Below are 57,671 nucleotides of genomic sequence, written 5' to 3'. Positions count from 1 at the left end.
CGTAGATGGACTTCGTGTAGATGCCGTTGCCTCAATGTTATATTTGGATTATTCGAGAAATGAAGGCGAATGGGAACCTAATATTTATGGAGGAAGAGAAAATTTAGATACGATTAGTTTTCTAAAAGAATTTAATGAAGCTGTTTATGCAAATTTTCAAGGAGTTCAGACAATAGCCGAAGAAAGTACTTCTTTTCCAATGGTATCAAGACCTACTTTTACAGGAGGATTAGGATTTGGAATGAAATGGATGATGGGTTGGATGCATGATACATTACAGTATTTTCAAAAAGAAACTGTCTATCGTAAATACCATCAGGATGACTTAACTTTTTCTATGACTTACGCTTTTAGCGAAAATTTTATGCTGCCGCTTTCTCATGATGAGGTAGTATATGGAAAAAAATCAATTGCAAATAGAATGCCTGGAGATGAATGGCAAAAATTTGCCAACTTACGATTGTTGTACGGATATATGTTTACACATCCGGGGACAAAACTATTATTCATGGGATCCGAATTTGGACAAAGTGAAGAATGGAATTTTCAGGAAAGTTTGGATTGGCATTTGCTACAATATGATTATCATAAAGGAATCAAAAGAACAATTACCGATTTAAATAATTTATACAAAACAAAACCCGCTTTGTATGAAAAACAATTTAGTAACGATGGTTTTGAATGGATTAATTATTCGGATCATCAAAATGCTGTTTTGAGCTACATCCGAAAAGGAAATAACCTTAAAGATGATCTGGTTGTGGTGTGTAATTTTACCCAAGTGTCGCGAGATAACTATCGTATTGGATTACCACGAAAAGGAAAATTACTTGAAATTTTTAATAGCGATCTTAAAATTTACGAAGGAAGTGGTGTAACAAATTCAGGAGATTTAAACATTGAATCTTCACCTTATGATGGCAGGGATTATTCAATCGAATTAATTTTACCTCCATTAAGTGTTACAGTTTATAGTTTTTTGTAGAAACTGAAATTTGAGAATAATTTTCAGACTGTGATTTTATCATTTTTAAGGTCGAAAATTAAGATTTTATCGATTTTAAAATGTATAATTTAAGAGTTATATATAAATAACGTTTTCGTTATTATTGCTGATATTCAGGATGATTTGTTTAGTTTTTTTGTAAGTTTGAGAGACGTTATTGTTTTTATAATTAATCAATTACCACTATGATTACAAATACAGAATTACAATATAAAGGCGATTTATATCCATCTCGGATAGTTTCTTATAATCATGAAGGCGACGCAGTATTTTTTAATACTGATAATAAAGTAATTTTAAAAGTTACTATTCTTCGAGATAGCTTAATCCGTTTTCGATTCACTACAAAAGGATATTTTAGCAACGATTTTTCATATGCAATTGATAAGAGTCAATTACACGGTTACAACATCTTAGAAATTACCGAAGAAGATACATTTTATCAAATACAAACTAGTAAAGTCAAATGTAAAATTCAAAAAAATGACATGCGTTTGTCAATTTTTGATTTAAATGACAATCTAATTCTTGAAGATGAATTGGGTTTCCATTGGGAAGAAAGCTATGAATATGGTGGAAATATCGTAAAAATGAGTAAATCTTCAAAAGATGGAGAATGTTTTTATGGGTTGGGTGATAAGGCTACACAAATGAACCTGAAGGGGAAAAGATTAGAAAATTTTGCAACCGATCAATATGCTTATCAAAAAGACCAAGATCCGTTATACAAAGTAGTTCCTTTCTATATTGGTTTGCAAAATAAGCAATCTTACGGAATCTTTTTTGATAATACATTTAGAACTTATTTTGATTTTTGTCAGGAAAGAAGAAATGTTACCAGTTTTTGGGCCGAAGGAGGGGAAATGAATTATTATTTTATTTATGGACCGCAAATGCAGGATGTGGTTACAACCTATACCGATTTAACCGGAAAGCCTGAATTGCCGCCACTTTGGGTATTAGGATATCATCAATGTAAATGGAGCTATTATCCGGAAAGTAAAGTAAAAGAAATCACTTCGAAGTTTAGAGAGTTAAAAATTCCGTGCGATGCTATTTATCTGGATATCGATTATATGGAAGGATTTCGATGTTTTACATGGAATAAAGAATATTTCCCAGACCCGAAACGAATGGTTGCCGAACTAGCCGAAGACGGGTTTAAAACGATTGTAATTATTGATCCCGGAATTAAAATAGACAAAGATTATTGGGTTTATAAAGAAGGATTAGAGAAAGATTATTTCTGCAAGAGAGCCGATGGACCTTATATGAAAGGGAAAGTGTGGCCGGGAGAATGTAATTTTCCCGATTATACAAATCCTGCTGTTCGGGAATGGTGGGCAGGTTTATTTAAGGAATTAATATCAGATATTGGAGTAAAAGGAGTCTGGAACGATATGAATGAGCCAGCAGTTATGGAGGTTCCCAATAAAACCTTCCCTATGGATGTTCGTCATTTATATGATGGAAATCCGTGTAGTCACAGGAAAGCACATAATATTTATGGTACACAAATGGCAAGAGCAACTTATCATGGTGTAAAACGTTTTTCATACCCTAAACGCCCTTTTATTATTACCAGATCGGCATATTCCGGTGCGCAGCGTTATACTTCCTCCTGGACAGGCGATAATGTTGCTACTTGGGAACATTTATGGGTTGCTAATATTCAGGTACAACGTTTATCTCTTTCGGGAATGGGTTTTACAGGATCGGATATTGGTGGTTTTGCCGAGCAACCTACAGGAGAGTTATATGCTCGCTGGATACAATTAGGGGTTTTTCATCCGTTTTGCCGTACGCATTCTTCGGGAGATCATGGAAATCAAGAACCTTGGGCTTTTGATGAAGAAGTTGTAAATGTTACTCGAAAATTCGTTAGTCTCCGTTATCAGTTATTGCCGTATTTGTACACCATGTTCTGGCAATATATAGAAGAGGGAATTCCTATGCTTAAACCATTGGTGTATTACGATCAGGAGGATACGCAAACTCACTACAGAAACGATGAATTTATTTTTGGAAATCAAATCTTGGTTTGTCCTATCCTAGAACCTAATTCCTTAGGACGTAGAATGTATTTACCTCGTGGAGAATGGTATAATTACTGGACAAATGAATTATATACCGGAGGAAAAGAAATTTGGGTAGATACAAAATTTGATGAAATTCCAGTATTTGTAAAAGCGGGAGCAATTATTCCCAAATATCCTGTACAACAATATGTTGGAGAACTTGAATTTGATGAGTTAACTTTAGATTTATATTATAAAGAAGGAAAAGAAAAATCAGTTGTTTATGAAGATGCTCAGGATGGATATGATTATAAAAAAGGGCGATATAGTTTCTTATCATTTCAGTTAAGAGGGAAAGAAAAAGAACTTATAATACAGCTTCATAAAGAAGGAAAGTATGATACACCGTATTCCAAGTATAAAATTAATTTTATTGGTTTGCCTTTTGAGATAAAAGAAATTGAAATTGATAATGAAATCGTATTTTTTGATAAAGCAGAATTTTTAAACAATGGTTTTTTACTAATTGATAAAGAGTTTAATGAGCTACATATTATAGGAGAATAACCTAATTATGATATATTTTAAACGAATTGTGTAAAAAATGAATTCATAATAATTGTATTTTTGCGCAGTATTTAAATTTAAAAATCATGAAAAATAAATTATTATTGGGAATTTTCATTATAGCTTCTGTGTATTCGTGTGCAGTTAATCCTGTTACAGGAAAAAAGAGTCTTAATTTTGTTTCTAATAATGAGTTGTTTCCATCGTCGTTTCAACAGTACAATACTTTTATTAAAGAGAATAAAGTAATTACAGGAACTGCAGATGCCAAGAGAGTTGAAGCTGTTGGGATGAAAATTAAAGCCGCTGCCGAAAAATATCTAAACTATTTAGGACAATCACAATATCTTAAAGATTATCGATGGGAATATAAATTAGTTGATAATAAGGAAGTTAATGCTTGGTGTATGCCAGGTGGTAAAATCGTAGTTTATTCAGGAATTCTACCAATAACCCAAGACGATGCGGGTTTAGCTACTGTTTTAGGACATGAAGTTTCTCATGCTTTGGCAAATCATGGTGCTCAACGTATGAGTGCAGCCCAATTGCAACAATTAGGGGCAGTAGGTGTTGCAGCTGTAACTGGCGGACAAAGTGCTGACAAGCAGGAAATGTGGCAAAAATATTATGGGATTGGTTCAGAGGTAGGAGTGATGCTTCCCTTTAGCCGAAGCAATGAAAGTGAAGCCGATAAAATAGGATTAACACTTATGGCAATTGCAGGATATAATCCAGATGATTCGATTGCTTTTTGGAAAAGAATGTCGGCACAATCTTCGGGGAAAACTCCGGAATTTCTTAGCACGCATCCATCAGATGCGACAAGAATTGCCAATTTGAGTGCATTAATTCCTGAAGCAAAAGCTACGGCTGCAAAAGTGGGAATTATTAAATAAAATTTATTTTTGGTTAAACCAAAATGATATATCTACAAAGACTATTCTTTTTTAAGAGTAGTCTTTTTTGTTTATGATGCAATGTGTCAATTGGTTATGTTAAGTCACAATTTATTAATGTATGATTTATTAATATTCTATATAATTATAAAAAAAAAGAAATAATTTAGCACCCAAAATCATAAATATGGCAGATTTACCTAAAGGGAATAAAAAATTATTGAATGCATGGGCTTTTTATGACTGGGCAAACTCGGTTTATCCGTTAGTTATCTCATCGGCAGTTTTTCCTATTTTTTATGAAGCGTTATTTTCAGATGATAATCCGTATATAGATGCCTTCGGGATGCATCTTAAAAACTCTGCTTTAATTAGTTTTATTACAGCTGCTGCATTTTTGGTTGTTGCTTTTATTTCTCCTTTATTATCTGGAATTGCCGATTATGTCGGGAATAAAAAAGCATTTATGAAGTTCTTTTGCTACACGGGTGCTTTGTCCTGTATGGGATTATATTGGTTTAACCTTGAAAATATTTACATAGGTTTACTCTTTTACTTTTTAGGATTAATAGGTTTTTGGGGAAGTTTGGTATTTTATAATTCGTATTTGCCGGATATTGCATTCCCGGAACAACAGGATAGTTTAAGTGCCAAAGGGTATTCGTTGGGTTATGTAGGGAGTGTTCTTTTGATGTTAATCAATTTAGAAATGATTATGAAGCCTGAAATTTTTGGTATCACTGGAACTAAGGGTGAAGCTGCCATGAAAGCCATGCGGTATTCTTTCCTAATGGTTGGTGTGTGGTGGATTCTTTTTAGTCAATATACTTATTATTATTTACCAAAAGGGAGCAAAAATGAGGGACAAAAAGTAACTAAAGATGTATTCTTTAATGGTTTTCGAGAATTAAAAAAAGTTTGGAAGTTACTTGAAGAAAATATTTCTTTAAAACGATATTTGGGTAGTTTCTTCGTTTATAGTATGGCAGTTCAAACTGTTATGATTGCGGCAACTTATTTCGGAGCTCAGGAAATTGCCTGGTCATCAGAAAGTGAAAGTACTACAGGTTTAATTATCTGTATTTTGGTAATACAACTTGTTGCTATTGGAGGTGCGGTTTTAACATCCAAAGCTTCAGCTAAGTTTGGTAACATTCCAACATTAATTGTGATTAACAGTATTTGGGTGGTATTTTGTGTAATTACATTTTTCATTACTTTACCAATACATTTTTATACTATGGCAGCGTTGGCAGGACTTGTGATGGGAGGGATTCAAGCTTTATCACGCTCCACTTATTCTAAATTATTGCCTGAGACAGAAGATACGGCTTCTTTTTTTAGTTTTTATGATGTAGCCGAAAAAATTGGAATCGTAATAGGAATGTGCGTATACGGTATAATTGATCAAATTACAGGTAGTCCAAGATATTCAATTGTATTTTTAGCAGTCTTTTTTATTACTGGAATTTTGTTACTAAGAAGAGTACCTAAAAAAGGTGTTTTAAATTAATAAAACTCCTTAGAAAAAATCAACCTTGAAAAAATGTTATTAGTATTTGTAATTTCTTTAGCATTTTTAGCAATTTTGTTATGACTATCTAGTTGTAATGCTTTCTTATTGGATGCAATTGCCATTTCGGTATTTTTGTTTTTTAAATAGCATTGACCAATTAAAGTATATATTGTACTGTTATTAAGTAGTTTATTGCTTAATAACAGTACAAGAAGAAGTTAGGAAGATTCTATTTATAGTTATTTAAAATTATAGAATTTCCACTGTTTTTATTTTATGCTTTCGAGATATTTCCTGAACCACTTACTTTGGTATCTTTTGTTTTTGGATCTCCTTTATATTGGACGTCTCCAGAACCAGAAACTCTTGCTTTTAAGTTTTCACTACAAAAAACTTTACTGTTACCTGAACCAGAAATTGTAAGATCTACATTTTTGGCTTTTAATGCTGTTGCATCAATATCGCCAGAACCAGACAATTTGGTTTTGAAATCTCCAGTATTTCCTTTTAAAACAATATTTCCGGAGCCGCTTACGGCAAGGTCAAATGTTGTTGAATCAAGATCTAAACTTAAATTACCAGAGCCTGATAGCGCTACTGAAAAAGCATCAGCTTTGATTGTATTCTTGGATTTTATATCTCCAGAACCAGAAAGTGAAACACTAGATATTTTTTCGAAGGGAATAGTAACTTTAATGGTTCGACCGCTACTAGGACTGATGTTTTTATTTTTTTCTGTGTAAATTTTAAGCACATTGCCTTCAACTTCAACTTTAATAAAAGATTGCAAATTTTCTTCGGCTTTAACCGTAATTGCGCCTTCTTTTCCTGCAACTAAATCAACATCAAAGAATCCCATTACTTTAATTTCGTCATAATCGGCTGTTGATCGATTTTGGGTTACTTCTTTTCCATTCCCTTTTATACGTTCTTTCGACCATTGGGCATTGGCAATTGTACTTAAAAAGAATACGCTGTAAGCTAATAATTGGATTGATTTTTTCATTTTTGATTGATTTTATGATTATTGTTTTCTTATTAATGATATGCTCCCATAATTTGATGTAAGAGCTATTTTGTTCTGACCTTTTTTCTTGTAAAACCCACTAATGCTTTTGGAGTTGCTTTTTTCTTCATTATTAGAAATCTGTATAGAAGAATCAGTTTTTATACCCGAATATCTTGTTGAAATATCAAAATCAAAAGCATAGTTGGTATCGTATCCCAGTGATACGTCCGAATATCGAGAACTAACTGTTATATTATTGGCTTTTTCATTTATGATTCCAACAGCCAGATTACCATAATTAAGATCTACGCTTAGGGTATTTGAAATTTCACCAATAGTAACATTTAAATAGTTTCCTGATCCTAATATAGAACCCATTTTCTGAAACTTAAATGTACCATAAGTACTCTCGTAATTAATAACTTGGCTGCCTCCAATCGTAACATCGGTATAACTTGTGTTAAGGTTTATTTTGCCGGTATCATTAATTTTTAATCCAGAATATTTAGCTTCGATATTTCCACTTTTAATATAATCAATACTAGAGTTTTGGCAATATTGTATTTCGACAGTATTTGTATTGCCATTTAATCTCCCGAGGTTTATCTTGCCATACTTGCAAAAAATATCTGTAGTTGATCCTAAATCACCTGTTGTAATATTTCCGTATTTGTTATTGAGTTTTACAGTGCCATTTTTAGGGATTTTAAGGATATAATTAATTTCAAAATTATTATTACTTCCTGCACTCTTATAGGATGAATTTCCAATGTTTGTAACGGCAGTAAGCATCGATTTTAAAGCGTTGATATCAATGTTAATGTTGTTTAGTTTTTCGTTTACCCAGTTTTCATTGTTGCCAGAAACCTTTATAATAACTTCAATATCAATTTTATCTTCATTCCATGTTGTTACCGAGATGTTTCCATATTTATTGTCTATATCTATTCCGGCATCGGAGTTAACGATATAGGTTTTTTTAATAGTTTTTTGTTTTGAAATAGAATTATCATCGTTTGCAAATCCTAAAAATGGGATTACAAGTAATAATATAAGGAAGTTATAATGTTTTTTCATGAGTGCTGTTTTTAAATTTTTCATTTTCATCAATACGGGTCAATACGTTTTGCAAGAAGGAAATACGAGTTTGTAAATTGCTAATCATGGCATAAATAATCTGTTTATTTTCGCCATTTTTTTGTAATTCGGCAATGATTTTTGCGTAATCATTATCCATTGCTTTCATTTGTTTAAGAGCATCACTAATTATTTGTTCGTTTTCGGGTGATTTCTTGTCATGAAGTTTCTCTAATTCATTTGCAATTAAAACACTAAATATCGAATCGGTTCTTTTAGTTTCTTGTGATGCAAATTTTAATTCTTTTGGTTTTTCGTTCGAATTAAAGAATACAGAAATCCCAAGCATAAGCACTATTGAAGCAGCAATGGCATAAGTAATGGTGTAATTCTTTTTTGGTTTTGTTTTCTTTAATTTGTTTAAAAAATCTGCTTCATGCTGCGGCTTCATTTCTTGAATATCCCACTGATTTTCAAATTTTCCAAATAATTGGTCTAAATCGTCATTTTCCTTTTTCATATTTCCTCTAATTTTTTTCTTAAACTGTTTTTAGCTCTGTTCAATGTGGTCCGGCAATTGGCGTAGCTAATAGTAAGTATTTCACTTATTTCTTCTTGATCGTACCCTTCAATATAAAATAAGGTTAAAACCATTCGATAATTATCTTTTAAGTCCAGAATAGCATCCATGACCTGTTTTACTTTTAGAGAATCCAGATCTAGATTCTCCGAAAAAAAGCTGTCATTTTCTTCTATTTTGTATAATGTTTTACTAAGATCTTCTACTTGAAACTTATTGTTTTTTTTGTAAAAATCGATACTGTAATTTATGATGATTTTCTTGAGCCAAGCTCCAAAAGCGACTTCTTGTTTATAGTCGTCAATTTTGGTAAATGCTTTAAGGAAGCCTTCTTGCATAACATCTTGAGCATAGTGTTCGTCTTTTACAATACGATACGCAACATTATACATGGCTTTGTAGTATCTGTTGTATACTTCAAATTGTGCTTTTTGATTCTTTTGTTTGCACAATGTTATTAATTCTTCGATATTTTGGTTGGTTGTATTCAAGTAGCGTCTAATGGTTTTTAATAATGACTTTGATTTTTTGGGTATGTTACAGTTTTGATAAAATTAAATGTATTTTTTTTATAAAAGTTTTTTTGAGGCTTTAATTAAAAGTAAAACATTTTATATTGGTGTTCTATAAAATCAAAATTGTTGTTTATGTTTGTTTTGGCATAATGATTGTCTATTTTTATGGCTATGCAAATAAATAAAGGAGTTCTAGCATTTTTGTTTAAAACAAAGCAAGCTTATTCTATATTTGCGATTTGAATTTATTTTTTAATGACAAAACGACTTATATTATACTATGTCAAATCATAAAATACTTACTATTGACAATTTGTCACTTCAGGAATTTGATTCTGAAGCCGAATTAATACCGTTATTGACTCCCGAGGATGAGGAAGAAATGAATAACGAAGAGTTACCTTTTTCGTTACCAATTTTACCTTTACGCAACACTGTTTTATTTCCAGGAGTTGTTATTCCGATTTCTGCCGGTAGAGACAAATCTATAAAACTGATTAATGATGCAAATGCTGGTGATAAAATCATCGGAGTTGTTTCTCAGGTAAATGAAGAAGACGAAGATCCATCCAAAGATGATATTCATAAGGTAGGAACTGTTGCCAGAATTCTTCGTGTTCTTAAAATGCCCGACGGGAATATCACAGTTATTTTACAAGGGAAAAAACGTTTTGAAATTGCCGAAGTAATTTCAGAGGATCCTTATATTACTGCCAATGTAAAAGAGGTTGAGGAAGCACGTCCTGCGAAAAATGATACCGAATTTAATGCTATTGTGGATTCTATAAAAGAATTGGCAATCCAGATCATTAAAGAAAGTCCCAATATACCTTCAGAAGCTACATTTGCAATTAAAAATATTGAAAGCCAATCGTTTTTAATCAATTTTGTTTCATCGAATATGAATTTATCGGTGAAAGAGAAGCAAGGTTTACTTTCGATAAACGGTTTAAAAGACCGCGCGCTTGAAACATTGCGTTACATGAACGTAGAGTTACAAAAATTGGAGTTAAAAAATGACATTCAATCGAAAGTTCGTTTTGACTTAGATCAGCAGCAACGTGAATATTTCTTACATCAGCAAATGAAAACCATTCAGGAAGAATTGGGAGGCGTTTCGCAAGAGGAAGAAATGGACGAGATGAGTCAGAAAGCCAAAGAAAAGATTTGGGATGAGAAAACGCAAAAACATTTCGAGAAAGAATTGTCTAAAATGCGCAGAATGAATCCGCAATCACCAGATTTTGGAATCCAAAGAAACTACTTAGAGTTATTTCTAGAATTACCTTGGGGAACATTCTCCAAAGATAATTTTGATTTAAAACATGCTCAAAAAGTATTGGATAGAGATCATTTTGGTTTAGAAGAAGTAAAGAAAAGAATGATTGAGCATTTGGCAGTTTTAAAATTGCGAAATGATATGAAATCACCAATTATATGTTTAACAGGACCTCCGGGAGTTGGAAAAACTTCAATAGGAAGATCTGTTGCCGAAGCTTTAGGTAGAGAATATGTACGTATTTCGCTTGGTGGTTTACGTGATGAAGCTGAGATTCGTGGACACAGAAAAACGTATATTGGAGCAATGCCAGGTAGAATTATTCAGAGCTTGAAAAAAGCAGGAACTTCTAATCCTGTTTTTGTTTTAGATGAAATCGATAAACTATCAAATAGTAATAGTGGTGATCCATCATCGGCTTTACTAGAGGTTTTGGATCCGGAACAAAACAATGCTTTTTATGATAACTTCCTGGAAATGGGATATGATTTATCTAAAGTAATGTTTATTGCTACATCCAATAATATGTCGGCTATTCAACCTGCGTTGAAAGACAGAATGGAAGTTATTAAAATGTCTGGATATACAATTGAAGAAAAAGTAGAAATTGCACGTAAACATTTGTTTCCAAAACAACTTTTGGCTCATGGATTAACTACAAAAGATTTGACGATTGGTAAAAAACAATTGGAAAAAATTGTTGAAGGTTATACCAGAGAATCAGGTGTTCGTAATCTGGAGAATAAAATGGCTCAAGTAATTCGTAATGCTGCCAAATCGGTTGCGATGGAAGAAGAGTATAATAAAAAAGTAACCGACGAAGATATCGTTAAGATATTGGGTGTACCAAGATTAGAGCGTGATAAATACGAAAGCAATGATGTTGCTGGAGTTGTAACGGGATTAGCTTGGACAAGTGTTGGTGGTGATATTCTTTTTATAGAATCTTTGATTTCTGAAGGAAAAGGAGCGCTAACTATTACAGGGAATTTAGGAACTGTAATGAAAGAATCGGCTACAATTGCATTGGAATATATCAAGGCTAATGCTAAGAAATTAGGCTTAAACCCAGAATTGTTCCAGAAATATAATATTCATATTCACGTGCCAGAAGGAGCAACTCCTAAGGATGGCCCTAGCGCAGGTATTGCAATGTTAACTTCGTTAGTGTCATTATTGACGCAAACCAAAGTGAAGAAAAATATCGCAATGACTGGAGAGATTACTTTGCGTGGAAAAGTATTACCAGTAGGTGGAATAAAAGAAAAGATATTGGCTGCCAAAAGAGCAAATATTAAAGAGATAATTTTATGTCATGAAAACAAAAGTGATATAGACGAAATAAAAGCTGAATATTTAGAAGGTTTGACTTTTCATTATGTAAAAGAAATGAGTGAAGTTTTGGCTTTGGCCTTAACAGATCAAAAAGTTAAAAACGCTAAAGATTTAAAATAAAAGAGCTTTATTGTGTTTGAAACATAATAAAGAACAGGAATAAAAATCCAAATTCTAAACTGTATAATTGAAAGTTTAGGGTTTGGATTTTTTTATTTCAATTTGAAAACGACAATTTGCAATTTGTCATATTATAATTTTATCTTCGCAGCTGCGTTTTAGTGTAGATAAAAGCAATATATAAAGCATGCTGAAAAAACTGGGATTCTTTTATTTATTTACTTTTTGTACTGTTTCCTACGGGCAAATAGGAGGTAAGTATACCTATCAGTTTTTAAATTTAATGCCTTCACCCAGACAAGCGGCTTTAGGAGGGAAAACAATCACTATTTACGATGATGATGTAAACCAGGTATTATTTAATCCTGCAACCTTAAATCAGGATATGGATAATCATCTTGCGTTAAATTATGGTAGCTATTATGGCGAGGTAACTTACGGTAGTGGTTCTTATGCGTATACTTATGACCAGCACTTGCAAACTTTTCAGGCAGGTATAAGTTATGTTAATTATGGGACTTTTGAGGGATATGACGAAAATGGTCAGGCGACTTCAAATTTTACAGGAAGTGAAGCGGCTCTTTCTTTTGGTTATGCATATAATATTCCATATACAGATATTCATATTGGTGCAAATGCCAAATTAATTTCTTCGACTCTGGAGAGTTATCATTCTTTTGGAGGCGCACTGGATTTAGGATTCCTTTATATTGATGAGAAGAATGATGTAAACTGGGCGTTGGTTGTTCGAAATATCGGAACTCAATTCACTACATATTCAGGGATTTACGAAAAATTGCCTTTGGAGATAATAGCAGGAGTTTCGCAGGAATTAGAAAATGTACCTATACGATGGCATCTTTCATTGGAGAACTTACAACAATGGAATCTTGCTTTTTCAAATCCAGAACGAGCCACAACAAATATTGACGGAACTACAAACGAAGAAAAGGTGTCGTTTTTTAACAATGCATTGCGACACATGATTTTTGGAGTTGAGCTTTTCCCTAAAAGAGCCTTTAATTTACGATTGGGATACAATTTTAGAAGGGGAGAAGAATTGCGAATTCTGGAACAGCGTAATTTCTCCGGAATGTCAGTGGGTTTTGGACTAAAACTAAATAAATTGAAATTTAATTATTCCTATTCCAGATATAGTTTGGGAGCAAATACAAGTCTTTTTGGACTTACAATTAATTTTCAGGAATAAATATAAAATAACAGAATTACTATCTTAAACATTAAAATCGATATTTTGAAAAAAATAACTGTAGCGATTGACGGATTTTCGTCAACGGGAAAAAGTACCTTGGCAAAACAATTGGCAAAACAATTGGAATATGTATATGTTGATACTGGTGCCATGTATCGTGCCGTAACTTTATATGCCATGAAAAACGGATATATAAATGCAGAATCTTTTGATAAAGAAAAACTAGTTGCTGATTTACCTTCAATACAATTGACTTTTCAATTTAATGCTGAATTAGGTTTTGGAGAAATGTTTTTGAATGGCGAAAATGTAGAAAAAGAAATTAGAACAATCGAGGTTTCTAGTTTTGTGAGTAAAGTTGCTGAAGTTTCTCAGGTGCGTTCTAAATTGGTAGAACAGCAACAAGAAATGGGAAAAAATAAAGGAATTGTTATGGATGGCAGGGATATAGGAACTGTAGTTTTTCCAGACGCCGAGCTTAAAGTTTTCATGACAGCAAGTGCGAGTACTCGCGCACAAAGACGTTTTGATGAGTTACAACAAAAAGGAGATGATGTAACTTACGAGGAAGTTTTAAAGAATGTAGAGGAACGTGATTACATCGATACGCACCGTGAAGATTCGCCATTGGTAATTGCCGATGATGCCATAGAGATTGATAATTCCTACCTAAATAAGGAAGAACAATTTGCAGCAGTTATGGAATTAGTGAATGATGTTGTAAAAACAGCTTAATTCTTTGCAGATTTCATTTTAAATAGTAGTTTTACCGCCTAATTTTATTTTAAAGACAATTCATCATTATGGGAATTAAAAACAGATTGATTATAATGAGCTTTCTTCAGTTTTTTGTTTGGGGAGCATGGCTTATTACAATCGGGAATTATTGGTTTGGGACTAAAAATTGGGAAGGAACTCAATTTGGTTTGGTTTTCGGTACCATGGGAATTGCTTCTTTATTTATGCCAACCCTTACAGGAATTATTGCTGACAGATGGGTTAACGCCGAAAAATTATATGGTGTTTTACATATAGTATATGCATTAGTTTTATTTGGGATAGCTCAAGTTACTACCCCAGATCATTTTATATATGTTATGCTTGCTGCAATGTGTTGCTATATGCCTACGATTGCGTTGAGTAATTCAATTTCATATACTTCGCTGAAATTAAATAATAAAAATATAGTAAAAGATTTTCCACCCATTCGAGTATGGGGAACAATAGGTTTTATTGTTGCGATGTGGATTACGAATTTGAGCGGTAATAAATCGACAGAATATCAGTTTTATATTGCAGGAATCGCAGCTCTAGTATTAGGAGTTTATGCATTTACCTTACCTAAATGTAAGCCGCAGCGTTTAACCAAAGAAAATGCCACGTTAACAGAAACATTAGGATTGGAAGCTTTTAAGTTATTTGGAAACTATAAAATGGCATTGTTTTTTGTTTTCTCTATGTTTTTAGGGGGTGCTTTGCAGCTTACAAATGCTTATGGTGATGTTTTTCTTGATGAATTTAAACATTTTCCTAAATACGCTGATTCATTTGTGATTCAGTATTCTACGATTATCATGTCAATTTCTCAGGTTTCAGAAACCTTGTTTATCTTGGCAATTCCATTTTTCTTAAAGCGTTTTGGTATCAAACAAGTAATGCTTATTAGTATGCTTGCTTGGGTATTGCGTTTTGGATTATTCGCTTTTGGAGATCCTGTAAATGGATTATGGATGATTATTATGTCGTGTATAGTTTACGGAATGGCATTTGACTTTTTTAATATTTCAGGTTCATTATTTGTAGAGAGTAATACGGATTCTAAGATACGTTCTTCGGCACAAGGATTATTCATGATGATGACTAATGGTGTAGGAGCTATTTTGGGAAGTTTAACTTCGGGATGGGCAATAGATAGATTTTTTACAAAATCATTTAAAAACTCGTCTGAATTGGCTGGATTTCTTCAAACAGAATCTACAAACCCAAAGATGTTGGATTTTGTAAAAAGTCATGGAAATACAGTTTCTCCAGATGGTGTTTTTGGTAGCGAAATTTTGATGAAAGACTGGCATAACATCTGGTTGTCGTTCGCAGCTTATGCCTTGGTTATTGCAATTGCTTTTGCTATTTTGTTTAAGCATAAACATGATCCAAAAGAGTTTGAAAACATGAGTCACTAAGGACTTTTTAATATTTATAACAAATCCGACAAACCCGACAAACCCGAGACTTCGGGATTGTCGGGTTTGTTGTTTCTAGGGATTATATTCAATTATATTTGTTACCTACCGATGAATTTTATAGGTTTAATATAGAATAAATTTACTTCTTTTTTATCAATTTAAAGTAAAGCATATAAACCTAACATTTTTTTAAAACCTGTTAGGTTTGTTATTTGGCAAGAGTTCTTAAAAACTACAAAACCTCAAATCTAGCCCTGATAGAGTCGATATCCTTTTTCTGGCTTTTGGGACAGGAAAAGATATAGGCGAAAGCGGGACTTTAGGTCTTGAAAAACAGGAAATCTTCTGCTCCTGAACAATCGGCTGATAATCACTAGGAATTGTTTTGCTATTACAAATAAATGTATTAATTTTGCAAACCTTTTGGCAGAGAAGAGTTTCTATTAGGTATCAACTATTTATGTAAAACAACTTCTGTTTTTTCTATCGCTTTATGAAACTCAAGAAAAACAGAATACAAATTTTTTATCAGCATGTCTGAACAATTAAAATCACAAGAAGAGTTTTTAGCAAATTTTAACTGGCATAACTTCGAAGAAGGTATCGATGCAGTAGATGAGAAAAACTTACAAGAATTCGAAGACTTAGTATCAAAAACTTTCATCGCTACAGATCAAGAAGAAGTAGTTGAAGGTGTAGTTGTTAGAATTACAGATAGAGACGTTATCGTTGATATCAACGCAAAATCGGAAGGTGTTATTTCTTTAAACGAATTCCGTTACAACCCAGCTTTAAAAGTAGGTGATAAAGTAGAAGTATTAATCGACATCCGTGAGGATAAAACAGGTCAATTAGTATTATCTCACAGAAAAGCACGTACTATTAAATCATGGGATAGAGTTATTTCTGCAAATGAAACAGGAGAAATCGTTAATGGTTTTGTAAAATGCAGAACTAAAGGTGGTATGATCGTTGACGTTTTCGGAATTGAAGCTTTCTTACCTGGTTCTCAAATTGACGTTAAGCCAATTAGAGACTACGATGTATATGTAAACAAAATGATGGAATTCAAAGTGGTAAAAATTAACCACGAATTCAAAAACGTTGTTGTATCTCATAAAGCGCTTATCGAAGCTGATATCGAAGTACAGAAAAAAGAAATCATCGGTCAATTACAAAAAGGACAAGTATTAGAAGGTGTTGTTAAAAACATTACTTCTTATGGTGTGTTTATTGACTTAGGTGGTGTTGATGGATTAATTCACATTACTGACCTTTCTTGGAGTCGTATTAACCACCCAAGTGAAGTTCTTGAATTAGACCAAAAATTAAACGTTGTAATCCTTGATTTCGATGATGAGAAAACAAGAATTCAATTAGGATTGAAACAATTAAACGCTCACCCATGGGATGCTTTAGATGCTAACTTAAACATTGGTGATAAAGTAAAAGGTAAAGTAGTTGTAATCGCTGATTACGGTGCATTTATTGAAGTTGCTGAAGGTGTTGAAGGTTTAATCCACGTTTCTGAAATGTCATGGTCTACTCATTTACGTTCTGCTCAAGATTTCGTAAAAGTTGGAGATGTTGTTGAAGCTGTTATCTTAACTCTTGACAGAGATGACCGTAAAATGTCATTAGGTATCAAACAATTGACTCAAGATCCATGGACTGATATTACTTCTAAATACCCAGTAGGTTCTAAACATACAGGTATCGTTAGAAACTTTACAAACTTTGGTATTTTCGTAGAATTAGAAGAAGGAATTGATGGATTAATTTACATCTCTGACTTATCTTGGACTAAGAAAATCAAACACCCATCTGAATTTGTAAATGTTGGTGAGAAACTTGATGTAGTTGTATTAGAATTAGATGTTGAAGGACGTAAATTATCTTTAGGTCACAAACAAACTACTGCTAATCCTTGGGATCAATACGAAGATTCTTTCGCTGTAGGAACTATCCACAATGGTGAAATTTCTGAAATCGTTGACAAAGGAGCTACTGTAGAATTCGGAGATGATATCGTTGCTTTCATTCCTACTCGTCACCTTGAAAAAGAAGACGGAAAGAAATTGAAAAAAGGAGAATCTGCTGATTTCAAAGTAATCGAATTTAACAAAGAATTCAAAAGAGTTGTTGCATCTCACACTGCTATCTTCCGTGAAGAAGAAGAGAAAAATGTGAAAACTGCAACTGAAAATACTTCATCTAACTCATCTACAAATGCACCAGCTGCAACTTTAGGAGATAACAATGATGTATTAGCTGCATTGAAAGCTAAAATGGAAAAAACTGAGAAAAAATAATTCTTAATTTTTTTTAAATATAGAAAGTCCCACAGCAATGTGGGACTTTTTTTTCGTTAGAATATTTTATTTTTTGTCACATATTATAAAGATTAAAATATTTTTTTTAAAATCTGCAGCTCATGATGCGGATTTCTTTAAGTAATAAAATCTGCTTTAGTTTGCGTGCTTTTTTTTGTAAACACTAGTTTATAATCCCTTCTCTTAAAGTAAACTCACTGATAAGGTAATATTCGTTTTCAATAACTTAGATATCGGACAAATTTCTTTGGCTTTTAAAGCTGTTTTAGAAAACTCATCTTCGGTGATGTTTGGGACTTTTCCTTTTAAATCTAAATTAATCTGTGTTATCGTGCCATCTTCAAACGTAACTGTAGCCTCTGTATGCAAATCTTCGGGAACATAACCTGCTTCTGATAGTAAGAAGCTTAATTGCATTGTAAAACAGCCAGAATGAGCTGCAGCAATCAATTCTTCAGGATTCGTACCCACACCATTTTCAAAACGAGTCTTGAATGATAGTTGCGCATTATCTAGTGTAGTACTTTGTGTACTAATAGTTCCTTTTCCTTCCATCCCGGTTCCTTTCCAGTTGGCATGTGCTTTTCTAGTAAATTTCATCTTTTAGAATTTAATGGGTTTAATAATAATTGTAACAACTAAATTAATTAGGTTTTATGTATATTTTTGAATTTTAGATAATTGTATTTTCAAATATAATCAAATTTTGCGAAGCGTTAAATGTTCGTTTTACTTGCCAATAAATGGAACTAACATGGGTACCTTCTTTTGATAATTTTTATACTCTTCTCCAAATAATTCTCGAAGGTCTTTTTCTTCTAGAAATTTTACTGCAATAAAAATATAAATGGTTGTAGTAAGTGCAAATACTAAATGTCCGAGTGTCATTACAGGCGTAGCCCAAAACGCAATTAAGAATCCCAACATAATAGGATGTCTTACGATTTTGTATAGATGAATTATCTTGAACATAGTACATTCTGGTTCTGGATCTTTATTTTTTATATTTTGAATAATTTGTTTCAATCCAAATAAATCAAAGTGATTAATTATAAATGTAGAGAGTAATGCGATAATCCATCCTAAGAAATAAATACCATTTATAATCATGGTTGCAGTTTCATTCTCGATTTTCCATACTATAGTTTGCATTGGTTGCCATTGCCAGTATATTAATAGTAATGCTGAGCTTGAGAGTAAAACATAGGTGCTACGCTCGATTGCGGGGTTAACAATATTTGTCCACCATTTTTTGAATGCAGGCCTCGCCATTATGCTATGTTGCAATGCAAATAGACTTAACAAAAGTACATTAATAATAAGTGCTTGTGTAAAGGTGGTTTCAGGTCCTGTATCGATTGATTTAGGAACGATAAAATTGCCAACAAATCCTATTGCATAAAGAAAAGCGATGAGAAATAGGAGGTAAGCAAATACTCCATAAAGAAAAGTGATTAATTTTGTCATACTTGTAGGTTTTATGATGGTTTATTAATTTAAAACAGTTTATATTTTTAAAATTACCAATTTACCTATGTTACTAGTATGGTTTTGTTTATTGGCTTGTTTTTGAGTGTTTTGGGAGATTTTTTCTTTGAGTATTAGCTAATTTATGAAAATTATCTTATAGAATTTTTATTTAGGTATTTTAATTTGAATAATTCTGATTTTTAGTTAGTTGAAGGTGATTGTCTTTTTAGAAGTTATCGAAGTATTAATCTAAAATTTTCGGAGGTAATTGAATAAAAAAATGGTTTGAAAGTTTTTACACTCTCAAACCATTCTATATGGTATATAAGAAATATTAAATTGCTGTTACAATAGCAACAAAATCATCTGCTTTTAATGCAGCTCCACCAATAAGACCTCCGTCTACGTCTGGTTTAGAGAATATTTCTTTTGCATTTTCAGGTTTTACACTTCCTCCGTATAAAATAGAAACATCTTCGGCGATATCGCTTCCAAAAGCTTTACGAACAGTTTCTCTAATAAATTCGTGCATTTCTTGCGCTTGTTCCGGTGAAGCAGTTTCTCCAGTTCCAATAGCCCAAACAGGTTCGTAAGCAAGGATAATATTAGCCCAAGATTCTTTTGTAATATGGAATAAGCCATCCGTTAGTTGGTTTTCAACAACATTAAAATGGTTTCCTGATTGACGGTCTTTTAATTCTTCCCCAAAACAAAAAATAGCTGTTAAGTCATGTTTCAATGAAGCATCGACTTTATTTGCAATTAAAGCATCAGTTTCTTTAAAAATTGCTCTACGCTCAGAGTGCCCAAGAATTACATAATCTACCCCAACGCTTTTTAGCATGTCTGCAGAAATTTCGCCTGTAAAAGCACCACTTTCTGCTTGGTGTACATTTTGTGCAGCAACTTCAATAGTAGTAAACTCTAAATGTGCAACTGCAGAAGCTAAGTTTACAAAAGTAGGAGCTACAATAACTAGAGTTTCACTTACAGTTGGTAATTTAGCAATTAAATCATTTAATAAATCTTCAGTTTGTTCTGCGTTTTTATGCATTTTCCAGTTTCCTGCAACAATTTTTTTTCTCATTTTGGTTCGTTTTATTTTTGTTTTTTTTTTGAAATTTTGTACTATTATTTTAAGCCTTGTAAAGTTTGATTTATTTTATCAAAATCGGTTTCGATCGCGCGGTATAAAACAATTTTACCTTTTTTATCCACAATGATATATCTTGGGATCCAATCTAAATCAATTGCTTTGCCAAAAACACCTTTCATACCATCATTCATCATGAAATGATCACCTTTTATTTCGTGTTTTTCAATTCCTGCTTTCCATTTGTCAGCAGTTTTATCTGCAGAAAGAAATAGATAAGATACATCGGGATTATTTGCTTGTAACTCTTTTACTTTAGGCATTGCTTTTACGCAATCTCCACACCATGAAGCCCAAACTTCTATAACCAAAGTTTTTCCTTTATATTTTTTTAATATGTCTTTGAAAGCAACTTGACTATCATCGGTCGCTAATAATTTTTCGGATAAAGCTTCTTTAGAAAAAGCAGTTTTTTGAGCATTTGTACAAGAAAACGTAGCAAAAGCAATAAGCAATAGAACTATTTGTTTCATGGTTATTTATTTTTTACCAAAGTTAAACAAACAAATTGAAACAGAAATAGAGATTAACAAAATTTGGGGACGTCCTTATTTTGTCACAAATTGAGAAGTTTTGGTTACAAAAAGTAAAATGAAATCGTAATAGTTACACATCAAAACAAGTTTTTTGGATGTTTTTTATTCAATTGATTTTAAGAAGAAGAAAAAAATGTTGTTTTTTTATTTGTCAGATGGTTTTTAAATGTCAAAAAACGTCTGGCAGATAAATAAAAAGTGTTCAATAAATTCTAATCAGAATAATTATTGAACACTATATTTTATTTTAATTGATAATTGCCATTTGCCCATTTTTTGCAAGGTACAATCCAATCGTCTGAAGCTTTATATAAAAAACCATGTTTCAGACCTGTATTTAATTCAATTTCTTTGAAATGATTGATCTTTAATTTGGAAGTTTCTTTTCGTTTTATGGCTGAAACTCCGTAAATATCTGATTTTTCATAGATTGTCAAGATATTTCCGCAATAATTTATATCTGGAATTTCTTTTATGTCTGTTTCTTGAAAACATCCAATGAATACAAAATTAACATCAGGATTTGCTAAATAAGTTGAAACATATTGTGCAATATAACCTCCTTTGGAAGTTCCTATTACCGTTATTTTATTCGGTTTAACACCCTTTCTTATCAAAATATTAATTTGTGCTACAACTTTTTTAGCATATTTATAAGCATTAGTATCTTTACTTCTTTTTTCGCTATAAACTATGAAATTAGCATTTTTAAAGGATTTAATGATTTCATTATATTCGACTTTTCCATACTCGGGATGTTTAGTATACAAATCATTTTCTTCAAAAAATTTATTATGGAAAAAAAAGATATATGCTTGTTCAATGCTCTTTGTTTTCGATTGGCCAAAAGAAAAGATACTAAAAAACATAAAAAATAGAATAAAAACTGAATTATGTGTTTTGCTCATTATGTCTTTAAAGTAAGAAGTGTTATTGGGTTTGATGTTTGGAACCATATAAGTGATGTAAATAGAGATATAGGTGTGACTAATCTATGTAAAACTTGAATAGATTTACATCACTTACATGGTTAACTTTTCTGTTGCAATCTAAAGTTTTGTAATCAAACTATGATTATTCAATTTTTATAACTTTAAATCTTTGATATCGTTATAATGTACTTTTTGAGTAATAGTTCCATTATTTAAAATTACAATACTAGGATTAGCTCTTTCGATTGTTTTAAGAGTTGTAGCATCACAAAAATAAAAATCAACATTTAGTTTGTATTGTTCTTTTGCTTTAGCAATTTCATCTTGACCCGAAGCAGTCATAGCAATTACTTTATATCCTTTTGCTTTAGCTTCTTGATTTAATTTTTCTAATTTTTCCATTCCAGATGGTTCAGAAAGTGTTAAGTCATAAGTAACAAAAATCATAAGTTTAGGCTCTTTTAGTAATTCATCTTTATGATCTATATCGTCTTTAGTCATTGTGAAATCATGAATTGGTGGTACATAACCTTCAGTGATTACTTTGTCTTTTCTGTCTACAAAAGTGGCTCCTTCCGGAATAGACATTAAATCTTTCTCTTTGAATTCTTTGTTTACACCATTTACATTGTAAATAAAAATCATTTCAACCACAGATTGAGGAGCACCAGCAGGAATTTCCATCCCTTTCTCTATATTAGTTCCTACTTTGTAAGGACGGAAGTCTTTTATAGGTAAATGATTCAATACCCAAACTCCCATAAAAATGCACAAAATGATACTTACATAAGCAACAATATTTTGAACGCTTTTACTAAATAAAGGTTTGACTAATTCTTTATTAATGAACAATATTAAAATAAAGAATAGTAAAACAATATCTTTTGTAAAGGATTGCCAAGGCGTTAAATGCAAAGCATCACCAAAACAACCACAATCTTTTACTACATCAAAATAAGCAGAGTAAAAAGTAAGGAATGTGAAAAGTATAATCAGGATTAATAAACTCCAGATTGTAGCTTTGGATTTGTATCCAATAAGTAACATTACACCCAAAACTACTTCTAAGATTACTAAAAATAGAGCTAACCCTAAAGTTAATGGCTCTAAAAATGGCATATTAAAAACAGGTTCACTAAAATATTCTGCCAATTTATAAGAGAATCCAACGGGATCATTTAGTTTTATTAATCCAGAAATAATGAATAATACGCCAACAAATAATCTTGAGAATTGTGTAATTATATTTTTCATGAAGTTTTTTTTAATTAAAAAAATTTAATTTATTTTTTTGTTTCCAAAGGATTTAATATCAATGCAAAAATGGCATAATTAATCATGTCCTGATAATTAGCATCAATACCTTCAGATACTAAAGTTTTACCTTTATTATCTTCAATTTGCTTAACGCGAAGTAGTTTCTGCAATATAATATCGGTTAAAGAACTCACACGCATATCGCGCCAAGCTTCGCCATAATCATGATTTTTGGCAAGCATTAATTCTTTGGTAACTTTAACTTTGGCATCGTATAATTCGGTAGCTTTTTCTACATCAAGATCAGGCTGATCGACAACACCTAATTCTAACTGAATCAATGCCATTATCGAATAATTGATGATTCCGATGAATTCGCCCTTTTCATCCTCGTCAACTTTACGAACTTCATTTTCTTGTAAACTTCTAATTCGTTGTGCTTTTATAAAAATTTGGTCGGTTAATGAAGGCAACCTTAATATGCGCCATGCACTACCATAGTCTTTCATTTTATTGATAAAAAGCGTACGACAAATCGCAATTACATTATCGTATTCTTGAGAAGTATTCTTCATTATTGATGTATATTTGTCTAAATTTCTTCAAAAATAAGGATAAATTTTTGAAAGAGTTTAAAGTTTCAGGTTTAAAGTTTTAAGTTATTGAAATAGTTAATATTGATTTCTAAGCCTCAAACTTTAAACCTGAAATAAAGAAAACATTAAACAAAATACAAAATGACAATTAACTGCAAAGGGCAACTTATTGATTTGTCAGTTCCTAAAGTAATGGGGATTTTAAATGTAACGCCAAATTCTTTTTTTGATGGCGGAAAATACGATAGCGACGAAGCTATAATAACACAAGTAGGAAAGATGCTTGCCGATGGAGCAACGTTTATAGATCTTGGCGCATATTCTAGTAAACCAAGTGCCGAATTTGTTTCGGGAGAAGAAGAACTAAACCGAATTGTTCCCGTTGTAAAGTTGATTTTGCAACATTTTCCGGATGCATTACTTTCAATAGATACTTTTAGAAGTGAAGTGGCAGAAGCTTGCATAGAAAACGGAGCAGCAATTATCAATGATATTTCGGGTGGAAATCTAGACGATAAAATGTTTGGGGTTATAGCCAAATACAATGTTCCGTATATCTTAATGCATATGCGCGGTACACCACAAACCATGCAAACTTTAACCGATTATGACGATATTGTAAAAGAGATGCTTTTTTATTTTTCCGAAAAAGTAGCTGAAGCGCGAAGTTTAGGTATAAACGATATCATACTAGATCCTGGTTTTGGTTTTGCCAAAACATTAGATCAAAATTATGAGGTTTTGCAAAAAATGGAATTGTTCAATATCTTGGAATTACCAGTTTTGGCAGGATTTTCTAGAAAATCAATGATATATAAAAATCTAAATATAAACCAGCAAGAAGCGTTGAATGGAACAACAGTTTTGAACACGATTTCCTTGACAAAAGGAGCAAAAATTTTGCGTGTTCATGATGTAAAAGAAGCAATGGAATGTGTGACTTTGTTTAATAAAATAGCAATTTAATACAGATAGAAATCATTATAATTTTTTTAATCTGTGACAAAAAATAAAATTTAGAATTTAAAATATGAAATACCTTAGCTTAATTCTTGTCTGTATTCTTTTTTCTTGTGGAAAAAAAGAAGATGTTTTATTGCCAAAATCGAATGTATCTGTAGTGAAAGATGTACAAGATCATTCGCCTATTTATATTTTCTTTAAAACAGAAGGAAAAGATACTATAGCAGATGTGAATCGTAAAAATAGTATTATTTCGACCAATTGGCTTTTTAATATTGATAAACGCTTGCCTTTAAGATTAGTTGTCCCAGAAGTAGCAAAATTGCAAGAAAAGAAACGAGCTGATAAAGCGCATGAAAACGAAAAAGCCGAAAATTATTATTCGTATGCAGATAGTATCGGAAAGAATTTAGCCTTTTTACCTTTTACAGAATTGTACTATAAACTTGGAAAACCAAAATCGGATGGATTAATTATCTTTTTCGAAAAAGACAATAAAACGGTTAGAGTTAATAACGAAACAATTAAAAGAGAAGAATTACTCAATTATATTGCAAGTCTTGATTTTACGGTTAAACCAAAAATGCAATTTTGTTTTGATAAGAATATGAGTTTTGAGAGTTACATTCAGGATAAAATCTTAATCAATAAACTACAATCATTTGCAATGGTTATAGATGAATTTATCTGTTAAAACTGAATACTAAACAGTGACTGCAACTAAAAACTGAACACTTTCCTTATTGGTGATGATAAGGTTCGTTTCTTAAAATCGTAAATCCGCGGTACAATTGTTCGATAAAAAACAAACGTACCATTTGGTGTGAGAATGTCATTAGCGAAAGCGAAATTTTCCCTTGCGCTTTACTATAAACGGTATCAGAGAATCCATAAGGTCCACCAATTACAAAAACTAAAGTCTTAATGCCAGAGTTCATTTTCTTTTGTAATTCTTCTGAAAAACCAACGCTTGAGAAGTTTTTACCATTTTCATCTAATAGAATTAACTGATCAGTTGGTGTTAGTTTTGCTAGAATCAATTCACCTTCTTTTTCTTTTTGCTGGCTCTCAGATAAGTTTTTTACATTCTTGATATCAGGAATAATTTCTAAATCAAATTTGATGTAAAAAGACAAACGCTTGGTATAATCGTCAATTAAAGTTTGAAGCGATTTATTGTCGGTTTTGCCAATAGCTATTAGTTTGATATTCATTCTCTTGAATTATATTTTGTTTTGAGTTTTTGCCACAGATTAAAAAGATTAGACCGATTTTATCCCGACGCTTCGGGATTGCGTACTTTGTGTATCCCGAAGCGTCGGGACTGCGCACTTTGCGGTTAAAAGCTAACTAGATTTTATTCTCAAAAACAGTTTCAAAATGTTCTACAATAGGAAACGGCTCGTAGTAATGATGTAATAATTTCTTCCATTCCAGATATGCTGCCGATTCTCTAAAACCAATTGTATGGTCCTTGAGATTGCGCCAATCGACCAATAAAAGATACTTATTGGGTTGTTCCATACATTTTTTAAGATTGTGACCTAAATAACCTTCAATAGAACTTATATACTGACTTGCTATTGCAAAATCATTCTCGAAATCCTTTTCCTGGTCTTTTTTTACAAATAAAACTGCCGCTTCTTGTATCATATTTTATTTCTCTGAAAATTTAGCTTCAAAAGTTTTAAATCTTGCATCAAGGTCTTTTAGCAATTGCTTTTTAACGGCATTATCCTGAATGAAACTGTAATTGATACTATTGTAAACGTATTGTTTAATAGTTGCATAAGAAACATCCTGATATCTGCTAGCTAATAAAACATATTGCTCTGTCATGTTTGTTCTTAAAATCCCTGCATCATCGGTACTAATTACTATTGGTACATTAAATTCTTTGTACAATGTAAATGGATGACGAGCGTTTTTAACTTTCAGGATAAACTCATTACTTACCAAGTTAATCTCAATCGGAATATTGTTTTTTGCCATATAGCGCAATAAGTCATACGAGTTTTCTTCGTAAGCGATGTCTACGCCATGACCAATTCTGTTTGCTCCAGCAATATGAATAGCCGAAGTAATATGCCATGTTAACTCTTCTGGTTGTACTAATCCTAATGTAAGTTCACCAGCGTGAAGCGTATATTTTACATCTGGAAAACGGGAATGGCAGTATTTAAACATTACCATGTGTAACCAATAATCTTTCATAGAAGTTTCACCATGTTCTGGAGAAACGATATTTACACCCGCTACAAGTTTGCTTTTGTCTGCAGAGATAAACGCAATCATAAGATTTTTGAACAAATCTACAGGCTCCATAAAACGCAATACAAAGTTTTGATAACGCATTGTAAAATTTGCATCATCGATTTTTAGGTCTTTATGTAATTTGGCTATGAAATTAGTATTGAAATCTTCAGCGTATTTTACAGCATTTTTATCTTGTAATGATTTATAAAGTGCATCTAGAGATTTAAAAATTGCTTTTTCGTCTTTTTGGGCAGCAGCTTGTCTTAGTTTTGTATTAAAGTCGGCTAAATCATCTACATTCATATCACAAAGAATTGTGTTTAATTGTGTTTCGATATAGCTTACATTCTCTTTAATTGCTCTGTTTTTAAGCTCTATTAAACCTTCGGCAAAATGCCCGTCGATAGTTGGAGAAAATTTCTCGAAAGAGTCAAAAAATAAATCATCAGAAGGAACAGAAACACCATTATAGTCTTTTGCAGACCAAGTTTGCATGATTTGTTGCTTGTAATATTCTAGTTTTCCACTGTTTCTAAGCGAAGAAAAAGTCTCCCAATTTCCTTTTGCAGGTTTTGTTTTTAGAACTTGCATGGTTTCTATATTCAAATAAAAATCTTCTGCAATAGCTCTTTCCAGTAGAGGTTCAGCATAGATTGAACCTGAAAAATGATGATGTAAATCACCGCCTTTTGGCATTTGAGAAAAGAAAGCAGTTAAGGCTGCTTCGTTATTTCTTATTTTATCTAAGTAAGTTGCAGGTGATTGTGAAAAGCAGAGTTGTGCTATGAAAAAACTGAAAACTGTAATTATCCTTGTCATATAGTAAGTTTAAATTACATGCAAATATAATTGATTAGGAGGACATTTAAAAATATAGATGAAAATTGGTTAAACTACTGTTCGTTTTTTTTAATAGATGTAAAAAAAGACGCACTGCTGTACGCCTTTACAGAACTTTTTAAAAAAATAGAACGCGGATGAAACAGATTTACTTCGTAAAGACGCAGATAAAAACAGATTTTTAAAATAACAATGAGAGAAAAATCCGTTTTTATCCGCGTTTTCGCCAAAGCCGAATCAGTGTCATCCGCGTTCCCTATTATGCGCAATTGAAACTCATTATTGCTCTTCGACTCCGCTATGCCTGATAAGATTTGGGCTTAGAATCTCAGCATTTTTGTAGTTCGAAACCTTTATCTCTTTGCACCTCAGGGCCTTAAAAAAATTAGTGAAACAATACGTCTTTTATATCGTCTGTTTTATCAAATACGCTTTTCGCAAAAGGACAAAGCGGAATGATTTTTAGATTGTTCTCGCGAGCATAATTTACTGCTGCCATAACTAGTTTTTTTCCAACACCTTTACCGTTGAAATCGGGATTTACTTCGGTGTGGTCAATTATAAATTTAGTATCTCCAGCCCAAGTATAGGTCATTCTTCCAGCTTCTTTTCCGTCTTCTACTGCTTTATAATATCCTTTTCTTCCTTCGTTTATTTGTTCTATTTCCATGATGTTTAGTCTAAAGTTGTTTGTATTTGGATTGTGTTTGTTAGGGTTTTGTGAATCGGGCAACTATTGGCGATTTTTAAAAGTCGGTGTTTTTGAGCCTCATCTACATTTCCTGTTATTTCTATCTTTCGAGTCAATAATGAAACAGTTTGTTCTGCATTTTTTTCAAAATCTACCGAAATATTAATTTCTGTAACATCCCATAGTTTGCGATCAATATACATACGTAATGTAATCAAGGTACAAGACGCCAATGCAGATGCTAATAACTCAGAAGGGGAGAAGCCTAAATTTTTTCCTCCAACTTCTTGTGGTTCATCGGCGATAACAATATTACCGCTTGCCGATTTTATTTCTGCTCGATATTTTCTGGTGTCAATACTTGCTGTTATCGTATTCATAAATTTATCGCATTTTTGGTTGTGGCAAAGGAACAAATTCGGTTTCACCAGGAACTTTTGGAAAAGTTTGAGCTGTCCAGTCTTGTTTTGCTTTTTCGATTAGTTCTTTATCTGTGGAAACAAAATTCCAAAAAATAAAATGTTCTTCAGGAAACGGAGTTCCTCCAAATATATAAACGGTAGTATTGGCTGCGATTTCAAATTCGCATAACGTACTGTCGTTTGCAATCAGGATTTGTTTTGGGTCATAAGTATGTTCGCCACTTTTTATACTTCCTTCTAAAATGTACAATCCGCTTTCGCCAAATAAATCTTTTCCGATGTTTATTTTTTGAGCCGTTGTACTTTTGATTTCAATAAAATAAAGCGGACTATATACTGGAACTGGCGATTTTTTTCCGAAAGCTTCTCCTGCTATTAGCTTATAAGAAACGCCATTTTTTTCCCAAGCCGGAATATCATTGGCTTCTACATGTACAAAATTAGGATCCATTTGCTCCAATTCTTTTGGTAGTGCTACCCAAATTTGTAAACCATGAAGCATTTTATCTGTTTTACGTAAGTATTCGGGCGTTCTCTCAGAATGTACAATTCCTTTTCCTGCGGTCATCCAGTTTACTGCTCCGGGTTTAATCTCCATTTCGGTACCCAAACTGTCTTTGTGCATGATGCTTCCTTCAAATAAAAAAGTAAGAGTCGATAACCCAATGTGTGGATGTGGCGGAACATCCATGTTTTCATGGTCGCTTAAATGTGCTGGTCCCATATGGTCGATAAATACAAATGGTCCAACGGCTCTTTTCTCACGAAAAGGCAATAATCTACCGACCATAAAATTACCAATATTGGCAGCGCGTTCTTCAATAATTAGATTTACGTTTGACATATTATATTTTTAAAATTAATTTTCTAATGTTCCAAATTTACCATTATTGTAATCATCCACAGCCTGAATTAATTCTTCGTGTGTGTTCATTACAAAAGGTCCGTGAGTAGCAATTGGTTCGTTAATTGGCTCACCGCTTAAAATCAATACAATACTATTTTCTTGAGCTTCGATATGAAAATTTTCGCCTTCATTTTTAAATAACACCAAATGATCTGTTGCTACATTTGTATCATCATTTACCGTAATACTTCCTTCTATAACCAATAAAGCGGTGTTGTAAGTTGCAGGAAAATTAAAAGCTGCTTTTCCGCCTTTAAGTAATCTTGCATTAAGCAAATGCAAAGGAGTAAAGGTCGATGCTGTTCCTTTTAAACCTTGATATTCTCCAGCAATAACTTCGATATGACCACCATTTTCAGGAAGTTCGTATTTGCTAATTTCATCATTGGTGATGCCTTGGTATTTTGGTTTCGACATTTTATCTTTTGCAGGTAAGTTTACCCAAAGTTGTACCATCTGGAAATCGCCTCCAGTTTTACTGAAATTTTCTTTGTGATATTCTTTGTGCAAAACTCCCGAAGCTGCTGTCATCCATTGTACATCGCCTTCGCCAATTACTCCGCCACCTCCGCTACTGTCATGATGTGCTACTTTACCTTTATAAGCAATGGTTACGGTTTCGAAACCACGATGCGGATGCACGCCAACTCCTTTTGGAGTATTTGTAGGCGGAAAATAGAATTTTGAATTATAATCTAGCATGATAAAAGGGCTCATGCGTTTCATACTTAATTGTGGTACACTAGGGATAAAATTATGTACTCTAAATCCATCACCAACAAAATGTGGTTGTCTTGGAGCTACGACTGTTTCTATATTTTTAGTTTTCATAATGCTTTTGTTTTATTGTTGATACAAAGTTACTCTCATTATGAAAAATGTAACTTAATGTAGATTAAGAACTGAGTTACTATAAAAGTAAGGATTATTATTTAATTTTTTTAGTTGATAGTTGTCAGTTATTGGTTGTTGGATTTTTGTTCTTAATCGAGACCTAACAGGTTTTTAAAACCTGTTAGGTCTACTTTGTATAAACTGGTTTTATGAATAAAAAAGGGCGTTCATACAAAATCGTACAAACGCCCTTTTATTAATTATTATAGAATGCCTAAAATTTCATTCTCTGAATTCTTACTGCATTTAATATCGCTAATAAGGCAACACCAACATCGGCAAATACAGCTTCCCACATGGTTGCTAAACCTCCTGCACCAAGTACCAATACAACAGCTTTTACAACAAATGCTAAAGTGATATTTTGCCAAACAATTTGTTTGGTTTTTTTACCAATGTTTATGGCGGTGTAAATTTTTGTTGGTTGATCGTTTTGGATCACAATATCGGCAGTTTCTATCGTAGCATCGCTTCCTAAACCTCCCATTGCGATACCTGCATGAGCGAGAGCAACAACTGGCGCATCATTTACGCCATCACCAACAAAAGCAATTTTCAGGCCTTTATCTTTCAGTGCGGTTACTTTCTCGACTTTGTTCTCTGGTAATAAATCTCCGTAGGCTTCATCGATATTCAGTTCTTTTGCAACAGCATTAACAACAGCAGTTTTATCGCCCGAAAGCATAACTGTTTTTACGTTTATACTATGTAAACTCTGAATGGCTTGTTTGGCATCTTCCTTAATTTCATCGGCTATCAAAAAGTAACCTGCATATTTCTGGTTAATGGCAATAACGATTATAGTAAACGGTGTATTATCAATCTCAGCATCATAATTAATATTGAATTTCTTTAGTAATTTGGTATTACCCGCCAAGATTTCGTTTCCACCAACTTTTCCTTTTAAACCATGACCTGCAATTTCTTCTACATCGGTAACCGAAACGCCTTTTTCAGAACCTTTTGCATATTCTATTATGGCAGTTCCTACAGGATGTGTTGATTTGGTTTCGAGTGCTGCCGTATATTTAACTAAATCAGCTTCGGGAATACCTATTGCAACTACTTTTTGAACATTAAAAACTCCTTTGGTTAATGTTCCTGTTTTATCCATTACAACAACTTCTATAGCTGCCATGATATCTAGGAAACTAGAACCTTTAAACAGGATTCCGTTTTTACTCGCTGCTCCAATTCCGCCAAAATAACCTAACGGAATAGAAATAACCAATGCACAAGGACAGGAAATAACCAAGAATACTAAGGCTCTGTACAGCCAATCTCTAAAGATATATTCATCTACAAAGAAGTAAGGCAAGATGCAAATGGCAATAGCCGAATATACTACGATGGGCGTATAGATTTTGGCAAATTTTCGAATAAACAATTCGGTTGGTGCTTTTTTGGCGGTTGCATCCTGAACCATTTCGAGAATCTTAGATAATTTACTATCGGTATATAATGCGGTAACGCGAACTTCGGCAACCGAATTTAGATTTATCATTCCGGCCAGAACACTTTCTCCTTTGCTCTTAGTATCAGGTTTACTTTCGCCTGTTAAAGCTGCTGTATTAAACGAAGCATTATCGGAGAGTAATTCTCCATCAAGTCCTAGTTTTTCTCCTGGTTTAAGCTGAATTATAGACCCAATTTGTACTTTTTCGGCCTTGATTATTTTTGGCTGATTATTTTCCAGAATTGTAACCTCATCAGGACGCTGGTCGAGTAATGTTTTAATATTTGCTTTGGCTCTGGTAACTGCCAATGTTTGGAATGTTTCACCAATTGCATAAAACAGCATTACAGCAACTCCTTCGGGATATTCGCCAATGGCAAAAGCCCCGATTGTTGCAATACTCATAAGTAAAAACTCCGAGAAGAAAGCACCTTTTCGAGCACTTTCTAATGCCTCTTTTATCACAGGAAAACCAACGGGTAAATAAGCAATTATATACCAAACTATTCGTATCCAACCTGTAAACCAGTTTTGTGGTAAATAGTTATCAAAAACAATTGCAATAATTAATAAAGCAAAGCTAATTATAGCTGGAGAAAACATCTGGAAAACAGTTTGATCTCCTCCCGAATGATTATGTCCGTCATTATCATCGTGAGTTTCTGGCTCATCATGGGAACAACATCCTGATTGCATTGCTTTTGAAGCATTTTTGGTGGGTGTTTTACAATCTACTCCTTTGTTATTCTCGTCGGGTTTATGTTGATGTTTCATATTTATTTTTTTCTAAATCCACAAAATTGAAAATTCTGTGTTGTGTTAAATGGTGTAATATGATCTTCTGTAAAACATTTTATTGTTTCAAAACTTTCCTGAAAAGTATCTTTCATATTCTTTTCAGAATATTGTTTTATTTCTAATCCACTGCATTTTAATGGCCCATTTTCTGAAAAAGTGCCAAGTAAAAAATGAGCATTAGGATTTATTGCATTTTCTATAATTGAGACATATTTATTAATGTTTTCGTCATCAGTTAAAAAATGAAAAACGGCTCTGTCGTACCAAAAATCGAATTTTATATCGGGAGTAAATTCTGTAATATCAGAAACAATCCAGTGTATCAAACTTGCTTTTTCACCTAAGCGAACTTTTGCTCTTTCTAATGCTGCTGCTGAAATATCCAATACCCAAATATTTAGAAAACCTTTGTCTAATAAAGCATCAGCCAGATTACTATCACCACCGCCAACATCAATGATATTGGCGGTTTTTGATAGTTTTAAGCTTTCTATATAATCTATTGCAGTTTTTGGGTATTCTTGTGTCCAGCTCACCTCATTTGGAGTTTTGGTTGCAAATACATTTTCCCAATGCTTCTTATTATTCATGTTAAAAAATATCTTTAATGTGTATGCTCTCCGCCACCTTTTTGGGCCGATAATAAATAGAAAGCACCCTGTGTAACAATTTGACTATTCTCAGGGATTGAAGTTACAAATTTTATTTCGGTATATCCCATATCGGTAGTGCCAGGGATAATTTCTATTGCTTTAAAATGTATTTCTTCATGCTCTTCTTTATGTTCTTTTGCAGACTCTTGTTTTGCCCCTTTTTCAGGATGAGTACTCTCTTCTTTTATAAAGATAAAAAATTTGTCTCCATTTTTTACCACAGCAGCTTTAGGTAAAGCAGGAACTGTTGCGTTGTTTAAATTGATATTTGCCGAAACATACATTCCGGAGATTAATCCTTTGGCATCATCAGGATTTATTTTGGCATGAACTGCAACGGTTTTGCTTTCATTAGAGAATGATTTATTGATACCGAATATTTTTCCCTTTATCGATTTATTTGATTGATTGGTAAGAATAAAATCAACTTCCTGACCGATTGAGATTGAACCTAAATCTTTTTCATATACATTTAAATCCAAATGCATCTGGCTATTATCTACAACTTCAAACAACGGAATTCCAGTTTCGGCAAATGCGCCTTTGGCAATGCTAATTTTTCCAACATAACCACTTATTGGTGATATGATAGGAATTAATGCACTGGTACTGGTTGTACTTACGCTAAGTGCCTGAAGTCTGTTTTTTGCAGCTTGTGCTTTTGCTCTTTCCACAGCAAGTTTTGCTTTTACTTCCTGAAATGTTTTTCGGGGATTTACATTTTCATCAGCCAATGTTTTCTGACGGTTGTATTCTAATTGCAAATATTCGATGTTGGCTGTAGCCGATTTATAATCTTCAAGCATTCCTACAACTTCAAGATTTTGAATAGTTGCCAAAACCTTTCCTTTATTTACAAAAGTACCTTCCAGAACAAAGATATCTTTGACCGTACCCCCAAGTAATGTGGCTATTTTTGCCGAATTTTGAGGCGGAACTGTCGTATATCCATTGGCTTTAATAATGGTTTTTAGGTTGCGATTTTCAATTTTTCCAAATTGAATTCCAACAGTTTTAAATTGCGCTTCGGTTAATGCAACTTCAGTTTCTGCTTTTTCTTCTTCACTTGTTTCTTCAGCTTTCTTTTCGTTGCATGATGTTAAGATCAACATTAAAAAAGCAATTGAAAGTAGAGTAGAAGTACGGCTTATTATGTTTTTTATATTTTTCATTGTAATGAGTATTAGTTATTGGAAATTGAAGGAAATTGTAATCGAATGGCGCTTTGATTGTATGTATTCAAAGTCTCTGCATATTGTTTTTTTATGTCAATTGCTTGATTTAAAAAACTGATATACGTCCAATAACTCATATCTCCATTGGCATAACTTTTTTGTGCTGTAGTGATAATTTGTTCTGCATAGTTTAAACCTTCTGTTTGGTAATAATGCAGTCCTTTTTCCTGTTTTTCGAATTCATTTTTTAGTTCCTGCATTTGTAATTCCAATGAAAATTGACTTTTCTCTAGTTCCAGTTGTGATTGCGCAATGCTTATCGAAGCTGCTTTGGCTTTGGCTGTATTTACACCTCCAAACAACGGAATTTGTAAACCTGCAGTAAATCCCTGAAATAAGGATTTGGTTTCGATTGTTTGGGCAAAATACCCCAATCCTAATTTTGGCGTTCGTTGCGCTTTAAACGTATTTACTTCTTTTTCGAAAACTGAAATTTGTTGTTGATGATAATCATTCATCAAATCTTTTGCTTTTAACTGGTTTGAATCGCCAAATGCAGCAAATTGCAATGGAGTAGTATTGTCAGGTACAATATTTTCTTTTGTTTGAACAAAAAACTGTAATTGTTTCTGGTAAATAGCCAAATCGTATTCTAATTGTGCTTTTTGAGTCTCAATTTCTTTAACCTTAACCTTTGCACTAATTACTTCAATATTGCCACTTTCCCCGGTTTTAAAACGCAGTTCTGCATTTTTTAGGAACAAGGCATATACATTAAATAATTCGGTGTTTAGTTTTTGAACAGAGACACCGTATAAATATTGATAATAGGCTAATGTCACGGCTTTCTCGATTTCATAAGCAGATAAAGCTTTTCGTTTCTCGGCAAGTTTTACCATTTCTTCCTGCAATTGTCGGTTGGCTTTGGTAATTTTTCCGATAGGGAAATATTGTTGTACCGAAACGTTACTGTCATAATCGACATTATTAAATTGCCCACCTTGATATTGTACTTGCAAGGGATCGGCTTGAAAAGCTGTCTTTTTAAGTGCGGTTTGCTTCTCTATTTCTTTATCAGCAATTTTTAAATTAATACTATTGGCTTTTGCCATTTCAATTGCTTTATCCAATCCAATAGGTTGGCTGTTTTGTGCAAAAGAAAAAGTACTAATTAGTAATAAAAGCACTGTTACTATAGGTTTTATCATTGTTGTTTTTCTTTTAATTTTCGTCTCGAATAATAAGTATAGTATCGGCAAAACAATTAGTGTAAGTAATGTAGCCGAGAATAAACCGCCTATTACAACCGTTGCCAATGGTTTTTGTACTTCGGCACCACCACTTGTAGATAATGCCATCGGTAAGAAACCTAAGGATGCTACGGCAGCTGTCATTAAAACGGGACGTAATCTTGTTTTTGTTCCTATTAAAACACGTTGCAATGGATCTGTAATTCCTTCGGATTTAAGCTGATTGAAATAGGATATTAATACAATTCCGTTTAAAACTGCAATTCCAAATAAAGCAATAAAACCAATTCCTGCCGAGATACTAAAAGGCATTCCGCGTAGCCATAATGCAAATACACCACCAATTGCCGAAAGCGGAATTGCGGTAAAAATCAATGCAGCTTGTTTGGTGCTTTTAAAAGTAAAATAGAGTAGGACTAAAATTAAACTCAATGCAATTGGTAAAGCGATAGAAAGACGCTTGTTGGCTTCGATTAAGTTTTCAAATTGTCCACCATAAGTAACATAATATCCTGCTGGAAGTTTGAAATTTTTGTCCAGTTTTTTCTGGATTTCCTCTACAACACTTTTCACGTCACGTCCACGAACATTTAGACCAATTGTGATTCTGCGTTTACCATCTTCACGAATTATTTGTACAGGACCTTGCTCATAATCGACAGTCGCAACTTGCGAAAGCGGTACTTGTTGTCCGCTTGGTAATGGAATAAACAAATTGCTAACATCATTAATATCACTACGATTGTTCTTGTCCATACGAACAACAATATCAAATCGTCTGTTTTCTTCGTAAATTTTCCCTGCAGCTTCTCCTGCAAATGATGAACGGATTATTTTATTTAAATCTTCGATATTTAAACCGTACAAAGCGATTTTGTCATAATCGTATTTAATCGTAATCTGAGGCAATCCACTTACTTTATCGGCCTTAAGATCACCAACGCCTTCTATTTTATTGATTTTCTGAATCAGTTCGTTGGCTTTTCTCTCCAGAACATCGAGATTATCACCAAATATTTTAATGGCAATATCACTTCGGCTACCGGTCATTAACTCATTAAAACGCATCTGGATAGGTTGTGATACTTCGATATTGGCTCCGGGAATTTTTTCCATTTCCTCTTTCATCATACGTGCCAAATCTTGCCAATTATGTGCGCTTGTCCATTCTTTTTTGTCTTTTAGAACAATAATCAAATCACCACTTTCTATAGGCATCGGGTCGGTTGGGATTTCTCCACTTCCTATCTTGGTAACAATGGTTTTAATCTCTGGAAATTTTGCTTTAAGCATTTTCTCATATTGGGTTGTTGTTTTTATCATTTGTGATAATGAACTTCCTGTCATGATAGTTGCATTGATAGATAAATCTCCTTCTTCGATAGTTGGAATAAATTCTCCTCCCATATTTTGAAATATGATAAGTGCAACTACAAATAATGCTGCTGCAATACCCAAAACAGCCTTTTTGAAACGTAATGCTTTTTCTAAAAATGGTGTGTATATTTTCTCGAACCAAGCCATCATTCGATCGCTAAAATTTGATTTGTGCTCTGTTTTTTTAGATAAAAACATTGCGCTCATCATAGGAACATAGGTAAGAGACAAAATAAAAGCTCCAATTACGGCAAAGCCAACTGTCATTGCCATTGGTTTGAACATTTTTCCTTCGGTTCCAACCAAAGCTAATATTGGCAGATATACAATTAAGATGATTATCTCTCCAAATGCAGCACTATTTCTGATTTTTGAAGCCGAAGCATATACCTCTTCATCCATTTCGGATTGGGTTAATTCCTTTTTCTTCTTGAGCTTTTGCAAATGGTGCATCGTGGCTTCGACAATAATCACGGCACCATCGACTATAATTCCAAAGTCAATCGCTCCCAGACTCATTAAATTTCCGCTTACGCCAAAGGCATTCATTAAGATTACCGCAAATAACATGGCTAGCGGAATTACCGAAGCTACTATTAATCCTGCACGAAGATTTCCTAAGAATAATATCAGTACAAAAATCACGATTAATGCTCCTTCAAGTAAGTTCTTGGTAACAGTTCCTATGGCATTATCGACAAGTTTACTTCTGTCAATAAATGCTTCGGCAACGACGCCTTCGGGTAACATCTTGTTTACCTCAATCATTTTTTCTTTCACGCGTTCAACAACTGCTTTGGAGTTTTCTCCTTTTAGCATTAGCGTTAAACCACCTACAATTTCGCCTTTACCATCTTTGGTTGTGGCACCAAAACGAATGGCATTACCTAGTTGTACCGTTGCTACGTCACGAACCAAAATTGGAGTGGCATTTCTATTTTTAATAACAATGTTTCCGATGTCTTTTATTCCAGATGCCATACCAACACCACGGATGAAATAAGCAAATTCATCTTTTTCGATATAGGCACCACCAGTATTCTGATTGTTTTTTTCTAGTGCATCAAAAATCTCTGTAATCGTAACTCCGGCACTGTTTAATCGGTTTGGGTCAACAGCAATTTCATATTGCTTTACACTTCCTCCCCAAGTACTTACTTCGGCAACACCTTTTACACCTTGTAATTGTGGTACAATAATCCAATCCTGAATTGTTCTTAAACTTGTAGCGTTATATTTATTTTCGTAACCCTTTTTGGCATATACGTCATATTGATAAATTTCGCCAAGACCTGTAGTAATTGGAGCCAATCCTGGCGTTCCAGCATATTTAGGGATGTTTTCTTCGGCTTGTTTTAATCTTTGAAATACTTGTTCGCGCGCCCAATAAGTATCTGCATCTTCTTCAAAAACAACTGTAACTACCGATAACCCAAAACGGGAAATACTTCGTAGTTCGATTACTTTAGGGATCGTTTTTACCGCCTGCTCCAGCGGATAAGTTATTAATTGTTCTACTTCCTGACTTGCAAGAGTAGGAGCAGTAGTAATAATTTGCACTTGATTATTTGTAATATCAGGAAGTGCATCCAGCGGTAAATTTTTAAGTGAAAAACTTCCCCAGGCAATAAGTACCAAGGTAAGTAAGAGTATAATGAATTTATTCTTTATACTAAATTGTATAATCTTATCTAACATTTTCAGGATATAATGAATGAGAAATCAGGACGATAAATCGCCTGTTTTTTTGTGGTATACCACAACGCATTTACCCGAAATTACTCGGGCGACATTATACTATTTGGGGTGGTTGCCAAATACTTCCGTAGAAATTGGAAGCAAGAATTGAATGATAAGATGATAAAGGTTTTTTAATAAGAATGGTATCTTCATTAAAAAACCATGTAATAGTTGGAGCTGCAGTTAAGACTTGAGCTGCGCAACAATTACAACTACAGAATGGAGCACATAGATCCAATCCTTTTTCGTGAGATTGACTATCGGTTTTACTTACTATTTCGTTTGTATGCGTTTTAGTCTCGCTTGCTAAGGTATCTGCACAAGGCAGGCACGATAGCACGATTAGGTAAACTGATAATATGATGTTAATCCATTTCACGGCGGTAAAATTAAGGATAAAAGTCTGATCTTTTAAAAAATATTTATGTTTTTTAGCAGAATAATAACATAATTTTGTATCAAATCATCGAGTTATAGGTAAGGTTTTGTTTAGGGAACGCCTATTTATTTTCCTAAATATTTAAAAAAAATGAACCATATAAGTTATGTAAGTTCATTTAAGCGAAACGATTAAAACTTATGTTTTCTTATATAACTTATATGGTTTAAAATATAATTGATTGATTTTATATGTTATGATTAAACCAATTCAAAGTCTAATAATTCGCTTTCGGTACCATTAATTATTATCGATAATTCATGTTTCCCTAAATGGAGTACACGAGTTGTAATTATCTTAAAGGATTGATTTCTTTTGATTTTTATTAATTGATTAGGTTGGTAAGTTCGCTCACTAATTTTGAATACTTTTTTAGCCAAATGACCTTTTGATTTCTGATAATAAACTGCATATTCCAATCGAACTGTTTTACTCTCGGAATTAGCATTATTTAGTGAAAACTGAAATTCTAAGTATTCACCAATTTTTACTTTAGGAGTAAGAATTTCGAATTCTGATAATTGGATGTTAGTACTCTCTAAGCCGTAATGTTTTAGAATTTCAATATTACCTTGTTTTAGTAAAGTGCGGCAACCGTGTTTGATAATAGCATCGGTTTCTATACTTATATTTTGCCATTTTGCAGCAATATCAAGAACTATTTCGGGATTGTCTTTTACAATATCGTTGAGGTTATTAGCAACACTTCGACGTACATATTCGGAAGAATCGGTTTTTAAATTTTCTAAAATGGGTAAAACTGGTGTAGGGTCTTTTTTTAAGGCAGGAATTGCCATTGCCCAAGGTAATCGGGAGCGAGAACCTTCACTCGCCAATCGTCTTACGTGATGATTTTCATGCAAGGACCATTTTACCATTTCATCAATCATATCCTTCGGGTATTTAATGATAAATGGACGTACAGCAAACTCACAACTAATGAATTGTGTAATCATTACAAAAGCTTTTGCACTTGTTTTAAAATCATCTAAGCCATATTTTTCTACATAATCTGCAAAAAATATAAAAGCGAGATTTCCATCAGTAAATTTATTCTTCTTTAAATTTTCGATAATACTCTCAATTGTTAAAACAGCTTTACCAAAGTCTTTTGGCATAAATTCATGCAAGACAACGGTAGTATGTTGCATGCGGTCTTTCCATTCTTTATTGGCAAAATCTGCATCAAAAATCAGATTCATAAATTGTTGTTTATCAAAGTCAGGAACGACTTTGGCAACAGAATCAGTAAAATTTTCGTAAAAAGCAATCGAGTAAATATCTTTAATTAAGCCCATTTGATAGTAAATTGAAGCTCAAAGATATCTAATGTTTGTAATAGATGGGATATAAAAAAATATTTTTTAAACCATTAAGGCATTAAGTTTCATAAAGAATAAAGCTTAGCCTTTTTGCCACAGATTTACTTCGTCGGTTCGACTTTCAGTCTCGGGTCTAAGAAAGTGCGTTTGGGTCTTTGATGAAGGGTTGCTAACTTAAATTGTCTCTAAGGGGATGCGGATGATACGGATTTACAAAAGTAAACGCGGGGATTAAAAACTGATTTAAAATAATCAAAAATAAAATCCGTTTAATCCGTGTTTTCGCCTTAGCGAATCCGTATCATCCGCGTTTCTTTGGCAAAGAGTTAGATAGAATTAAAATGATTAAAAATGATTTTTATTAGTGTTAATTCGTGAAATTTGTGTTTTAATTCTAGAGGGTAATAATCGAATTTGTATCTGTTTTAAATTTTCAAATCGTCTAAATTTTCAAATCCACAAAATAAGTCCTACTTTAGCATTCTATTAAAATTCATACAAAATGATTAACAAAATACAGTTTCAGAACGAATTACAATTGCTTATTTTTAATGCAATTCGCGAAGATGTAGGCACAGGAGATTATAGTTCTTTGGCTTGTATTCCTGCCGATGCGCATGGTAAAGCCAAATTATTGGTAAAAGAAGACGGGATAATTGCAGGAGTTGAATTTGCCAAAATGATTTTTAATTATGTGGATCCTAGTTTGAAAATTGAAACTTTCATCGAGGATGGAGCTCCGGTAAAGTATGGAGATATTGTATTTCATGTTTCGGGAAGTTCACAATCGATTTTAAAATCAGAACGTGTTGTGCTTAATTCCATGCAGCGCATGTCGGCAATTGCGACTAAAACACGTCAATATGTAGAGCTTTTAAAAGGTACAAATACTAAAATACTAGATACTCGTAAAACCACACCAAATTTTCGTGTTGCCGAGAAATGGGCGGTAAAAATAGGAGGTGGAGAAAATCATCGATTTGCACTTTATGATATGGTTATGCTAAAAGATAATCATAGTGATTTTGCTGGTGGAATAACATTGGCGATTTCAAAAACGAAAGCATATTTAAAACAAAATAAACTTGATTTAAAGATAATTGTCGAAGCTAGAAGTCTTGATGAAATTAGAGAAATTTTACAAAACGATGGAGTATTTCGTATTCTAATCGATAACTTTAATTATGAAGATACTAAAAAAGCTGTTGCATTAATTGGAGATAAATGCCAAACGGAATCTTCTGGAAATATCAATGAAAAAACAATTCGAGAGTATGCTTTATGTGGAGTCGATTATATTTCATCAGGCGCATTAACGCATTCAGTTTACAATATGGATTTGAGCTTAAAAGCACTTTAAAATAAATCAGAAAATTCTAAAGTTTAAAATCTAAAAAAAATATGTCTCAAGAAATAGAAGATCGGCTCGAAAGGGTTCCAGTAGTACGTTCTGTAGCTCGTTTTTTAAAGAGAATAAAATTACCGTGGTTAGAAGGTTTTTCATTGTATGATTTACTTGAATTATATACGATTGGGATCATTGAAGGGGCTTTCTCGTATCATGCAAGTGCTGTTTCGTTTAGCTTTTTTATGGCTTTGTTTCCTTTTGCATTATTTATTTTAAACTTAATTCCTTTTATTCCCATTGAAGGATTTCAGGCAGACTTTCTTCAGTTTGTACAACAGGGAGTACCACCAAATACTTACGATGCGATTAATCAAATTATTAGTGATATTTTAAATAATAGTCACTCAGGTTTGTTGTCATCGGGGTTTTTACTTTCTATTTTTTTGATGGCAAATGGTATTAACGGAATTCTTAGTGGTTTTGAATCATCAAAACATGTTTTTGATAAACGAGGTTTTTTTAGTCAATATCTGGTCGCATTGGCAATTTCTCTTGTTATGACAATTATATTGTTTGTAACAGTAGCAACAATTGTGGTTTTCGAGGTTTTTATTCAAAAGACAATTATTCAGGATGTATTGAGCGATCGTATTCCGCTCATTATTTTAGGACGTTATATATTCGTTATTGCAATGATTTTGGTAACATGTTCAATTTTATTACGTTATGGAACTAAGCAATATAATAAAGTACCTTTTATAAGTATAGGATCTGTATTTACAACAATTTTAATTGTTATATCCTCGTATTTTTTTGGGATTTGGGTTATAAAATTCTCAAAATACAACGAACTTTACGGTTCAATAGGTACATTATTAATTCTAATGTTTTATATTTGGATAAACTGTATGATTTTGCTTTTGGGATTTGAATTAAATGCCACAATCAAAAAATTAAGACAAAAAAACAACAAATAACACTTAAAAACCGTTCTTGTTTTTCATTATTATCATTTTAGTGAAGTTTATTAAACTCTGATAAAATGTAATAGATGAGAAGTATTGAAGCTAAAAAATCAAACATTATGAAAAACTGGATCTTAACAATGGGCTTATTATTTGTAGTAATAGGCAATGTACAAAGTCAAACTGTAATCGGGAAATGGAAAACTATTGATGATCAGACGGGCGAAGCAAAATCGATTGTAGAAGTGTATGAGCAATCAGGAAAAATTTATGGTAAAGTTGTCGAGATCCTTCGAGAAGATCATAAAAAAGATGTGTGTACCTCTTGTTCTGGAGCGCTTAAAAACAAACCGATTTTAGGAATGGTAATTATTAATGGTTTAAAGAAAGATGGCGATGAGTATAATGGTGGAACTATCTTGGATCCAACAAATGGTAAAGTATACAAATGTTACATTACATTAGACTCTGCAAATAAATTAAAATTACGCGGATTTATTGGGTTTTCTCTTTTAGGAAAAACACAATATTGGGTAAGAGTTAAATAAACTTAATTGAGTTATAAAAAAATGCGAAATAAATTAATGTTATTATTTTTGCTAATAGGATTCACAAAATCTTTTGGGCAAACAGAAAATAATAAATTACAAATAAGTCATCTTACAGGTGACTTTTATGTTTATAAAACTTTTCACGATTATAAAGGAACCTTGATTTCTGCCAATTCCTTGTATTTACTTACGGATAAAGGTGTTGTGTTGTTTGATGCGCCTTGGGACGAAGCACAGTTTCAGCCATTGCTTGATAGTATAAAAGCCAAGCATCATAAAGATGTAGTTATGCACATTGCAACACATTCGCACGAGGATAGAGCAGGAGGTTTAGGATTTTATGGGCAAAAAGGTATAAAAACTTACACTATAAAACTAACAGATCAGATTCTTGAAAAAGAAGGAAAGAAAAGAGCTGAGTTTATAATGCCAAACGATACCACATTTACAGTTGGTCAGCACCGTTTCGAGGTATTCTATCCAGGTAAAGGGCATGCGTCAGACAATGTTGTAGTTTGGTTTAATAAAGAAAAAATACTTTACGGCGGTTGTTTTGTAAAAAGTACTGATGCAACAGATTTAGGTTATCTAGGAGATTCTGATGTAAAAGAATGGGAGAAATCAATTAAAAAAGTACAGGCAAAATTTAAAAATCCAGTATACATTATTACCGGTCATGATGATTGGACTAATACTCAATCTCTTAATCATACATTAAAATTAGTTAAAGAATATAATGCTGCAAAAGCTTCGGGAAAGCTAGATAAAAAGTAAATTTGCCTAAAATTAAAAACTAAATAATATTAACACATTGGGTGTAATTAGTTTTAGCACATAGAAACATAGATTTTGGTACTCTGCAAAAGGCGTTTCACTTGTTTAAAAGACACAAAGCTAGCTATGAGAAAGTAATGTATTTCTTTTTGCTCTTTATTCACACATAAAAATCTATGTTTCTATGTGTTAAATGATACTTTTGTGACCCGAGCAAAGCGGATAGGCGAAGTAGTTACGCCAAAGAGATTAATTAATACTATTATTTTAAACATATATATCTTTAAAATGCATTTTGTAGAAGTCATTTTGCCACTTTCATTAGCCAAAACGTTTACGTATCGCATTTCCGAAGCTGAGTTTAATTTTATTCAGAAAGGGATGCGTGTTGCTGTGCCTTTTGGTAAAAGTAAAATGTATACTGCATTGGTTCTTGAGACACATCAAAAGGAGCCAACTTTGTATGAGGCTAAAGAAATTCATCAAATATTAGATGAAAGACCAATTGCTACCGAAATTCAAATAGCACATTGGCTCTGGATTGCTTCCTATTATATGTGTGCTATTGGCGATGTATATCGAGGAGCATTTCCAAGCGGATTGTTACTGGAAAGTGAAACTGTGATTTCGCATAAAACGGATGGTTTTGTTGATCAAATGCTTTTAAATGATGAGGAATATTTGGTTTATGAAGCTTTGCAACATCAGAGTTCGTTAAAGGTTCAGGATATTGTTGCGATTTTAAATAAAAAAAATATTTTTCCTGTTCTGCAAAGATTAATAGATAAGGATATTGTTGTACTCCAGCAGGAAATTCAGGAAAGTTACAAGCCTAAATTGGTTCGTTATGTTAAGTTGCATAATAAATACGATTCGAATCAAGGGTTAAGTGATTTATTGGAAGTGCTTAAAAATGCTGCCAAGCAAAAAGAAATTGTCTTAGCATATTTTCAATTAAGTGCAGTTGAGAAAAAGCCAATCACGGTTAAGAAATTAGTTGAGACTTCGCAATCATCATCGGCAGTTGTAAAAGCATTAATTGAAAAAGAAATTTTTGAAGAATACTTTTTGCAACAAGATCGAATTAATTTTACAGGAAAAAGTACCGAGAAAGAATTACAATTAAGTTTGGTTCAGCAAACTGCTTTTGAGGAAATCAAAACTAGTTTTGTCGAAAAAGAAGTTTGTTTGCTTCATGGAGTAACTTCTAGTGGTAAGACCGAAATTTATATTAAACTTATAGAAGGGTATTTAGTAACAGGAAGACAGGTTTTGTATTTGTTGCCTGAAATTGCGCTTACAACACAATTAGTTAGCAGATTGCGAATTCATTTTGGGAATAAAGTAGCTGTTTTTCATTCTAAATATAGTAATAACGAACGAGTTGAGGTTTGGAATCAGACTTTAGCAAATGCTGAAAATGCGCAAATTGTAATAGGGGCGAGGTCGGCTTTGTTCTTGCCATTTGCAAATTTAGGATTGCTAATTGTAGATGAGGAACATGAGCAAACTTTTAAGCAAGTTGATCCAGCGCCTCGTTACCATGCTCGTGATGCGGCTATTGTTTTGGCAAATCTTCATAAGGCTAAAGTGCTTTTGGGATCGGCGACACCTAGTTTAGAAACATATTTTAATGCGCAATCACAAAAATTCGGACTGGTTACGGTTACAGAACGTTATAATAATGTTCGAATGCCGGATATTGCATTGGTCGATTTAAAAGATAAGTATTTTAGAAAACGAATGACGGGGCATTTTAGTGATGTTTTAACCGAAGCAATTTCTGAAGCGATAAGCTTAGGCGAGCAGGTTATATTGTTTCAAAACAGACGTGGATATTCACCTATAATAGAGTGTATTACTTGTGGACATGTGCCGCAATGCCAGCAATGCGATGTGAGTCTTACGTATCATAAACATAAAAACCAATTGCGTTGTCATTATTGCGGGTATAGTATGGCAAAACCAACAAATTGTCATAGTTGTTCCAGTATTGATTTAACGACCAAAGGATTTGGTACGGAACAAATAGAACAGGAGTTGATTGCGCTTTTTCCGAATGCCAAAACGGGGCGAATGGATCAAGATACAACTCGAGGTAAGTTTGGATTTGAGAAAATCATTGATAGTTTTAAAAATCGTGAAATTGATATTTTGATAGGAACACAAATGCTTGCCAAAGGACTGGATTTTGATAATGTAAGTTTGGTAGGGATTATGAATGCTGATAATATGTTGTTTCATCCCGATTTTCGCGCCTTCGAACGTAGTTTTCAAATGATGATGCAAGTTTCAGGACGTGCAGGACGTTCGGAGAAACAGGGTAAAGTTGTAATCCAGACTTATAACCCAAATCATAATACAATCCAGCAAGTTACCAATAATAATTATGCTGGTATGTATAAAGAGCAATTGTATGACAGGCAAATTTATAAATACCCTCCTTATTTTAGGCTGATTAAATTAACACTTAAACACCGTGATTTTGATAGGTTAAAAGAAGGTTCGATGTGGTTATATCAGGTTTTGAGTCAGAATTTGAATATGCCGGTTTTAGGACCTGAGGAGCCTGTTATTAGCCGAATCAGGAATGAATATATCCGAACTATTTTAATTAAAATTCCGCAAAATCTACCGTTAGGGAGCACAAAAAAAACTATTCAGAAGATACTGAATAGTTTTGAGGCTGTTGCACAATATAGAGCAATAAAAGTGATAACAAATGTCGACTTTTATTAATATTAATGACTTATAGATAAAGCGCGAACTAAATCTTCTTTTTTATTACGACTTAATGGAATTTTTGTAATTCCGATTTCGGCAAACTTACTATTAAAACGTTCTACTTTATCTATATTAATAATATAGGACTTGTGAACGCGAATAAATTTGTCTTTTGATAAATCATTTTCAAAGGATTTCATCGTTGATAACACCAGGTTGCTATCGTCTTCGGTAACAACTCTTACGTAATCACCAAATGCTTCAATCCATTTGATTTTTGCGGTAAAAATTTTGAGTTTTTTCAGGTTGCTTTTTATAAAAATATGCTCACCTTCATCTTCTTTTACGTCAGTTCTTAGTGCATAGAGGTCTAATGCTCTTTTTACAGATGCATTAAAACGATCTATTGCTATGGGTTTTTGGAGATAATCGGTAGCATCATAATCAAAAGCCTTTAAAGCATACTCGGCTTTAGAGGTAATAAAGATGATTTGAGGTTTTGTTTTTAGTCCATCTAAAAAATCAAAACCATTTATAACAGGCATTTCGATATCCAAAAATATCAAATCAATATTGTTTAAAGAGATACAGCTTCTAGCTTCGATTGCATTTGAAAAATCTCCAATCAAGTGTAAATTAGGATGATTATTGACTAATTTTGAAATAATAGTTCTTTGGATAGAACTATCATCTACTACAACACAATTTAGTTTCATAACATTTAACTTTAAGGTATGTAATAGTAAATGTAAATTTATTTTTCATAAAAAACTAGATTTCAGGCTTATTTTTTACCATACGTCGAATAAAAGGGAATAAGTGTTGGATATATAAAATAAATGGTTACTTTTGCACCAAATTTTAACAAATAAATATTATATTTATGAATCATTATGAAACTGTTTTCATTTTAAATCCCGTTTTATCTGAGGTTCAGGTGAAGGAAACAGTAACGAAATTTGAAGAATTTCTTACTAGTAGAGGAGCTGAAATGGTATCAAAAGAGGATTGGGGTCTGAAAAAAATGGCTTACGAAATCCAAAACAAAAAAAGTGGTTTTTATCACTTATTTGAGTTCAAAGTAGCAGGAGAAGTTCTTATTGCTTTTGAAACTGAATTTAGACGTGACGAGAGAGTTATGCGTTTCTTAACTGTAAGTTTAGATAAACACGCTATTTCTTGGGCTGAGAGAAGAAGAACAAAATTAAAATCTACAAAAGCTTAATTATTATGTCTACAATAGAGCAATCAGCAAAAGGAAAAAAAGACGGAGATATCAGATATTTAACGCCTTTAAACATAGAAACTAACAAAACTAAAAAGTATTGTCGTTTCAAAAAATCTGGAATCAAATATATCGATTATAAAGATGCAGATTTCTTATTGAAATTCGTTAATGAGCAAGGAAAAATTCTTCCTCGTCGTTTAACAGGAACTTCATTAAAATATCAAAGAAAAGTGTCTGTAGCTGTTAAGAGAGCACGTCACTTAGCTTTAATGCCATACGTGGCCGATTTATTAAAATAATATTAAACTAAAGTTGTTGGTTTCCGGTAAGATGGAACCTAACTTCTCAAATAAAGGACAACAACATGGAACTTATTTTAAAACAAGACGTACAGAATCTAGGATTTAAAGATGATGTAGTATCTGTAAAAGCTGGTTACGGTCGTAACTTTTTAATACCTCAAGGTTTTGCTAATTTAGCAACACCTTCTGCAAAGAAAGTATTGGCTGAAAACCTAAAACAAAGAGCACACAAAGAGGCTAAAATTGTTGATGACGCTAAGAAAATAGCTGAAGCATTGAAAGCACTTGAAATTAAAATTTTCGCAAAAGCTGGTGGAGAGAAACTTTTTGGTTCTATCACTAACATAGATATTGCTGAAGCTTTGGAAAAAGCTGGTAACTCTATCGAAAGAAAATTTATTACTAGCGGTATCGTAAAACGTACTGGTAAATATGCTGCAAGCATAAGATTACACAGAGATGTTGTAGTTGAATTACCATACGAAATTGTTGCTGAGAAGTAATAGTTTTAATTTATAATATGAAATCCCGATGTAAATCGGGATTTTTTTTTGAATACTAAATATCTAATGTGGTTAGAAAAGCCTTAAATATTTTAAAATGAAATACGCAAGATTAACAAAAGAACAATTTGATGAATTACATGCCGAATTTGCTAATTTTTTAGGAACTCAGGCAATTGATAAGGCAGAGTGGGATTCGATCAAAATAAACAAGCCTGAGGTGGCTGAGCAAGAACTGGATGTGTTTTCTGATTTAATTTGGGAAGGCGTTCTTTCAAGAGCCGAATTTTTAGAGCATTTCTCTAAAAATCATATTTTCCTGTTTCAATGTTTTGATACACATGTTCAGTCAATAGTCTTGAAATCTTTGGTTGCTGAAACTGATTTTTTGACTAAAGAAGGTTTGCAGTGGTTAAGTGATAATATGTTTACAGAAACTATTGAAATGAAGGTAGGGAAGAAGGTTTTTACTGAAGATCGTAATACCTCTATTTTTGAATTAATTCAACAAGGTGCTTTCTTGAGCGACGGACAGTTGTTTAAGCAAATAAACACAATTATAGAATCGTAATTTATTCCTTGAATTAGTTTAATTTTTTTATTTGCTTACATTGTTATAAGGACGTTTTTTACTGTCCAGATTTCCTTAATATCATCAATATCAATACTTGTGTTTTTAAAGAAAGTATTGTCGTTACTTAAAATAAAATTATTTTCTAAAGGGCTGTTATTTTTTTGTATTCTATTAATAATTAGTCCTTTAGTTTTACTTATGATTACTGCTATAGCATTCTCTTCAATAGTATTTATGTCGGAAACTTCGCAAACTACGAATGAATTTGCGTTTATAATTGGTTTCATATTATTACCGACTACCTCAAAAGCTCTCGAAATTTTAGTTTGAATGAAGGGGAAGTGATATTTAGGTAAACTGTTTAATAAATCTTCATTTCCCAGGCAATATTCAAATTGGATTTCTCTTTTTATTAGAGGGGTATCATTTAAAAATATATTGGTACTTTTTTCATTATGACTTTTTTCGGTAAGTATTTTGTTTAAATCTATTTCATGAAGATTGCAAATTGAGATTATTGCATTAAAGTCTAAAGTATCTCTCTTTTTCCATGTAGAGATAGTGTTTGGTTTGATATTCAATAATTTAGATAGTTCTATATCTGTGTTTATATGTAAAGCCTTTTTTAACCTTTTTAAGATTAAATTCGCATTTAGTGATTTTTTTACTTGCATATTCGAAAAAAGATTTTTACATTTATGAAATATTTATGATTAAACGTTTGTTAATTAATCATAATACTGTGAGTTTAACAGTAAAATTGATTAACAAATTCTATGTTTTAAGTTATTTCTCAAAATGTGAATTATTGCTCAAAATTGCATAACACCAAAAACCAGATATGATCTGAATTAAGTGTAGATAGGTTAAATTTTATATAGAATCGGGGGATTCAGGTGTTAAATTTGGAGCAATATATAAAAAAAAATGATTATTTATTAATATTCAAATTTGTTTTCTGTTATAAAATAATAAATACCACATAATGGCATGAAGGCTCTTGGAAAGAGTTTTTAATTAAATAAGTTTTTTGTACGATTTTTTGTCAATTATTACTTAATCTTAATGCTTATGGAATTTATAATTACTTTTTTTAGAAGAAATAAATTTTTCTCTTATTTGTTTTCTATTTCACTATTGTCATTCAATCTAAAATTAAATGTCGGGTCAGTTTTTGTTTGTATAAATAAAAATGAACTCATCTTGTTTAATAGTTTTATAAATCAACTGATTTTTCCCAATTCCTCATTAAATTTTTATCATAGTCAATATAGGTGTGATTATCGGAGTTGCATATTCGATAATAATACCTAGACATAATTAAGTTGAGTCTTCAATCCCCTGAAGCATAAATCGACTTCTCAAGTATTAGTAATCAAATCTATTTGTTTGATTTTTTTAGATAATAGATTTTAGTTTTTTTGCATTTCTAGAGAATTTAATTCTTTGGATTATTATGTGAATGTTTTCTTGTACTTAAAATTGTCGAATTTATTTTTTTGTTTTTATTTTTTATGGATGAGCTTAATGCACATACCATACGGGTATTGTCATGTCTTATGTTGACCAAATAATAAAATTAGAAATTATAATATATAGAATACTAATGTCTTAAAAATATTTTTATGAAATTAAAATCTACTTTAAATGATCCTTGTGAATTGAGTTCTTTTTTTAGAATTTATTCGACTTTCATTTTTTGTCGAATCAAGGAGTCGCATCCTGCTTCGAGGATTGAATTTGTCACTAATTCTGAGTGATTCTTCCAGATTTTAAAATCAAAATATTTTAAGAGTATTAGAAATCTTATATCTGATGCTTTGTTATAGTGGCTTGTTATTTAATAATCGCATATAGAAATATATGCAATTGTTGATGGATGGTCGATTTATCATATTGGAATTTATTTATCACTTTATTAATCTCTCAGGAATATGAAAACATTTTCTTTAACAATAAAAAATTGGACATTCTTACAAAATTATTTGTGGTTGTTTTTGATATTAATTCCTTTTTCGAGTTCTTATTCACAGACTTTTTGTAGACCAACTTCGCAGACCAATAGTACTGGTGGATTACTGTGCGTTGGGATGAGTGTGACTACTCCAGATGATGCATATGATGGAAGTATGAGTACTTATGCTTCATTGACCAATGCCGTTGGTTTACTCTGTTTTGCTCAGGAGACATTAACCTTTGGTCAAACAGCAAAAGCAGGGGATCAAATTGTTATTTATTTAGGTACAGGAAATGGATTGTTGGATGTTGGTTTATTATCAAATATTACTATTCAGGCAAAAAACGGAGCAGCAGATGTTGGCTCGGCAGTACCACTAAATAATGGTTTACTTAATCTTCAATTATTACCAGGTAATGCGATAGGTGTGATAAACTATACATTGCCAGGTGATGCGAATGGTGTAAAAATTCAAACTGGTGGTCTCTTAAGTTTATTGGTAAATTTAAGAGTATATGAAGTGCATTTACAGTTTGCTGCACCAACGATTGTTGGAGGAGCAACACAAACAATATGTTCAGGACAATCTATAGCTCTTTCTGCTACACCCGCCGCTGGAACAACATTGGCTTGGTATGATTCGCCTACATCGACTACTGCACTTTCAAATACTAATACTTACACCACGCCAGCTTTAACAGCTACGACTACTTATTATGTTAGTGTTTCGAGAAATGTAGGTTGCGAAAGTGATCAGCGAATTCCTGTAACGATAAATGTTTCAAACCCTATATTACCAGCTATAGATACTAGTGGTACTGCAATTTGTTCTTCTACAGCTACACAGGCGACTACATTATCGGTGATAAGTCCGGTACCAGGAACAATTTATTCATGGTATAGTAGTGCAACGGGAGGTATAGCCTTAACTACAGGTACTACTTATACTCCTACAGTATCAACTGGTGTTACTAATTTTTATGTTGGAGCTGCGATTGGATCATGTACAACAGCAACGCGAACTCCGGTTAGTGTTACTTTAACTCCAGTTCCTGCTGTTGCAACAGTATTAACATCGAGTGTGTCAATATTATCTGGTCAAAATGCAACGCTAAGTGCATCAACAACAGAACCTGGGGTAGTCTTGGATTGGTATGATGCGCCTACTGGGGGAACTATGTTATTGGCTAGTTCTAATACCTTTACCACTCCAATATTAACTGCTACAAAAACATATTATGTAGAGTCTCGTAATGTTGCCGGGGGGTGTGTAAGTGCTACCAGAGTGGCAGTAGTTGTAAATGTTTCGACTAGTTCGTCAGGAGGTTGTTTGGGCGCAAATAGTCAGCAGACAAGTCAAAACGGACTTTGTTTATTATGTTCTTCTACTACTCCGAATAATTCGGTAGATGGAGATAATAATACTGCTGCTAGATTGTCGGTACCTGTTGGTTTAATAAATGGATGGATTCAGCAAACACTTCAATTTAATAATCCTGGTCAAGCGGGAGATGTTATTACAGTTCAATTAGGAATTCCAACCGGACTCTTAGATATAAGTGTACTAAGTTATATTACAGTAGCTACTTATAATGGTGCTACTTACAATAATGATCGAGTGGCTATAAATAGTTCGCTTTTAAATATTCAACTATTAACAGGGAATCGTTTTAGTGCAAGTATTACTGCTGGTTCTGCCTTTGATCGTGTTGAGATCAGGTTAGGAGGGGTGGCAACATTATTAACAAGCCTTGATATTTATGGAGCTTCTTATAAATTTAAAGCAAGGACTATAACTGGTAATACAACAATTTGTAGTGGACAAACAACGACTTTAACATCAGATGCTGCTTTGGGTGAAACTATCAATTGGTATGATGCTTTAACTGGAGGAACTTTATTGAGTAGTACAGCTGCTTATACCACACCAGTTTTAACGGCAAATACTACTTATTATGTTGAAGTTACCCGTAATGGTTGTGTGAATAGCGAAAGGTTTCCTGTTCTTGTAACTGTCAATAATCCTGTAGCACCAACAATAAATGCTTCTCCATCGTCAATTTGTAGTGGTCAAGCAACTACATTAAGTGTCCAGGCACCAGTTACGGGAACTATTTATAATTGGTATGATGCAGCTTCGGCTGGGAATTTATTATTTACGGGTCCATCTTATGTGACTCCAGCTTTAACTACTAATACAAGTTATTATGTTGAAGCTTCAATAGGAAGTTGCATAACTGCAACTCGCACTCCTGTAAATCTTATTATCATTCCGTTACCATTAGTACCAACTGTAGCATCGTCTAATGTTGTTATTCAATCTGGGCAAGATGTTACTTTACAGGTTTCAAATCCTGTGATTGGTGTAGTTTATGATTGGTATGACGCTCCAACTAATGGAAATTTACTTTCATCTGGAACAAATTCATATACACCATCTCCAGCTTTAACAGCAAATCAAAGCTTTTATATCGCTGCGAGAAGTGCAGCTACAGATTGTACCAATGGTACAAGAGCTGTTATTAATGTTACCATAAGTAATTCTATCAATTCTTGTTTATTGGCTAATACGCAAGTAACTTCAAAAGGAGGAGCAACGGGATGTTTATTATGCGGTTCAACTGCAGATGGAGCCTCTGTGGATGGAAATAATGCAACTGCTGCTAATCTTTCAATACCTGTTGGTTTACTAGGGGATTATATTCAGCAAATGTTAAGTTTTCCAACAGTAGGTCAGACAGGTGATATTATAGATGTCGAATTAGGAATTCCTGTGGGACTTCTTGATATCAGTGCCCTTTCGAATATTACTTTGCAAAGTTTTAATTTAGGAGTTCCTAATAGTGATCAAACTATTATTAGCTCTCTTTTAAATATTCAGATATTAGGAGGAAACCGTTTTAGAGCGAGTTTTGCAGCAGCAGGCCCATTTACAAGTGTTCAAATTCGATTAAGCGGATTAGCTACTTTATTAACAAGCTTAGATATTTATGAAGCTTCTTATAGATATCCAGATGCTACAATAACTGGAGCATCATCTCCAATTTGTGCAGGACAAACTGCTACATTAACAGCATCTGCTACAGGAACACAGACTTTTACCTGGTATGATGCCCCAACTGGAGGAAATATAGTTGCGGTTAATCCAACTGCTTCATTAAATGTGACTACTATATTTTATTTGGAAGCAAGCCGTGGTGGTACACCATGTTTAAATAGTAATCGCCAAGCTGTAACAGTAACTGTATTGCCTATCCCAACAGCAACAGATATAACAATTACAAGTCCTTTGACTGCTACTTGCACTGGAGGTGTTGTATTGTCTCCAACAACTACATTGGCTGGAGCACAATTTAAATATTATACAGATCAAAATAAAACTCAAGAAATTATAACAGGATCTACAGTTGTTTCTCAACCTGGAGTTACTTTCTCTAAAGATGCTACAACTGGTGCACTTACTGTTAGTGGACTTAATGCAACTGATGCACCTTATACCTATTATATTTCGGTACTTAATGGAGGTACTTGTGAAAATATAAATGGAACATTAAATGCGGTAGTTGTAGATTTTCCTGTTGGTCCAGCCCTAGTAGTTACACCAACTTTGACGGGTTGTGCCAAAGTAAATTTAAAAGATGCTATCACTAATTTTGATACATCAGGAAACACAACATATACTTTCTTCGATTCATTAAACAATCCAATCGCAGAAGCTGATGCAGGGAATATTACAGTAAATGGCGATTATTGGATTCAAGCTCAAACTACTGGTGTAGCTTGTTCATCTGCAAAAGAAAAAGTAACAGTTACAATTAATCCATTACCTACTTTAACAGGAGTAACAAGCTCGGTTGTTGTAAATAAAGGTGCTTCTGTAGCGCTATCTGCAACATCAAATGGAACTATTACATGGTACGATTCATCAGGGAATCCTATACCATCAAATAATACAGGCGCACTTAATACTGTTGGTATTTTTACATATACAGTAATTGCAAGTAATGGAACTTGTACAAATAGTCAGACCATAACAATTAGTGTCATCGATCCTGCGAGTTGTGATCCATTATTAGAAAGAGAATATGCTACGACTCAACAATGGGGAACTATTATCACGGGAACTGTTACAAATGGTGCTAATGGTGCAGATGGTAATCCACAAACATATTCGACAATAACAACTGGTTTAGGTCTTTTGGGTATTGGAACAACATGGCAAAATCTTCAGTGGCCAACAACTATAACAAAAGGTACTTCGGTAACAGTTAAGTTAGGTTCAGATTATAGTGCTGTTGCATTAGGACAAAATGTTTCGGTAATAGGAACAAAACGTGATGGACTTGGAAATCCAATTGATATTGGAACTTTACAAACTGTATCGGGATCACTATTAAATTTATTATCAGGCCAAAACTCATTTGAATATACATTTGTTCCATCTGATGCTACTGGACCTAAAGATTATGATGGTATTCGGGTTCAATTGGGTTCGATTTTAAGTGTAGCACAAAATATAAATGTTTATGATGCTTATTATGAAAAACAAGTAACACAAATAACTTGTGGTCAGGGTGATATTGAGGATGTCTTTTCTGGTGTAAAAGATTTAGGAGTTGGAGCACTAACTGCTACTGTCGGAGTGACTAATCCATGGAACATTGCCGATGGAGATATAGCTACTTATGCCACAATGTTTAGCGGAGTAGGGGTACTAGCTGCAGCGGAACTTACCGCAACTTTTAGAACTCCATCAATGGTTGGAGATAGCCTTAGAATAACAATTTCTAGACCTGGAACGATTTTAAATCTTAATTTACTTACAGGATTTACTATTCAGCTTTATTTAGGGAATATTGCTGTTGGTGGACCTATCATAAATACAAGTAGTTTATTGAGTTTAAGACTACTTTCCGGAGATACAATGGCGATGACTATTGTAGCGCCTCAAACACAGCCATACGATAGAGTTACGATAACTTTTGGTGGTGTTGCAAGTGTATTAGATCAACTTAGGGTACATAATATTGACCGTGTAACAAATACTCAGGTCATTGGAGGAGACATTAATAATAACGTCACGGTCTGCCCCGGCGCCAGTATAACATTACAAGTGCCTCCTATGAATTGTTCAACTTATAAATGGTATGATTCCCCAACAGGAGGAAATTTCCTTGCCGATGGTCAAACATATACACTTCCTACCACATTAGCAGCAGGTACTTATAAATATTATATTCAACCAATTCGTTATGGTTGTGCAGCTCTTGCAAGAGGAGAAGTAACTGTAGTAGTTAGAGCTACAACTCCAGCAGCAGCAATAGCAAGTGTAACAATTAATGGAGGGAATAATAGTATTATTTGTGCCGAAGATGGCAAAGTAACTTTAGATGCAGTTTTAAATGCTACGCCAGTACTTACGAATCCAGTATATTATTGGTATAGTTTTAATGGAACAACAAGTCAGTTAGTACCTGGACAAGCAACTTCTAAATTAATCTTGACAGGATTAGTTCCTGGAACTTATACTTATTATGTTGGAGTGAGTTCAGATGAGTATTGTGAAACATTGGCAAGCGATAGAAAACAAGTTACGTTTACAATATTACCAACGTCTCTATCAACAGATATTTCAGTAAATAATGCTTCTATTTGTCATGATACTGATGCTGTATTAACACCAACAAGTACTTTGGGAAGTCCTGTCTTTTTCTGGTATTTTGATGCTAATAAAACACAACCTATTACTGATGGATTAGTAGTTGGAGGTGTTACTTATGCAGTTAGTAACGTGGGAGTTTTAACAGTCTCTGGGTTAACTAAACTTATGAGTCCTTTTTCTTATTATGTTGCAGTAACAAGTGATTTTACTTGTCAAAATAAAAATGGAGAGCTTAAAATTGCAACAGTAACAGTAACAGATCCTGCAACCCCAACAACCTTAGATACAACCCAAGACTTCTGTTTGGTC

Annotated in this window: 48 protein-coding genes (1 of these 48 running past the window's edge); 21 read left to right on the top strand and 27 right to left on the bottom strand. The window is 33.0% G+C overall.

Going from position 1 to position 57,671, the window contains the following annotated elements; all coding sequences use genetic code 11:
• From glgB to OIU83_RS03960, 4 genes are all read left to right on the top strand, one after another.
• Positions 1 to 985: the 3' portion of a 1,4-alpha-glucan branching protein GlgB gene (gene glgB / locus OIU83_RS03975; protein ID WP_264204970.1), read on the top strand. The gene continues 923 nt to the left of window position 1, outside the view; the window shows 985 of its 1,908 coding nt (coding positions 924–1,908); its start codon lies off the left edge, out of view; the stop codon is at positions 983 to 985.
• A 206-nt stretch (positions 986 to 1,191) separates the two neighbouring features.
• Positions 1,192 to 3,591, top strand: a complete 2,400-nt coding sequence (locus tag OIU83_RS03970; protein ID WP_264204969.1) for a glycoside hydrolase family 31 protein — start codon at positions 1,192 to 1,194, stop codon at positions 3,589 to 3,591.
• An 86-nt stretch (positions 3,592 to 3,677) separates the two neighbouring features.
• Complete coding sequence (locus OIU83_RS03965; protein ID WP_264204968.1) at positions 3,678 to 4,487, top strand: M48 family metallopeptidase; 810 nt, start codon at positions 3,678 to 3,680, stop codon at positions 4,485 to 4,487.
• Between the two features lie 187 nt (positions 4,488 to 4,674).
• The gene (locus OIU83_RS03960; RefSeq protein WP_264204967.1) at positions 4,675 to 6,000 is read left to right on the top strand and encodes an MFS transporter; all 1,326 of its coding nucleotides are present in this window, start codon (positions 4,675 to 4,677) and stop codon (positions 5,998 to 6,000) included.
• Here the strand turns inward: OIU83_RS03960 and OIU83_RS23600 are convergent.
• The 5 genes from OIU83_RS23600 to OIU83_RS03940 form a co-directional block, all read right to left on the bottom strand.
• Entirely contained in the window at positions 5,997 to 6,161 is a 165-nt protein-coding gene (locus tag OIU83_RS23600; RefSeq protein WP_404827652.1) for a tetratricopeptide repeat protein, read from the bottom strand. The two genes, OIU83_RS03960 and OIU83_RS23600, sit on opposite strands and share 4 nt — an antisense overlap.
• A 116-nt stretch (positions 6,162 to 6,277) precedes the next feature.
• Complete coding sequence (locus OIU83_RS03955; protein WP_264204966.1) at positions 6,278 to 7,009, bottom strand: head GIN domain-containing protein; 732 nt, start codon at positions 7,007 to 7,009, stop codon at positions 6,278 to 6,280.
• 18 nt (positions 7,010 to 7,027) lie between these two features.
• Positions 7,028 to 8,089, bottom strand: coding sequence for a DUF4097 family beta strand repeat-containing protein (locus OIU83_RS03950; RefSeq protein ID WP_264204965.1), 1,062 nt, complete (start codon positions 8,087 to 8,089; stop codon positions 7,028 to 7,030).
• Entirely contained in the window at positions 8,073 to 8,609 is a 537-nt protein-coding gene (locus OIU83_RS03945; protein ID WP_264204964.1) for an anti-sigma factor, read from the bottom strand. Before OIU83_RS03945 ends, OIU83_RS03950 begins: the two co-directional genes overlap by 17 nt.
• Complete coding sequence (locus tag OIU83_RS03940) at positions 8,606 to 9,160, bottom strand: RNA polymerase sigma factor (RefSeq protein WP_264204963.1); 555 nt, start codon at positions 9,158 to 9,160, stop codon at positions 8,606 to 8,608. The genes OIU83_RS03945 and OIU83_RS03940 overlap by 4 nt, the downstream gene beginning before the upstream one ends.
• Before the next feature lie 304 nt (positions 9,161 to 9,464).
• Between OIU83_RS03940 and lon the strand changes: the two genes are divergently transcribed.
• The 5 genes from lon to rpsA all read left to right on the top strand — a co-directional run bounded on the left by lon (position 9,465) and on the right by rpsA (position 17,626).
• Complete coding sequence (gene lon, locus OIU83_RS03935) at positions 9,465 to 11,918, top strand: endopeptidase La (RefSeq protein ID WP_264204962.1); 2,454 nt, start codon at positions 9,465 to 9,467, stop codon at positions 11,916 to 11,918.
• A 187-nt stretch (positions 11,919 to 12,105) separates the two neighbouring features.
• Positions 12,106 to 13,128 (top strand): type IX secretion system protein PorQ, encoded by a 1,023-nt coding sequence (porQ, locus tag OIU83_RS03930; RefSeq protein ID WP_264204961.1) that lies wholly within the window; start codon positions 12,106 to 12,108, stop codon positions 13,126 to 13,128.
• A gap of 45 nt (positions 13,129 to 13,173) precedes the next feature.
• Complete coding sequence (cmk, locus tag OIU83_RS03925; protein WP_264204960.1) at positions 13,174 to 13,866, top strand: (d)CMP kinase; 693 nt, start codon at positions 13,174 to 13,176, stop codon at positions 13,864 to 13,866.
• Between the two features lie 68 nt (positions 13,867 to 13,934).
• A complete protein-coding gene (locus OIU83_RS03920; protein ID WP_264204959.1) occupies positions 13,935 to 15,311 on the top strand; it encodes a nucleoside permease in 1,377 nt (458 codons plus the stop codon).
• A 536-nt stretch (positions 15,312 to 15,847) separates the two neighbouring features.
• Positions 15,848 to 17,626, top strand: a complete 1,779-nt coding sequence (gene rpsA / locus OIU83_RS03915; RefSeq protein WP_264204958.1) for a 30S ribosomal protein S1 — start codon at positions 15,848 to 15,850, stop codon at positions 17,624 to 17,626.
• 204 nt (positions 17,627 to 17,830) lie between these two features.
• Here rpsA and OIU83_RS03910 read toward each other — a convergent pair whose 3' ends face one another.
• The 7 genes from OIU83_RS03910 to OIU83_RS03880 form a co-directional block, all read right to left on the bottom strand.
• Positions 17,831 to 18,247: an OsmC family protein gene (locus OIU83_RS03910; protein ID WP_039117633.1), complete on the bottom strand. Its 417-nt coding sequence runs from the start codon at positions 18,245 to 18,247 to the stop codon at positions 17,831 to 17,833.
• A 129-nt stretch (positions 18,248 to 18,376) separates the two neighbouring features.
• On the bottom strand, positions 18,377 to 19,114 hold the full coding sequence (gene mddA, locus OIU83_RS03905; RefSeq protein ID WP_264204957.1) for a methanethiol S-methyltransferase: 738 nt from the start codon (positions 19,112 to 19,114) through the stop codon (positions 18,377 to 18,379).
• Positions 19,115 to 19,451: 337 nt separating this feature from the next.
• Positions 19,452 to 20,204, bottom strand: coding sequence for a triose-phosphate isomerase (tpiA, locus tag OIU83_RS03900; RefSeq protein ID WP_264204956.1), 753 nt, complete (start codon positions 20,202 to 20,204; stop codon positions 19,452 to 19,454).
• Positions 20,205 to 20,248: 44 nt separating this feature from the next.
• Positions 20,249 to 20,743, bottom strand: a complete 495-nt coding sequence (locus OIU83_RS03895) for a TlpA family protein disulfide reductase (protein WP_264204955.1) — start codon at positions 20,741 to 20,743, stop codon at positions 20,249 to 20,251.
• A 305-nt stretch (positions 20,744 to 21,048) separates the two neighbouring features.
• Positions 21,049 to 21,675, bottom strand: coding sequence for a dienelactone hydrolase family protein (locus tag OIU83_RS03890; RefSeq protein ID WP_264204954.1), 627 nt, complete (start codon positions 21,673 to 21,675; stop codon positions 21,049 to 21,051).
• 216 nt (positions 21,676 to 21,891) lie between these two features.
• Positions 21,892 to 22,992, bottom strand: a complete 1,101-nt coding sequence (locus OIU83_RS03885) for a BT_3928 family protein (protein ID WP_264204953.1) — start codon at positions 22,990 to 22,992, stop codon at positions 21,892 to 21,894.
• A 29-nt stretch (positions 22,993 to 23,021) separates the two neighbouring features.
• The gene (locus OIU83_RS03880; RefSeq protein ID WP_264204952.1) at positions 23,022 to 23,570 is read right to left on the bottom strand and encodes a DUF1599 domain-containing protein; all 549 of its coding nucleotides are present in this window, start codon (positions 23,568 to 23,570) and stop codon (positions 23,022 to 23,024) included.
• A gap of 162 nt (positions 23,571 to 23,732) precedes the next feature.
• On the opposite strand from OIU83_RS03880, the gene folP reads away from it, so the two are divergent.
• Together folP and OIU83_RS03870 are read left to right on the top strand one after the other, a co-directional pair.
• On the top strand, positions 23,733 to 24,557 hold the full coding sequence (gene folP / locus OIU83_RS03875) for a dihydropteroate synthase (RefSeq protein WP_264204951.1): 825 nt from the start codon (positions 23,733 to 23,735) through the stop codon (positions 24,555 to 24,557).
• 64 nt (positions 24,558 to 24,621) lie between these two features.
• The gene (locus OIU83_RS03870; RefSeq protein ID WP_264204950.1) at positions 24,622 to 25,248 is read left to right on the top strand and encodes a hypothetical protein; all 627 of its coding nucleotides are present in this window, start codon (positions 24,622 to 24,624) and stop codon (positions 25,246 to 25,248) included.
• A gap of 46 nt (positions 25,249 to 25,294) precedes the next feature.
• Here the strand turns inward: OIU83_RS03870 and rlmH are convergent, their stop codons facing one another.
• From rlmH to OIU83_RS03805, 13 genes are all read right to left on the bottom strand, one after another.
• Positions 25,295 to 25,768, bottom strand: a complete 474-nt coding sequence (gene rlmH / locus OIU83_RS03865; protein ID WP_035628752.1) for a 23S rRNA (pseudouridine(1915)-N(3))-methyltransferase RlmH — start codon at positions 25,766 to 25,768, stop codon at positions 25,295 to 25,297.
• A 136-nt stretch (positions 25,769 to 25,904) separates the two neighbouring features.
• Positions 25,905 to 26,207 (bottom strand): antibiotic biosynthesis monooxygenase family protein, encoded by a 303-nt coding sequence (locus tag OIU83_RS03860; protein WP_264204949.1) that lies wholly within the window; start codon positions 26,205 to 26,207, stop codon positions 25,905 to 25,907.
• A gap of 3 nt (positions 26,208 to 26,210) precedes the next feature.
• Positions 26,211 to 27,629: an amidohydrolase family protein gene (locus tag OIU83_RS03855; RefSeq protein WP_264204948.1), complete on the bottom strand. Its 1,419-nt coding sequence runs from the start codon at positions 27,627 to 27,629 to the stop codon at positions 26,211 to 26,213.
• 406 nt (positions 27,630 to 28,035) lie between these two features.
• Positions 28,036 to 28,320, bottom strand: coding sequence for a GNAT family N-acetyltransferase (locus OIU83_RS03850; RefSeq protein ID WP_264204947.1), 285 nt, complete (start codon positions 28,318 to 28,320; stop codon positions 28,036 to 28,038).
• A 5-nt stretch (positions 28,321 to 28,325) separates the two neighbouring features.
• Entirely contained in the window at positions 28,326 to 28,721 is a 396-nt protein-coding gene (locus OIU83_RS03845; protein ID WP_264204946.1) for an OsmC family protein, read from the bottom strand.
• A 4-nt stretch (positions 28,722 to 28,725) separates the two neighbouring features.
• The gene (locus OIU83_RS03840; RefSeq protein WP_264204945.1) at positions 28,726 to 29,607 is read right to left on the bottom strand and encodes a pirin family protein; all 882 of its coding nucleotides are present in this window, start codon (positions 29,605 to 29,607) and stop codon (positions 28,726 to 28,728) included.
• 15 nt (positions 29,608 to 29,622) lie between these two features.
• Complete coding sequence (locus OIU83_RS03835) at positions 29,623 to 30,501, bottom strand: pirin family protein (RefSeq protein ID WP_264204944.1); 879 nt, start codon at positions 30,499 to 30,501, stop codon at positions 29,623 to 29,625.
• A 277-nt stretch (positions 30,502 to 30,778) separates the two neighbouring features.
• The gene (locus OIU83_RS03830) at positions 30,779 to 32,794 is read right to left on the bottom strand and encodes a heavy metal translocating P-type ATPase (RefSeq protein ID WP_264204943.1); all 2,016 of its coding nucleotides are present in this window, start codon (positions 32,792 to 32,794) and stop codon (positions 30,779 to 30,781) included.
• 2 nt (positions 32,795 to 32,796) lie between these two features.
• Positions 32,797 to 33,408: a class I SAM-dependent methyltransferase gene (locus tag OIU83_RS03825; protein WP_264204942.1), complete on the bottom strand. Its 612-nt coding sequence runs from the start codon at positions 33,406 to 33,408 to the stop codon at positions 32,797 to 32,799.
• A gap of 14 nt (positions 33,409 to 33,422) precedes the next feature.
• Positions 33,423 to 34,643, bottom strand: a complete 1,221-nt coding sequence (locus OIU83_RS03820) for an efflux RND transporter periplasmic adaptor subunit (protein ID WP_264204941.1) — start codon at positions 34,641 to 34,643, stop codon at positions 33,423 to 33,425.
• Positions 34,644 to 34,654: 11 nt separating this feature from the next.
• Positions 34,655 to 38,971, bottom strand: coding sequence for a CusA/CzcA family heavy metal efflux RND transporter (locus OIU83_RS03815; RefSeq protein ID WP_264204940.1), 4,317 nt, complete (start codon positions 38,969 to 38,971; stop codon positions 34,655 to 34,657).
• A 94-nt stretch (positions 38,972 to 39,065) separates the two neighbouring features.
• Positions 39,066 to 39,392, bottom strand: coding sequence for a DUF6660 family protein (locus OIU83_RS03810; protein ID WP_264204939.1), 327 nt, complete (start codon positions 39,390 to 39,392; stop codon positions 39,066 to 39,068).
• Positions 39,393 to 39,652: 260 nt separating this feature from the next.
• Positions 39,653 to 40,750: a DNA alkylation repair protein gene (locus OIU83_RS03805; RefSeq protein WP_264204938.1), complete on the bottom strand. Its 1,098-nt coding sequence runs from the start codon at positions 40,748 to 40,750 to the stop codon at positions 39,653 to 39,655.
• A 526-nt stretch (positions 40,751 to 41,276) separates the two neighbouring features.
• Between OIU83_RS03805 and nadC the strand changes: the two genes are divergently transcribed.
• The 5 genes from nadC to priA all read left to right on the top strand — a co-directional run bounded on the left by nadC (position 41,277) and on the right by priA (position 47,151).
• Positions 41,277 to 42,134, top strand: a complete 858-nt coding sequence (gene nadC / locus OIU83_RS03800) for a carboxylating nicotinate-nucleotide diphosphorylase (RefSeq protein WP_264204937.1) — start codon at positions 41,277 to 41,279, stop codon at positions 42,132 to 42,134.
• 41 nt (positions 42,135 to 42,175) lie between these two features.
• Positions 42,176 to 43,099, top strand: a complete 924-nt coding sequence (locus OIU83_RS03795; RefSeq protein WP_264204936.1) for a YihY/virulence factor BrkB family protein — start codon at positions 42,176 to 42,178, stop codon at positions 43,097 to 43,099.
• A 107-nt stretch (positions 43,100 to 43,206) separates the two neighbouring features.
• Positions 43,207 to 43,635 (top strand): DUF2147 domain-containing protein, encoded by a 429-nt coding sequence (locus OIU83_RS03790; protein ID WP_039114535.1) that lies wholly within the window; start codon positions 43,207 to 43,209, stop codon positions 43,633 to 43,635.
• Positions 43,636 to 43,656: 21 nt separating this feature from the next.
• Positions 43,657 to 44,412: a subclass B1 metallo-beta-lactamase gene (gene bla-B1-FLAV, locus OIU83_RS03785; protein ID WP_264204935.1), complete on the top strand. Its 756-nt coding sequence runs from the start codon at positions 43,657 to 43,659 to the stop codon at positions 44,410 to 44,412.
• Positions 44,413 to 44,700: 288 nt separating this feature from the next.
• Positions 44,701 to 47,151 carry a replication restart helicase PriA gene (gene priA, locus OIU83_RS03780; RefSeq protein WP_264205200.1) on the top strand — a complete coding sequence of 817 codons (2,451 nt, stop codon included), beginning with the start codon at positions 44,701 to 44,703 and terminating at the stop codon, positions 47,149 to 47,151.
• Positions 47,152 to 47,153: 2 nt separating this feature from the next.
• On the opposite strand, the gene OIU83_RS03775 is transcribed toward priA, so the two are convergent.
• On the bottom strand, positions 47,154 to 47,852 hold the full coding sequence (locus tag OIU83_RS03775; RefSeq protein WP_264204934.1) for a LytR/AlgR family response regulator transcription factor: 699 nt from the start codon (positions 47,850 to 47,852) through the stop codon (positions 47,154 to 47,156).
• A gap of 167 nt (positions 47,853 to 48,019) precedes the next feature.
• Between OIU83_RS03775 and rpsF the strand changes: the two genes are divergently transcribed.
• The 4 genes from rpsF to OIU83_RS03755 all read left to right on the top strand — a co-directional run bounded on the left by rpsF (position 48,020) and on the right by OIU83_RS03755 (position 49,740).
• Positions 48,020 to 48,361, top strand: a complete 342-nt coding sequence (gene rpsF, locus OIU83_RS03770; RefSeq protein ID WP_035628733.1) for a 30S ribosomal protein S6 — start codon at positions 48,020 to 48,022, stop codon at positions 48,359 to 48,361.
• 5 nt (positions 48,362 to 48,366) lie between these two features.
• Entirely contained in the window at positions 48,367 to 48,663 is a 297-nt protein-coding gene (rpsR, locus tag OIU83_RS03765; protein WP_002987043.1) for a 30S ribosomal protein S18, read from the top strand.
• A 65-nt stretch (positions 48,664 to 48,728) separates the two neighbouring features.
• Positions 48,729 to 49,169 (top strand): 50S ribosomal protein L9, encoded by a 441-nt coding sequence (gene rplI, locus OIU83_RS03760; RefSeq protein WP_039117655.1) that lies wholly within the window; start codon positions 48,729 to 48,731, stop codon positions 49,167 to 49,169.
• A gap of 97 nt (positions 49,170 to 49,266) precedes the next feature.
• A complete protein-coding gene (locus tag OIU83_RS03755; RefSeq protein ID WP_264204933.1) occupies positions 49,267 to 49,740 on the top strand; it encodes a DUF6495 family protein in 474 nt (157 codons plus the stop codon).
• Positions 49,741 to 49,775: 35 nt separating this feature from the next.
• On the opposite strand, the gene OIU83_RS03750 is transcribed toward OIU83_RS03755, so the two are convergent.
• Entirely contained in the window at positions 49,776 to 50,417 is a 642-nt protein-coding gene (locus OIU83_RS03750) for a LexA family transcriptional regulator (protein ID WP_264204932.1), read from the bottom strand.
• Positions 50,418 to 51,677: 1,260 nt separating this feature from the next.
• On the opposite strand from OIU83_RS03750, the gene OIU83_RS03745 reads away from it, so the two are divergent.
• Positions 51,678 to 57,671, top strand: a 5,994-nt coding sequence (locus tag OIU83_RS03745; RefSeq protein ID WP_449757786.1) for an immunoglobulin domain-containing protein, incomplete at its 3' end; no start/stop codon positions are given.

The organism is Flavobacterium shii, assembly GCF_025847235.1.
GTDB lineage: Bacteria > Bacteroidota > Bacteroidia > Flavobacteriales > Flavobacteriaceae > Flavobacterium > Flavobacterium shii.
This window is presented reverse-complemented; position numbering and strand designations above follow the sequence as displayed.

Bases quoted from the DNA above. Each gene is read 5' to 3' on its own strand.
- OIU83_RS03970 (WP_264204969.1), top strand. From the start codon at position 1,192: ATGATTACAAATACAGAATTACAATATAAAGGCGATTTATATCCATCT.
- OIU83_RS03965 (WP_264204968.1), top strand. From the start codon at position 3,678: ATGAAAAATAAATTATTATTGGGAATTTTCATTATAGCTTCTGTGTAT.
- OIU83_RS03960 (WP_264204967.1), top strand. From the start codon at position 4,675: ATGGCAGATTTACCTAAAGGGAATAAAAAATTATTGAATGCATGGGCT.
- OIU83_RS03955 (WP_264204966.1), bottom strand. From the start codon at position 7,009: ATGAAAAAATCAATCCAATTATTAGCTTACAGCGTATTCTTTTTAAGT.
- OIU83_RS03950 (WP_264204965.1), bottom strand. From the start codon at position 8,089: ATGAAAAAACATTATAACTTCCTTATATTATTACTTGTAATCCCATTT.
- OIU83_RS03945 (WP_264204964.1), bottom strand. From the start codon at position 8,609: ATGAAAAAGGAAAATGACGATTTAGACCAATTATTTGGAAAATTTGAA.
- lon (WP_264204962.1), top strand. From the start codon at position 9,465: ATGTCAAATCATAAAATACTTACTATTGACAATTTGTCACTTCAGGAA.
- porQ (WP_264204961.1), top strand. From the start codon at position 12,106: ATGCTGAAAAAACTGGGATTCTTTTATTTATTTACTTTTTGTACTGTT.
- OIU83_RS03920 (WP_264204959.1), top strand. From the start codon at position 13,935: ATGGGAATTAAAAACAGATTGATTATAATGAGCTTTCTTCAGTTTTTT.
- rpsA (WP_264204958.1), top strand. From the start codon at position 15,848: ATGTCTGAACAATTAAAATCACAAGAAGAGTTTTTAGCAAATTTTAAC.
- OIU83_RS03910 (WP_039117633.1), bottom strand. From the start codon at position 18,247: ATGAAATTTACTAGAAAAGCACATGCCAACTGGAAAGGAACCGGGATG.
- mddA (WP_264204957.1), bottom strand. From the start codon at position 19,114: ATGACAAAATTAATCACTTTTCTTTATGGAGTATTTGCTTACCTCCTA.
- tpiA (WP_264204956.1), bottom strand. From the start codon at position 20,204: ATGAGAAAAAAAATTGTTGCAGGAAACTGGAAAATGCATAAAAACGCA.
- OIU83_RS03895 (WP_264204955.1), bottom strand. From the start codon at position 20,743: ATGAAACAAATAGTTCTATTGCTTATTGCTTTTGCTACGTTTTCTTGT.
- OIU83_RS03890 (WP_264204954.1), bottom strand. From the start codon at position 21,675: ATGTTTTTTAGTATCTTTTCTTTTGGCCAATCGAAAACAAAGAGCATT.
- OIU83_RS03885 (WP_264204953.1), bottom strand. From the start codon at position 22,992: ATGAAAAATATAATTACACAATTCTCAAGATTATTTGTTGGCGTATTA.
- OIU83_RS03880 (WP_264204952.1), bottom strand. From the start codon at position 23,570: ATGAAGAATACTTCTCAAGAATACGATAATGTAATTGCGATTTGTCGT.
- folP (WP_264204951.1), top strand. From the start codon at position 23,733: ATGACAATTAACTGCAAAGGGCAACTTATTGATTTGTCAGTTCCTAAA.
- OIU83_RS03870 (WP_264204950.1), top strand. From the start codon at position 24,622: ATGAAATACCTTAGCTTAATTCTTGTCTGTATTCTTTTTTCTTGTGGA.
- rlmH (WP_035628752.1), bottom strand. From the start codon at position 25,768: ATGAATATCAAACTAATAGCTATTGGCAAAACCGACAATAAATCGCTT.
- OIU83_RS03860 (WP_264204949.1), bottom strand. From the start codon at position 26,207: ATGATACAAGAAGCGGCAGTTTTATTTGTAAAAAAAGACCAGGAAAAG.
- OIU83_RS03855 (WP_264204948.1), bottom strand. From the start codon at position 27,629: ATGACAAGGATAATTACAGTTTTCAGTTTTTTCATAGCACAACTCTGC.
- OIU83_RS03850 (WP_264204947.1), bottom strand. From the start codon at position 28,320: ATGGAAATAGAACAAATAAACGAAGGAAGAAAAGGATATTATAAAGCA.
- OIU83_RS03845 (WP_264204946.1), bottom strand. From the start codon at position 28,721: ATGAATACGATAACAGCAAGTATTGACACCAGAAAATATCGAGCAGAA.
- OIU83_RS03840 (WP_264204945.1), bottom strand. From the start codon at position 29,607: ATGTCAAACGTAAATCTAATTATTGAAGAACGCGCTGCCAATATTGGT.
- OIU83_RS03835 (WP_264204944.1), bottom strand. From the start codon at position 30,501: ATGAAAACTAAAAATATAGAAACAGTCGTAGCTCCAAGACAACCACAT.
- OIU83_RS03830 (WP_264204943.1), bottom strand. From the start codon at position 32,794: ATGAAACATCAACATAAACCCGACGAGAATAACAAAGGAGTAGATTGT.
- OIU83_RS03825 (WP_264204942.1), bottom strand. From the start codon at position 33,408: ATGAATAATAAGAAGCATTGGGAAAATGTATTTGCAACCAAAACTCCA.
- OIU83_RS03820 (WP_264204941.1), bottom strand. From the start codon at position 34,643: ATGAAAAATATAAAAAACATAATAAGCCGTACTTCTACTCTACTTTCA.
- OIU83_RS03815 (WP_264204940.1), bottom strand. From the start codon at position 38,971: ATGTTAGATAAGATTATACAATTTAGTATAAAGAATAAATTCATTATA.
- OIU83_RS03805 (WP_264204938.1), bottom strand. From the start codon at position 40,750: ATGGGCTTAATTAAAGATATTTACTCGATTGCTTTTTACGAAAATTTT.
- nadC (WP_264204937.1), top strand. From the start codon at position 41,277: ATGATTAACAAAATACAGTTTCAGAACGAATTACAATTGCTTATTTTT.
- OIU83_RS03795 (WP_264204936.1), top strand. From the start codon at position 42,176: ATGTCTCAAGAAATAGAAGATCGGCTCGAAAGGGTTCCAGTAGTACGT.
- OIU83_RS03790 (WP_039114535.1), top strand. From the start codon at position 43,207: ATGAAAAACTGGATCTTAACAATGGGCTTATTATTTGTAGTAATAGGC.
- bla-B1-FLAV (WP_264204935.1), top strand. From the start codon at position 43,657: ATGCGAAATAAATTAATGTTATTATTTTTGCTAATAGGATTCACAAAA.
- priA (WP_264205200.1), top strand. From the start codon at position 44,701: ATGCATTTTGTAGAAGTCATTTTGCCACTTTCATTAGCCAAAACGTTT.
- OIU83_RS03775 (WP_264204934.1), bottom strand. From the start codon at position 47,852: ATGAAACTAAATTGTGTTGTAGTAGATGATAGTTCTATCCAAAGAACT.
- rpsF (WP_035628733.1), top strand. From the start codon at position 48,020: ATGAATCATTATGAAACTGTTTTCATTTTAAATCCCGTTTTATCTGAG.
- rpsR (WP_002987043.1), top strand. From the start codon at position 48,367: ATGTCTACAATAGAGCAATCAGCAAAAGGAAAAAAAGACGGAGATATC.
- rplI (WP_039117655.1), top strand. From the start codon at position 48,729: ATGGAACTTATTTTAAAACAAGACGTACAGAATCTAGGATTTAAAGAT.
- OIU83_RS03755 (WP_264204933.1), top strand. From the start codon at position 49,267: ATGAAATACGCAAGATTAACAAAAGAACAATTTGATGAATTACATGCC.
- OIU83_RS03750 (WP_264204932.1), bottom strand. From the start codon at position 50,417: ATGCAAGTAAAAAAATCACTAAATGCGAATTTAATCTTAAAAAGGTTA.